This window comes from Adlercreutzia sp. ZJ242 (assembly GCF_011038995.1).
In the GTDB taxonomy this organism is placed as follows: domain Bacteria; phylum Actinomycetota; class Coriobacteriia; order Coriobacteriales; family Eggerthellaceae; genus CAAEEV01.
This window is the reverse complement of the sequence record NZ_JAAKEE010000017.1, coordinates 1-55,076: the sequence shown is the minus strand read 5'-3', so window position 1 is coordinate 55,076 and position 55,076 is coordinate 1. Positions and strand designations below refer to the sequence as shown.

The 55,076-nt window shown below is 68.0% G+C and carries 56 protein-coding genes, 2 tRNA genes and 1 other RNA gene (1 of these 59 running past the window's edge); 50 read left to right on the top strand and 9 right to left on the bottom strand.

The features are described 5' to 3' along the window. Window positions 1-400, top strand: part of the annotated coding region (locus G7Y49_RS06030; RefSeq protein WP_165172055.1) for a class I SAM-dependent methyltransferase (this coding region is incomplete at its 5' end). Its footprint begins 369 nt before the window's first position; 400 of its 769 annotated nt are in view. A gap of 62 nt (window positions 401-462) precedes the next feature. Then, complete coding sequence (locus tag G7Y49_RS06025; RefSeq protein ID WP_165172053.1) at window positions 463-738, top strand: hypothetical protein; 276 nt, start codon at window positions 463-465, stop codon at window positions 736-738. 100 nt (window positions 739-838) lie between these two features. Here G7Y49_RS06025 and G7Y49_RS06020 read toward each other — a convergent pair whose 3' ends face one another. Beyond that, on the bottom strand, window positions 839-1,885 hold the full coding sequence (locus G7Y49_RS06020; RefSeq protein ID WP_165172051.1) for a DUF262 domain-containing protein: 1,047 nt from the start codon (window positions 1,883-1,885) through the stop codon (window positions 839-841). A gap of 9 nt (window positions 1,886-1,894) precedes the next feature. Next, complete coding sequence (locus G7Y49_RS06015; protein ID WP_165172049.1) at window positions 1,895-3,064, bottom strand: DUF262 domain-containing protein; 1,170 nt, start codon at window positions 3,062-3,064, stop codon at window positions 1,895-1,897. 238 nt (window positions 3,065-3,302) lie between these two features. Between G7Y49_RS06015 and G7Y49_RS06010 the strand changes: the two genes are divergently transcribed. The 6 genes from G7Y49_RS06010 (at window position 3,303) to G7Y49_RS05985 (ending at window position 7,523) form a co-directional block, all read left to right on the top strand. Continuing rightward, window positions 3,303-3,857 (top strand): TetR/AcrR family transcriptional regulator, encoded by a 555-nt coding sequence (locus G7Y49_RS06010; RefSeq protein WP_165172047.1) that lies wholly within the window; start codon window positions 3,303-3,305, stop codon window positions 3,855-3,857. Window positions 3,858-4,034: 177 nt separating this feature from the next. Further along, window positions 4,035-5,342 (top strand): trigger factor, encoded by a 1,308-nt coding sequence (gene tig, locus G7Y49_RS06005; RefSeq protein WP_165172045.1) that lies wholly within the window; start codon window positions 4,035-4,037, stop codon window positions 5,340-5,342. A gap of 206 nt (window positions 5,343-5,548) precedes the next feature. Continuing rightward, on the top strand, window positions 5,549-6,064 hold the full coding sequence (locus G7Y49_RS06000) for a peptidylprolyl isomerase (RefSeq protein ID WP_165172043.1): 516 nt from the start codon (window positions 5,549-5,551) through the stop codon (window positions 6,062-6,064). Window positions 6,065-6,139: 75 nt separating this feature from the next. Next, window positions 6,140-6,916, top strand: a complete 777-nt coding sequence (locus G7Y49_RS05995; RefSeq protein WP_165172041.1) for a hypothetical protein — start codon at window positions 6,140-6,142, stop codon at window positions 6,914-6,916. Window positions 6,917-7,153: 237 nt separating this feature from the next. Further along, window positions 7,154-7,228: transfer RNA gene (locus G7Y49_RS05990), tRNA-Val, on the top strand. 100 nt (window positions 7,229-7,328) lie between these two features. After that, on the top strand, window positions 7,329-7,523 hold the full coding sequence (locus G7Y49_RS05985) for a hypothetical protein (protein ID WP_165172039.1): 195 nt from the start codon (window positions 7,329-7,331) through the stop codon (window positions 7,521-7,523). A gap of 534 nt (window positions 7,524-8,057) precedes the next feature. Here G7Y49_RS05985 and G7Y49_RS05980 read toward each other — a convergent pair. Both G7Y49_RS05980 and G7Y49_RS05975 read right to left on the bottom strand, forming a co-directional pair. Beyond that, window positions 8,058-8,243, bottom strand: a complete 186-nt coding sequence (locus G7Y49_RS05980; RefSeq protein WP_165172037.1) for a hypothetical protein — start codon at window positions 8,241-8,243, stop codon at window positions 8,058-8,060. 147 nt (window positions 8,244-8,390) lie between these two features. Beyond that, entirely contained in the window at window positions 8,391-9,305 is a 915-nt protein-coding gene (locus G7Y49_RS05975) for a LysR family transcriptional regulator (protein ID WP_165172035.1), read from the bottom strand. Window positions 9,306-9,520: 215 nt separating this feature from the next. On the opposite strand from G7Y49_RS05975, the gene G7Y49_RS05970 reads away from it, so the two are divergent. The 4 genes from G7Y49_RS05970 (at window position 9,521) to G7Y49_RS05955 (ending at window position 14,293) form a co-directional block, all read left to right on the top strand. Beyond that, window positions 9,521-12,097: a molybdopterin-dependent oxidoreductase gene (locus G7Y49_RS05970; protein WP_165172033.1), complete on the top strand. Its 2,577-nt coding sequence runs from the start codon at window positions 9,521-9,523 to the stop codon at window positions 12,095-12,097. After that, window positions 12,090-12,512, top strand: a complete 423-nt coding sequence (locus tag G7Y49_RS05965; RefSeq protein ID WP_165172031.1) for a hypothetical protein — start codon at window positions 12,090-12,092, stop codon at window positions 12,510-12,512. The genes G7Y49_RS05970 and G7Y49_RS05965 overlap by 8 nt, the downstream gene beginning before the upstream one ends. A gap of 164 nt (window positions 12,513-12,676) precedes the next feature. Next, window positions 12,677-13,489 (top strand): EFR1 family ferrodoxin, encoded by an 813-nt coding sequence (locus tag G7Y49_RS05960; protein WP_165172029.1) that lies wholly within the window; start codon window positions 12,677-12,679, stop codon window positions 13,487-13,489. A gap of 36 nt (window positions 13,490-13,525) precedes the next feature. Then, window positions 13,526-14,293: a 4Fe-4S binding protein gene (locus G7Y49_RS05955; RefSeq protein WP_165172027.1), complete on the top strand. Its 768-nt coding sequence runs from the start codon at window positions 13,526-13,528 to the stop codon at window positions 14,291-14,293. A gap of 34 nt (window positions 14,294-14,327) precedes the next feature. On the opposite strand, the gene G7Y49_RS05950 is transcribed toward G7Y49_RS05955, so the two are convergent. After that, window positions 14,328-15,203, bottom strand: a complete 876-nt coding sequence (locus G7Y49_RS05950) for a patatin family protein (RefSeq protein WP_165172025.1) — start codon at window positions 15,201-15,203, stop codon at window positions 14,328-14,330. A 3-nt stretch (window positions 15,204-15,206) separates the two neighbouring features. After that, window positions 15,207-15,647: an Rrf2 family transcriptional regulator gene (locus tag G7Y49_RS05945; protein ID WP_165172023.1), complete on the bottom strand. Its 441-nt coding sequence runs from the start codon at window positions 15,645-15,647 to the stop codon at window positions 15,207-15,209. A 395-nt stretch (window positions 15,648-16,042) separates the two neighbouring features. On the opposite strand from G7Y49_RS05945, the gene cpaB reads away from it, so the two are divergent. Genes cpaB through G7Y49_RS05880 form a run of 13 tightly spaced genes read left to right on the top strand, consistent with a single transcriptional unit; the run spans window position 16,043 to window position 26,338 of the window. Further along, window positions 16,043-16,723, top strand: coding sequence for a Flp pilus assembly protein CpaB (gene cpaB / locus G7Y49_RS05940; RefSeq protein ID WP_165172021.1), 681 nt, complete (start codon window positions 16,043-16,045; stop codon window positions 16,721-16,723). Then, window positions 16,723-18,213: a chromosome partitioning protein ParA gene (locus tag G7Y49_RS05935; protein WP_165172019.1), complete on the top strand. Its 1,491-nt coding sequence runs from the start codon at window positions 16,723-16,725 to the stop codon at window positions 18,211-18,213. The genes cpaB and G7Y49_RS05935 overlap by 1 nt, the downstream gene beginning before the upstream one ends. After that, window positions 18,210-19,544 carry a CpaF family protein gene (locus tag G7Y49_RS05930; RefSeq protein WP_165172017.1) on the top strand — a complete coding sequence of 445 codons (1,335 nt, stop codon included), beginning with the start codon at window positions 18,210-18,212 and terminating at the stop codon, window positions 19,542-19,544. Before G7Y49_RS05935 ends, G7Y49_RS05930 begins: the two co-directional genes overlap by 4 nt. Continuing rightward, window positions 19,517-20,485: a type II secretion system F family protein gene (locus G7Y49_RS05925; protein WP_165172015.1), complete on the top strand. Its 969-nt coding sequence runs from the start codon at window positions 19,517-19,519 to the stop codon at window positions 20,483-20,485. Before G7Y49_RS05930 ends, G7Y49_RS05925 begins: the two co-directional genes overlap by 28 nt. A 5-nt stretch (window positions 20,486-20,490) precedes the next feature. Next, window positions 20,491-21,447: a type II secretion system F family protein gene (locus G7Y49_RS05920; RefSeq protein WP_241157290.1), complete on the top strand. Its 957-nt coding sequence runs from the start codon at window positions 20,491-20,493 to the stop codon at window positions 21,445-21,447. Between the two features lie 18 nt (window positions 21,448-21,465). Beyond that, complete coding sequence (locus G7Y49_RS05915; RefSeq protein WP_241157289.1) at window positions 21,466-21,717, top strand: hypothetical protein; 252 nt, start codon at window positions 21,466-21,468, stop codon at window positions 21,715-21,717. Further along, complete coding sequence (locus G7Y49_RS05910; protein WP_165172013.1) at window positions 21,714-21,905, top strand: hypothetical protein; 192 nt, start codon at window positions 21,714-21,716, stop codon at window positions 21,903-21,905. Before G7Y49_RS05915 ends, G7Y49_RS05910 begins: the two co-directional genes overlap by 4 nt. 20 nt (window positions 21,906-21,925) lie before the next feature. Beyond that, entirely contained in the window at window positions 21,926-22,447 is a 522-nt protein-coding gene (locus G7Y49_RS05905; protein WP_241157288.1) for a TadE/TadG family type IV pilus assembly protein, read from the top strand. After that, window positions 22,444-24,585 (top strand): TadE/TadG family type IV pilus assembly protein, encoded by a 2,142-nt coding sequence (locus G7Y49_RS05900; RefSeq protein ID WP_165172011.1) that lies wholly within the window; start codon window positions 22,444-22,446, stop codon window positions 24,583-24,585. The genes G7Y49_RS05905 and G7Y49_RS05900 overlap by 4 nt, the downstream gene beginning before the upstream one ends. Next, window positions 24,576-25,022: a hypothetical protein gene (locus G7Y49_RS05895; protein WP_241157287.1), complete on the top strand. Its 447-nt coding sequence runs from the start codon at window positions 24,576-24,578 to the stop codon at window positions 25,020-25,022. Before G7Y49_RS05900 ends, G7Y49_RS05895 begins: the two co-directional genes overlap by 10 nt. Before the next feature lie 28 nt (window positions 25,023-25,050). Further along, on the top strand, window positions 25,051-25,653 hold the full coding sequence (locus tag G7Y49_RS05890) for a hypothetical protein (protein ID WP_206214575.1): 603 nt from the start codon (window positions 25,051-25,053) through the stop codon (window positions 25,651-25,653). Further along, window positions 25,596-26,015 (top strand): DUF192 domain-containing protein, encoded by a 420-nt coding sequence (locus G7Y49_RS05885; RefSeq protein ID WP_165172058.1) that lies wholly within the window; start codon window positions 25,596-25,598, stop codon window positions 26,013-26,015. The genes G7Y49_RS05890 and G7Y49_RS05885 overlap by 58 nt, the downstream gene beginning before the upstream one ends. Further along, window positions 26,012-26,338 carry a hypothetical protein gene (locus G7Y49_RS05880; protein WP_165172007.1) on the top strand — a complete coding sequence of 109 codons (327 nt, stop codon included), beginning with the start codon at window positions 26,012-26,014 and terminating at the stop codon, window positions 26,336-26,338. Before G7Y49_RS05885 ends, G7Y49_RS05880 begins: the two co-directional genes overlap by 4 nt. Here the strand turns inward: G7Y49_RS05880 and G7Y49_RS05875 are convergent. Both G7Y49_RS05875 and thrC read right to left on the bottom strand, forming a co-directional pair. Next, complete coding sequence (locus tag G7Y49_RS05875) at window positions 26,331-26,675, bottom strand: winged helix-turn-helix domain-containing protein (protein ID WP_165172005.1); 345 nt, start codon at window positions 26,673-26,675, stop codon at window positions 26,331-26,333. The genes G7Y49_RS05880 and G7Y49_RS05875 overlap by 8 nt on opposite strands. Window positions 26,676-26,757: 82 nt before the next feature. Beyond that, on the bottom strand, window positions 26,758-28,332 hold the full coding sequence (gene thrC / locus G7Y49_RS05870) for a threonine synthase (RefSeq protein ID WP_165172003.1): 1,575 nt from the start codon (window positions 28,330-28,332) through the stop codon (window positions 26,758-26,760). Between the two features lie 171 nt (window positions 28,333-28,503). On the opposite strand from thrC, the gene G7Y49_RS05865 reads away from it, so the two are divergent. From G7Y49_RS05865 to G7Y49_RS05785, 17 genes are all read left to right on the top strand, one after another. After that, complete coding sequence (locus G7Y49_RS05865) at window positions 28,504-28,785, top strand: type II toxin-antitoxin system RelE/ParE family toxin (protein WP_165172001.1); 282 nt, start codon at window positions 28,504-28,506, stop codon at window positions 28,783-28,785. Then, window positions 28,778-29,095 carry a HigA family addiction module antitoxin gene (locus G7Y49_RS05860; RefSeq protein ID WP_241157285.1) on the top strand — a complete coding sequence of 106 codons (318 nt, stop codon included), beginning with the start codon at window positions 28,778-28,780 and terminating at the stop codon, window positions 29,093-29,095. Before G7Y49_RS05865 ends, G7Y49_RS05860 begins: the two co-directional genes overlap by 8 nt. Before the next feature lie 216 nt (window positions 29,096-29,311). After that, a complete protein-coding gene (locus G7Y49_RS05855) occupies window positions 29,312-29,581 on the top strand; it encodes a FeoA family protein (RefSeq protein WP_241157284.1) in 270 nt (89 codons plus the stop codon). Between the two features lie 283 nt (window positions 29,582-29,864). Then, window positions 29,865-30,098: a FeoA family protein gene (locus G7Y49_RS05850; protein ID WP_165171997.1), complete on the top strand. Its 234-nt coding sequence runs from the start codon at window positions 29,865-29,867 to the stop codon at window positions 30,096-30,098. Between the two features lie 152 nt (window positions 30,099-30,250). Beyond that, window positions 30,251-32,605: a ferrous iron transporter B gene (locus tag G7Y49_RS05845; RefSeq protein WP_165171995.1), complete on the top strand. Its 2,355-nt coding sequence runs from the start codon at window positions 30,251-30,253 to the stop codon at window positions 32,603-32,605. A gap of 118 nt (window positions 32,606-32,723) precedes the next feature. Continuing rightward, complete coding sequence (locus tag G7Y49_RS05840; protein WP_165171993.1) at window positions 32,724-32,948, top strand: hypothetical protein; 225 nt, start codon at window positions 32,724-32,726, stop codon at window positions 32,946-32,948. Between the two features lie 55 nt (window positions 32,949-33,003). Further along, a complete protein-coding gene (locus tag G7Y49_RS05835) occupies window positions 33,004-33,387 on the top strand; it encodes a metal-dependent transcriptional regulator (protein WP_165171991.1) in 384 nt (127 codons plus the stop codon). Between the two features lie 178 nt (window positions 33,388-33,565). Beyond that, complete coding sequence (locus G7Y49_RS05830) at window positions 33,566-34,558, top strand: septum formation initiator family protein (protein WP_206214574.1); 993 nt, start codon at window positions 33,566-33,568, stop codon at window positions 34,556-34,558. A gap of 99 nt (window positions 34,559-34,657) precedes the next feature. Beyond that, the gene (locus G7Y49_RS05825) at window positions 34,658-35,632 is read left to right on the top strand and encodes a Ppx/GppA family phosphatase (protein ID WP_165171987.1); all 975 of its coding nucleotides are present in this window, start codon (window positions 34,658-34,660) and stop codon (window positions 35,630-35,632) included. Window positions 35,633-35,765: 133 nt separating this feature from the next. Next, a tRNA-Leu gene (locus G7Y49_RS05820) sits at window positions 35,766-35,848 on the top strand. An 87-nt stretch (window positions 35,849-35,935) separates the two neighbouring features. Then, complete coding sequence (locus G7Y49_RS05815) at window positions 35,936-36,985, top strand: polyprenyl synthetase family protein (protein ID WP_165171986.1); 1,050 nt, start codon at window positions 35,936-35,938, stop codon at window positions 36,983-36,985. A 29-nt stretch (window positions 36,986-37,014) separates the two neighbouring features. Then, window positions 37,015-37,911, top strand: coding sequence for a peptidoglycan-binding protein (locus G7Y49_RS05810; RefSeq protein WP_165171985.1), 897 nt, complete (start codon window positions 37,015-37,017; stop codon window positions 37,909-37,911). A 293-nt stretch (window positions 37,912-38,204) separates the two neighbouring features. After that, window positions 38,205-39,470 (top strand): 3-isopropylmalate dehydratase large subunit, encoded by a 1,266-nt coding sequence (leuC, locus tag G7Y49_RS05805; protein ID WP_165171984.1) that lies wholly within the window; start codon window positions 38,205-38,207, stop codon window positions 39,468-39,470. Window positions 39,471-39,520: 50 nt separating this feature from the next. Then, window positions 39,521-40,018: a 3-isopropylmalate dehydratase small subunit gene (locus G7Y49_RS05800; RefSeq protein WP_165171983.1), complete on the top strand. Its 498-nt coding sequence runs from the start codon at window positions 39,521-39,523 to the stop codon at window positions 40,016-40,018. 78 nt (window positions 40,019-40,096) lie between these two features. Then, a complete protein-coding gene (locus G7Y49_RS05795; protein WP_165171982.1) occupies window positions 40,097-42,709 on the top strand; it encodes a phosphatidylinositol-specific phospholipase C domain-containing protein in 2,613 nt (870 codons plus the stop codon). A 47-nt stretch (window positions 42,710-42,756) separates the two neighbouring features. Then, the gene (gene leuB, locus G7Y49_RS05790) at window positions 42,757-43,860 is read left to right on the top strand and encodes a 3-isopropylmalate dehydrogenase (RefSeq protein ID WP_165171981.1); all 1,104 of its coding nucleotides are present in this window, start codon (window positions 42,757-42,759) and stop codon (window positions 43,858-43,860) included. A gap of 24 nt (window positions 43,861-43,884) precedes the next feature. Further along, window positions 43,885-44,259 (top strand): NifB/NifX family molybdenum-iron cluster-binding protein, encoded by a 375-nt coding sequence (locus G7Y49_RS05785; RefSeq protein ID WP_165171980.1) that lies wholly within the window; start codon window positions 43,885-43,887, stop codon window positions 44,257-44,259. A 78-nt stretch (window positions 44,260-44,337) separates the two neighbouring features. Here G7Y49_RS05785 and G7Y49_RS05780 read toward each other — a convergent pair whose 3' ends face one another. Then, on the bottom strand, window positions 44,338-47,295 hold the full coding sequence (locus G7Y49_RS05780; protein ID WP_165171979.1) for a hybrid sensor histidine kinase/response regulator: 2,958 nt from the start codon (window positions 47,293-47,295) through the stop codon (window positions 44,338-44,340). 236 nt (window positions 47,296-47,531) lie between these two features. Here G7Y49_RS05780 and hisS point away from each other — a divergent pair, with 236 nt between their 5' ends. From hisS to dnaX, 8 genes are all read left to right on the top strand, one after another. Continuing rightward, complete coding sequence (gene hisS, locus G7Y49_RS05775; protein WP_165171978.1) at window positions 47,532-48,842, top strand: histidine--tRNA ligase; 1,311 nt, start codon at window positions 47,532-47,534, stop codon at window positions 48,840-48,842. A 338-nt stretch (window positions 48,843-49,180) separates the two neighbouring features. Beyond that, window positions 49,181-50,959 carry an aspartate--tRNA ligase gene (aspS, locus tag G7Y49_RS05770; RefSeq protein ID WP_165171977.1) on the top strand — a complete coding sequence of 593 codons (1,779 nt, stop codon included), beginning with the start codon at window positions 49,181-49,183 and terminating at the stop codon, window positions 50,957-50,959. Window positions 50,960-51,235: 276 nt separating this feature from the next. Further along, window positions 51,236-51,841, top strand: a complete 606-nt coding sequence (locus G7Y49_RS05765; RefSeq protein ID WP_370519610.1) for a recombinase family protein — start codon at window positions 51,236-51,238, stop codon at window positions 51,839-51,841. 27 nt (window positions 51,842-51,868) lie between these two features. Then, the gene (locus G7Y49_RS05760) at window positions 51,869-52,099 is read left to right on the top strand and encodes a hypothetical protein (RefSeq protein WP_165171974.1); all 231 of its coding nucleotides are present in this window, start codon (window positions 51,869-51,871) and stop codon (window positions 52,097-52,099) included. Between the two features lie 227 nt (window positions 52,100-52,326). After that, window positions 52,327-52,596: a helix-turn-helix domain-containing protein gene (locus tag G7Y49_RS05755; RefSeq protein ID WP_165171972.1), complete on the top strand. Its 270-nt coding sequence runs from the start codon at window positions 52,327-52,329 to the stop codon at window positions 52,594-52,596. A gap of 126 nt (window positions 52,597-52,722) precedes the next feature. Next, window positions 52,723-52,816, top strand: an RNA gene (gene ffs, locus G7Y49_RS05750) — signal recognition particle sRNA small type. Window positions 52,817-52,955: 139 nt separating this feature from the next. Next, the gene (locus tag G7Y49_RS05745; protein WP_165171970.1) at window positions 52,956-53,615 is read left to right on the top strand and encodes a VTT domain-containing protein; all 660 of its coding nucleotides are present in this window, start codon (window positions 52,956-52,958) and stop codon (window positions 53,613-53,615) included. Window positions 53,616-53,771: 156 nt separating this feature from the next. Continuing rightward, on the top strand, window positions 53,772-55,076 hold a 1,305-nt coding region (gene dnaX, locus G7Y49_RS05740; RefSeq protein WP_241157283.1), incomplete at its 3' end, for a DNA polymerase III subunit gamma/tau.

The window sequence follows — 55,076 nt, the reverse complement described above, 5'->3', positions numbered from 1 at the left end:
GGACCTCATCGCGGCGGGCATCGGCACCTCCACGATGGACGTGGTGTACGTGAACAGCGTGAACACGCTGTTCTTCGACACCGCCCGCGCGCTGCGCGAGTTCGGGCGCGTGCTCAAGCCGGGCGGCCTGCTCGTGTTCGAGACGGTGCTCGCCGACCGCGAGCGCGACGACGACGTGGTGGCTGCTGCTCGCGAGCTGGGCAACTGCATCCAGGCGGCGCGCACGCGGCAGGAGAACGAGGCGTGGCTCGCAGCTGCGGGATTCGGCGAGGCGACCGTCGTGGAGTCCTACGCGGTGGAGGCGAGCCGCGGCTTCAAGCCGGGCAGCACGGTGGACGTGGTGCCCGGTGACGAGGACGTGCGCTACGAGGCCGTGTCGCTCTACGTGAGCAAGCTCTAGCGGCCGTCGGCCTGCGGAGCGGGGAGGCGGGGCGCGCGTCTGCCCAAAGGAGGTTGTTGAGCATGGAAGTGCCAGTTGAGAGGCGGTTTCGCGGGTCGGTGCGGCTCGTCACGCTGCATCTGTGGCGCGTGGCGAAGTCGACGGATCTTGAGGACGGCTTCGCCTGCGCGCGCGAGCTCGGGATGATCGACGAGGGCAACGAGCGGTTCATCCGCCGCTGCCTGGCGATCGACGCGCAGCTCGAGGCGGGGGAGGAGCCTGCCGAGCCCGTGACGCCCGCGCTCGTGCAGGAGCTGCAGGCGTGTGCCATCAGGCTGAACTCCGCCGACCCGGCGTAGGGCCCCGCATAAGGGAAAGCGCGCGGCTTCGCGGGTCGCGCGCTTCCTCACCGCCTCGTCGCAAGGCGGCGCCTCGGGAGCGCCGCTGCCTGTTCGCCGATCAGTCGCCGAACAGCTTCTTGCTGGCGATGGTGTTCTCGAGGGAGTTTCCGTTTTGGGAGTGCCGCTGCGCCGTCGCCGACCCGGATGACTGCGAGCGCTCGTTGAACGTGGTGCAGAACCCCTTGAGCCCCCGCAGCAGCTCCTCGAGCGAGCCTCTGTGGATGTCCTCCAGGTAGGTCTTGAAGGCGGCGTACACCTCGTCGGCGCTGCCCACGCGCAGCTTGGGCGCGGTGACGGCGAGCCAGCCGTGCAGCGCGGCGGCCAGGCGCGCCGACCCGCCCTCCTCGCCGTACATGCGCTCGACGGGTGCCCAGTAGCGGTCGTACAGGCGCGTCTGCTCGTCGTAGCTGGCGCTGGCGAGCAGCAGGTTGCGCACGAGGTCGGCCGTCGACAGCGGCATGCCCTTCGAGTTCAGGCTCTCGAAGATGAGCTGCGCGCGGTCCTCGCCCTCGAGCTCGGCGGCCAGCACGACGAGCCGCTGCAGGCCGCCCCAGAGCGCCGCGGCGTCCTCGGCGTCGAAGCGCTCGCCCATCTTCTCGCGGAAGCGGCGGTAGTTGCTGATGACGTTGGCAGACAGGTCGTCTTCTTCGGGAAGCTCCGTCTTCTCGAGCACGGCTGACAGCGTGGCGCGGTCGACGCGCGAGAGCAGCAGCTTCGGCGCGGGCGTGCCGTCGGACGCCGCGGGCATGCCCGGCGCGCGCAGGTAGCGCTGCGTGATGCCCTCGGCCGTGGCCCCCTCGAGCGTGAGGCCGGACTCGCCCAGGTAGTCGCGCAGCGCGGTGAGCAGGAGCGTGAGCGTGGCCGTGCGCTGCTGCCCGTCGATGACGTGCAGGTGCTCGGCGCCGGCGGCGTCGCCCGGCTCGTGCGCGTACAGGACGGTGCCGGTGAAGTGCGTGGCCCCCGTGCGTCCCGCGCGCATGACGTCGGCCCACAGCTGGTCGCACTGGCGCGTGCTCCACGCGTAGACGCGCTGGTAGACGGGGATCACGAGCTGGGTGTCCGGCGCTCCCAGAAAGTCGAGGAGCGTTTCTTGTCTGATGATCATGACGCCTCCCTACTGCGTCGCGTCGACGGCCGACATGGCCTCGTTGTACTTCTGCGCAGCCCCCTCGTGGTCGGTCTTCTTGAGCTTGCGGTCCGCCACGAGCGTGGGCGCGCCGTTGATGGCCCAGTTGAACGACGAGCGGAACTTCTTCACGGCGTGGTAGCGGTAGTTCTCCGCCCACACGAGGCTGAAGTTGCGCAGCTCGGCGAGCAGGCTCTCGGTGGTTCCCTCGAACTCGTCCTCCACGTAGCGCTTGAACACGCTGTACACCTCGCCCGTGCCCTTCGCGCGCACCTTGCGGAAGCGCAGCGAGAGCCAGCCCTGGATGGCGTTGTCGAGGCGCAGCGAGCCGGGGTCGGGCGCGAACATGCCCTCGATGGGCGACCAGTACTCGTCGTAGAGGCGGGTCTGCTCGGCGTGCGTCTCGGCGAGCAGGAGGTAGTTGCGCACGAGGTCGGCCGTGGTGAGCGGCAGGCCCTTGGAGTTCAGGCTCTCGAAGATGAGCTGGGCGTTGTCGGAGCGGTCGACCTGCGCGCCCACCACGAACAGCAGGTTGACCCCGCGCCAGAAGGCCGCGGGGTCGAAGCCCTCCTCGGCCATCTTGCCCTCGAAGAAGGCGAGGTTGGCCATGACGTTCTCCGAGGGGCTTTTCGGCAGCTCCTCGCGCATGGCGACGGCGAGGAGCGTGTCGCGGTCGGTGCGGGAGAGGAGGAGCTTGGCCTGGCTGGCGGCTCCGGTGGGGGCGCTGGCGGGGGTTCCGGTTGCGCTGTCGGCGCCGGCCGCGTCAGCCGCGCCGGCCGGGGTCGCGCTGTCGGCGTCAGCGGGCGTCGTCTTGAGGAACCGCCGCTCGATGCTCGCGGCGTCGACGCCCGCGCCAGCGTCGGCATGCGCGCCGAGGTAGCGGGCGAACGCCGCGAGCATCAGCGTGAGCGTGGTCAGGCGCTGCTGCCCGTCGACCACCGCCAGGCGCGTGATGCCGCCCGCGTCCTGCGCGTCCTGCTCGTAGAGCAGCGTGCCCACGAAGTGCGTCAGGTTCGACTTCGCGGCGCGGTGCACGTCGAGCCAGAGCTCCTCGCACTGGCGGTGCTTCCACGAGTAGAGGCGCTGGTATGTGGGGACGACGAACTGGACGTGCTCCCTCCCGAGCAGGTCCAAGAGCGCGTCGTTGCTTGTCTTCATGAAGCGTCACCTCCTGTTTCCGGTGTTGGCTTGCTGTGATTGTAGGAAACGCGCCGCGTGTGTGGCGTACAGAATCGTACAATATGTACGATAACTTGCGCCCACGTGCGCGGGCGCGCCTCGGTGCGCGGCGCGGGCGGCGCACGCCGAGGGCGGCGAGGCCGAAGGCAACAGCGAAGGCAGCGGCGGCGCACGCCGAGGGCGCGAGCGGAGACGCTCGAGGCGAAGGAGGAAGCCCATGACTGACGCGCGGGCGCGGCGCAGCCGCGAGGCGATAAAGGACGCGCTCTTAGACCTGCTCGGCACGCGGCAGCTGGCGAGCATCACCATGTCGGAGCTCGCGCGCGCGGCGCACGTGAGCCGCTCGACGCTGTACGCGCACTTCGGCAACGTGCAGGAGGCCTACGAGGAGCTCGCCTACGACTTCACGGCGCGCATCCCCCCGCTCGAGGCGTTCGTGGGCTGCGAGGGCTGCGCGGCGCGCCGTCTGGACGCGCAGCCGTTCTGCGTGGCCATTCGCAACGCGGGGAAGTACCTGCCGCTCGTGCGGGACACGCGCTTCCTCCCCACGCTGTTCGAGCGCGTCGAGGCCGGGGCGTACGCGAGCGAGATGGTGGCGACGTACCGCGCGGCGGGGCTCGAGGAGGCGCATGCGCGCGCCATGCTGCGCTTCCAGCTGAGCGGCTGCTACGCGGTGGCGCTCTCGGGCGTGCGCGCGGAGGACTGGCCGCGCCTGCAGCAGTCCATCGACACGTTCATCATGGGCGGCATCGGCGCGCTGCGCACGCGCTAGCAGCGCCAACGGGCGAATTTCGCGACTTTGATCCAGGATGAGCGGGGCCTCCCCCTAGGGAAAACGGGGAGGGTGCGTTACAATAGCAGAACGTGTCTAGTGGGCGGAAGCATGGGCTGAAGCGCGCGGGACGCGCTTCGAGAAATGCAAGCGAGTTCATGTACAGGGGGAGAGACTGTGCAAGTAAAAGATAGGGCGCTGGAGGATGACGGCGAGCGCCAGGAACTGGTCCTCACCATAACCGCGAGCGCCGAGGAAGTCGACGCGAGCGCCAAGGAGTTCTTCGGGCAGATCGCCCAGCGTGACCTCAAGGGATTCCGCAAGGGCAAGGCCCCGCGCGCCATCCTGGAGCAGAGCGTCGGCGGGCATGCGAACGCCATGGGCGGCGTGGCCGAGACGCTCATCAACGAGATGGCCTTCAAGGCCATCGACGGGGCCGACGTGATCTTCATCGAGGAGCCGCAGTTCAACGTGACCGACCAGCTCGAGGAGGGCCGCCCCTTCACGTTCACCGTGTCGGGCCTGGTGGCCCCCGCCATGAAGCTCACGAGCTGCGAGCCAGTCTCCATCGAGATGCCCCCCGAGGAGGTCACCGACGAGGAGGTGGACGCCCAGCTCGCCGAGCTGCAGGACTACTACCACTCCTTCGAGGAGATCGCCGACCCCGACCACGTGGCCGAGCCGGGCGACTACATGATGGCGGTGCTCTCGGTCGACAACCACGGCAAGGTGATATCCGGGCTCTCCAACGCCAGCCGCATGATCGGCCTGGGCGAGGGCATCATGCCCGCGTCGTTCGACGAGAAGGTCTACGGCGCGAAGGCCGGCGATGTGCTCGAGTTCGACTTCGAGGCGAAGGACGACGAGGGCGGCTCCGAGTTCGGCGACGGCGAGCTGCACGCCGTGGTGGAGATCAAGAGCTTCCGCAAGCGCGTCCTCCCCGCGATCGACGACGAGCTCGCCGCGAAGGTGGGCTGCACCAGCGTGGAGGACATGCGCAAGCAGATGCGCCACAGCATCAGCGTGCAGAAGGGCAAGGAGCTCCCCAAGCTCAAGGTCGATCGCGTGATCGACGCGGTGCTCGAGCGCCTCGACGGCGAGGTCCCCGGCTACTACGTGGACTTCATCCGCCAGGACGTGGGGCGCGAGCTCATGCAGTCGCTCGAGAAGCAGGGCACGAACCTCCAGCAGTGGATGCTCCAGAACAGCATCCAGGCCGACCAGATGAAGGAGGACGTGGCCACCGAGGCGCAGCGCCGCGCCTCCATCGACTGCGCGCTCGAGGCGCTCTTCCGCGACCTGGGGCTCGAGCTCACCGACGAGGACATCGACAAGATGTTCGAGGGCGATGACGACCCGGCCGCCACGCGCGCGGCGTGGGAGAAGGCCAACCGCATGGCCGACGTGCGCAAGATGTGCCGCCAGACGAAGGCAACCGACTGGCTGGTGGAGAACGCGCAGGTGACGGTGGTGGCCGACGCCTAGGCGGGCGGCGCGCGCAGGCTAGCGATGCGCAGGCCGCGCGCAGGCGGTCGCGCGGCGGCGGGCCGGCGATGCATGGCGGACCCGGCGCACGGCGGCCTGCGGCGGCCCTCGCCTCGCCCGTGCGCGGCAACCTGCGCTTTACGAGGTATCTGTTCTGCCTGCGAGCTTCGCAGGCGGCTTGAACCAATCCTGAAAGGGGATTACCGATGCAACTTGGATCTACGGTGACGCTCGTCTACAAGGGCACGCTCGAGGACGGCACGGTGTTCGGCTTCGCCAACGAAGAGGACCCCATGAAGTTCCAGACGGGCATGGACATGGCCATCGACGGCTTCGAGCAGGCCATCCTCGCGATGAGCGAGGTGGGCGAGAAGAAGACGTTCACCATCAGCGAGTACGAGGCGTACGGCGAGTACCTCGACGACTACACGGCCGAGATTCCGCTCGAGCAGATTCCCACCAACGTGAAGGTGGGCAAGCGCATCTGGCTGTCGAGCAGCGAGGACGGCGCGCCCGTGCCGGCGACGGTGCTCGAGGTGAAGGACGGCATCGCGAAGTTCGACCTGAACCACCCGCTGGCGGGCAAGAGCCTCACGTTCGAGGTCGAGATCCTCGAGATCGAGGACGCCCCCGAGAACTTCGTGTCGGCCCAGGAGAAGGCGCAGCACATGAAGGAGCAGACCAAGCTCCTCGGCGGCGACCAGGGGATCGACTACCGCTAGGACATCCTGCCCGCCGCCTGCGCGCGCAGGCGGCGGGCTTTCGTTTCCGACACATTTCACTTGGAGGTTTTCCACATGGCGAAACAACGCTTTACCCTTACCTCGTACGACCCGGTGTACGCCATTGCCGAGGAGGTAAGGATCCCCGAGGAGGTCATCCGCGAACAGGCGCTCCGCTGGCTGAAGCTGCAGTGCTGCAAGGAGGGCGAGGAGCCGCGCCTGTCGAACCAGTGGGTGGCGGCGCACACGAAGGACTTCAAGAACGTCGAGGAGCTGATGATCTTCATCCGCTACAACATGTACCGCGACAACCGCGAGGTGCAGGAGCTCTCCGACCAGGACGCCATCTGCAAGGAGCTCTCGAAGCGCCTGGTGGAGGAGCTGCCGGCTGACCTGGTTGAGGAGTCCCTCTACGCGGCGAACTACCGCCTCGAGGAGATGATCAGCCGCAACGGCATGACCATCGAGGACTTCTGCCGTCAGCGCGGCATGACGCTCGACCAGCTGTACGCCGACGTCAAGGAGCGCACCCTCCAGAGCCTGAAGGAGGACTCGGCGCTCGAGGCGTACGCCGACCACGCCGGCTACACGCTCGAGGCGGAGGACTTCTACGCGATCATCCCGGGCGACGACATCCAGGACAAGGCGCGCAAGCGCCAGCAGATCGAGCTGGAGGGCCGCCTCGCGCAGATGGAGGAGTACGCGCTCAAGACCAAGGCGCTCAAGGAGATCATGGAGAACGCCATGATCAAGCGCAAGCCCACCGACGCCGAGTGGCTCCGCTACGGCGACACGAGCGCCGACGTGCTGAACGCGAACAAGCAGTTCCCCGACAGCTTCGTGAGCCTGTAGGCGCGCAGCGCCGGAGCGCGCCGGAGCGTGCTGGGCGCGCCGAAGCGTGCCGGGCGGTCGGTTGGCGCCTGGAGCCCCGCTGGCTCGCGGGCCTTCCAGGTTGCGGCATCTGGAGTCTCGCGGCTCACATGCCGGCCGGGTTCGCACGCATGGCCTCGCCGTCGCGCTTGCCAATCGTATTCGCCTGTGCGAAAATACCTAGGCACGCGCGGGCCGGCACGGCGGCGCGCATAACGTGGTCGATTGGCGCAGCGGGAGCGCAGGTGCCTTACAAGCACAAGGTCACAGGTTCAAATCCTGTATCGACCACCACGTAACTCAACCCCGTTTCACCAGGTGAAGCGGGGTTTTTCTCTACGATGGCCCGCCACGGGCCGCTTCGCTCGTTCGCGGGCAGGTGAGCCCCAGCTCCTTGAAGCACGAGCTCGGCCAGTGGCTCTCCTGCCATTACCAGCACCGCGTCGTCCAAGGCGCGAAGGCCGACTGCCGCATCATCTACCGCACCACGGAAGATGGGATCGAGGTCAAGGGATTCGGGCACCGCAGGATCCCCGAGGACTTCTACCGCCGAATGAGCGCGGGGCGTGTCGAGCTGCCCTCCTGCTGAGCATCTTCGATGATGAGGGGCGCAATTCTCGCCTCGAATCTCATGAGCTTTTCGAGCTGCTCATCGAGTTCTCCGAATATCTCATTTTCGGGCATTTCTTCATCAACAGCACAGTCAGCCGTGGAGAACGGCACATGGAAAGCCCAGTTGATCCTCTTGGGATGTGAAGAGGCATGCCTGAATAGCGACTCGAAGCGGCGCAGCCTACGGCAGGGGGAGGTCCGATCCCGTTACGTCGCGGTATTCCTGGACGGCCTGCGTCGCGTCGTACACGAAGCGGGCGAAGGCCCTTCGGCCGTAGGTTCCAACGGGGTCGGCCCCGATGGCGTGGAACTTCGTGGCAAGGAAGAAGTTCCTCGACGCTGGCGATGCAGGGAAGCAAGGTGCGAAACCTTGGAGCGCGTGCTGCCGAGGCGGATGCGTCGATTCTTGGGAGAGCGGTCATCTCTCGTTGAGCGCGAGAGAGGGGGGGTCGGCAGAAGCATCTGCCGAAACGGGAGATACGGGGGCGAAGCCTTGAGCACCGACAACGCCCTATTTCCATCCACGGTTTTGAAAAGCTGGATGGAAAACGCCCGTTATCGGCGATTCGAGCCCCGAAAACCACCGACAACGGCGCTTTCGCATCCGCTTTTCCCGTGAAACCGCCGATAACGACCCTCTTTCATCCAGGATCACCTGAGGGGTGGATGAAAAAGCATCGTTGTCGGTAACGGCCATGCCGTGTCCTTTCCGCCCGGCGCCTGACCCCTGCGCGTCACCGTGCGCTTCGATGTTCGACTGCTGCTCAGGAGGACGGGGCGAGGCTGTTGTTGCCGCCTTCTCACATTCGGTTGGTTCGGCGGGAGCTTCGCTCGCCTGCGCCGCTCAGAGCTTCGCGAGGAACTCCTCGAACTGGCGCAGGGCCGGGTTGCGGTTGGATGCGCTCGAGACGAAGCACGGGGTGATGAACTCCTCGATGCCGCTGACCTTCTTGAAGCAGCGGTTGTCCACCACGGCATAGGCCGGCTCCAGGCGCTCCTCGTCGTTGACGAGCATGACCTCCTTCGGGGAGATGTTGAGGATGCACTCCTCGTAGCTTCCCGGCCAGCATGAGCAGCTGATCTGGATGCCGAACTTCTCCGAGGCGGCGCGCGCCAGCGACTCGAGCGGCAGGTAGGCCACTGACGAGGGGATCAGAAACGAGCAGCCGTTCAGGCTGGCGACGCTGATCGACCCGCAAGCGCACAGCGGGTTGGACTGGTGCATCCAAAGGTAGAACTCCCCCGGGTCGATGTGGGGCAGGGGCGTCAGGCTCACGAGGGCGGACTGCTCGGCGTCGAGCTCCGCCGCCATGTTGGTGGCGGAGAATCCGCCGTCGACGCGCCCGGCCGCGAGGGCGTCGATCAACGTCGTGCCCTTGTGGCTCGTCCATTTGACGTCGATGCCGGGGTTCTCCTTCCTGAACAGCAGCACCAGGCGGTCGATCGCACGCCCGAACCCGTTGATGCGAATAGGCTGCTCGAAGGTGATGACCCCCGAGTTGTCGGACATCTGCCGACAGGACGAGACGGCCTCGTCAAGGTCCTCGAGGATGCCCTTGACGTCAGTGCAGAACCGCTTGCCCGCCATGGTGAGCCTGACGGGCTGCTCGCGCACGACGAGCTTGAAGCCGAGCTCCTTCTCCAGGTTCGCGATGTGGCTGCTCAGGGTCGGCTGCGCGAGGTTAAGGTGCAGCGCGGCCTTGCTGAAGTTCAGGTACCTGCTGAAGACGATGAATTCCCTCAGAGACTCAATGTTCATGACATCCTCCCCCCTCGCCTATTTTAGCGAAAAACCCTTGGCGTGACCTCGGGCGCGAGACTCGCAATACCGCCTATTGCGAATCGTGATAGCGAGCAAGCATCGCCTGCCCCTCCGCATCGCGCATCCCTATTTTCCCCACGGCCGCACGGTATCTAGACTTCTTCGTAAGACCTGGGAAAACCCAGGCGAAATGACGAGGAAGGGAGCCGAGAATGGCTAGCTCCGAGGAGAGGGTGACCTACAACCCGTGTCAGGGCTTCGGTTGCCATGAGCATTGCATCCTCGAGGTCCACTCAAGGGACGGCAAGATCGTGCGCACGCAGCGCGCGCCGCTGCCAAGCCCCGCGCCGGGACCGCGAATCTGCAGCAAGGGCATCATGAGCGCGAAGATACCCTACACGCACGACCGCCTGCTGAAGCCGCTCAAGCGCATAGGAGAGCGCGGAAGCGGCCAATGGGAGGAGATCAGCTGGGACCAGGCGTTCGAGGAGATCGGCGCCAAGCTGAACGCGATCACCGAGCAGTACGGCTCGCACGCCACCATCCTCAACACGTTCTGGTGCGGTGTGCCGGGCTGCGACCGCTCGACCAACTTCGACCTGGCCATGCGCTTCCTGAACTCGTTCGGCGCCACCAGGCTCGAGGGTCCCTCCATCGACATGAGCACCATCTTGGCCACGCTCACCGACCTCAACGGCATCATCTCGAACAACCGCTACCTGCTCAACGAGTGCAACGACCACATCATCATCTGGGCGTCCAACCCCATCGGGTTCACGCGTCCGGGCGAGACGTCGCATATGTTCATGGACGCGCGCGAGCGCGGCTGCAAGATCACGCACATCAGCAACCTCTTCGACGTAACGTCGGCCAAGGTCGACCACTGGGTGCCCGTCAAGTCGGGCACCGACGCGGCCCTGGCGCTGGCCATGGCCAAGACCATCGTTGACGAGAACCTCCAGAACGACGAGGCGCTCGTGAAGCGCACGACCGCTGCCTACCTGGTGCGTGAGGACAACGGCCGCTACCTGCACGCCTCAGACGTCGTGGAGGGCGGCAGCCCCGCCGAGTACGTGTACGTCGACGTCGACACCGGCGAGATCTGCTTCGCCGGCCGCCACGTGGCGAAGGCGGCCGTTGGCGCCATCGGCTCCTCGGTGGCGACCGACTCCATCGGCGCGACCTCCGGCGGCGTGGCAACCGAGGCCGAGCAGAGCGAGGAGGAGCGCCTGAAGGGCTACGCCGCGAGCGACGTCTATGGTGATCATACGCCTGACCTGCGCGCTTCCGTCGAGGTCAACGGCATTGCGTGCCGCACGGTGTTCCTGCTCCTCATCGACCACCTCGAGGGCTACACCCCCGAGTTCCAGGAGGGCGTCACCGGCGTCCCCGCCGAGACGTGCCGCGAGTTGGCGCGCGAGTACGCGACCGTGCCCACCACCATGTTCATCTACGACGGCCTGCGCTATGCCAACGCGACCCAGACCGCTCGCGCCATCTACCTGCTGGTGTACCTGACCGGCCAGATGGGCGCGAAGGGCGCGACGATCCTGCCCTCGCCGCTGGACTACTATCCCACCACGCAGCTGAACATCAACCCGCTGTGGTACCCGGACGAGAACATCCACCGCGCCGACCAGGTGCCGTGGGTCGACGTGATCGACAGCTTCAGCAACCCCGATGCGCCGCAGCAGTACAAGGCGCTCATCAACCCCTACGCGAATCCGATCCTGAACTGGCCGAACAAGGACATGTGGTACAACCAGGTGCTGCCCAACCTCGACCTGTTCGTGGCGGTCGACATCCGCATGTCAGACACGTGCAAGTACGCCGACTACGTGCTGCCCGAAACCACGACGTACGAGCGCTGGGAGGTGCTACCCGGCCCCAACGAGTGCATCATCATGTGCGAGCCGGCCATCGAGCCGGTTGGCGAGTCGCGTGACATCGCCCAGATCTTCGCCGGCCTGGCGAAGGCGACGGGCGTCGGCGACCTGTTCGGCGACAAGAGCCTGGAGTTCTGGGCCAAGTTCAAGATCTCGCTGCCTGGCACGAGCGGCCAGTACCTGCAGGCGCCCCTCACCGCCGAGGAGGACCCCGAGCACGCAGGCGAGCTGGCCGACGTCACCGTCGAGCGCCTGGAGAAGGCGAAGTTCCTGCACCTCGACGTGGCCGAAGAGCAGTTCGACAACTACCGCGGCATCACCTTCGACACCCCGTCGGGCAAGGTGGAGTTCTACAACGAGAACTTCCTGCCGCTCGGCAAGGCGTTCGCCGACTTCGAGCCTGCCCTGGTCAACGACGAGGTCGCGCGCGAGAAGTACCCGCTGCAGTTCTATCCCGGACGCCACAAGTACTTCATGCAGAGCCAGTTCACCAACATCCCCGAGCTGGTCAGCCTGGCCACCGCCACGCAGAGCGGCTTGGCGCTGAACCCGGTGGAGGCCGCGGCGCGCGGCCTGAAGGACGGCGACGAGGTCGAGGTGGTCAACCAGCGCGGCGTGATCAAGACCACGCTGCGTCTGCGTGAGGACATCGCTCCCGGCATCGCTCATATGTGGTACAGCTTCAACGAGGACAAGTACCCTGGTTCCAGCTGCCCGCAGCATCTGATGGTGTCGCAGAACACCAAGGAGGTCCAAAGCGCTCAGATGGGTGCGATCACCACCGCCTTCGCCCAGACGATGGCGTCGTTCGGGGTGCCGCGCTCGGCTTCGTTCTTCGTGGAGAACGCCGCGCCGGAGATCATCTGGGATGCCCTGTGCGAAGTGAGGAAGGCTGGTGAGTAAGATGTCGAAGACCATTCTGGTTAACGTTGACCGCTGCCTGGGCTGCTGGACCTGCTCCTTGGCGTGCAAGGTAGCCTATGACCTGCCCGTCGACGAGCACCGCTTGTACGTGCGCACCATCGGCGGCGGCGGGGTGGACGTTCCCGCCGGCCAATGGCCGAACCTGTCCATGAAATGGATGCCGGTCTACAAGACCAGCTGCATCGACTGCCGCGGCTGCAGCTCGACGGACGACATGCCGTACTGCGTGTACAACTGCACCACTGAGGCGCTGACGTACGGGGACCTGGACGACCCGGCAAGCCCCGCCGCCCGCGAGATGACGCGGCTCAAGAACATGGGCTACCACGCCTACGAGCTGAGCGCCTGGGAGGGCACCAAGCCAGGCGTCGTGTACCTGGAGAAGGGCCTGTAAGGCAGGCGCTTGACGAGGGCCGGGGCGCCGGCCGGTTGGCGGGCGCTGGCCGGCCGGCGAGCGCTGGGGCGCTGGCTGGCTGGTGACATGCGCCGCAGCCGGGGTGCTGGGGCTGGCGAGCGCCAAGGTGCCGCCCCGGCTCTCTGACTTTCGAGGAGGGTGGAATGATTCTCTACTTCAGCGCAACGGGGAACTCCCTCGCCGCTGCGCGCAGGATCGCGCGCGAGAACGGCGACCGCCTCTATGATTTGGGCGCGGGGCTCAAGGCGGGGCAGCGCAAGGTGGCCGTCAGGCAGGGGGAGGACCTGGGGTTCGTGTTCCCGGTGTACCGCTGGTCCACGCCGGCGGCGGTCGACCGCTTCGTGCGCGGCGTCACGTTCCTCACGCCTGACGGCGCGCCGTTCAAGCCCGGCTACTGCTACTGCGTCATCACCTACGGGTACTTCCCTGGTGACGAGGTGAGGTACTTCGCGCGGGAGCTCCGCGCGTCGTGTGGGATCGAGCTCGACGCGGCCTTTGCGGTGCCGAGCGTCGAGAACTGCATCTACGTGTCCAACCCTCCTGACAAGGCGCGCGCCGCGGCGAAGCTCGCGAAGGCGGAGCCTCGGATGGAGGAGGTCGCGCGCGCGGTGGCCGCACGGCGACGCGGGGCGCGTGCGCAGCGCAACCCCGTGGGCGTCCTGCTCTCCAAGGTGACGGGGACGCAGGACAAGCCGCGCTCGACCAAGCCGTTCAACGTGCTGGCGGATCGCTGCGTGGGCTGCGGGACCTGCGTCGAGGCATGCCCTACCAACAGCATCAGGCTCGAGGGAGGGCGACCGGCCTGGTCAGGTGACGCGTGCAGCGAGTGCTTGGCCTGCATTCACCGCTGCCCGCGCGAGGCGACGCAATACGGTAAGATATCGCTCAAGCGCAACCGCTACCTGCACCCGGAGCTTGCGCGTGAGGCTGGGGAGCCTGCAGGCTCCCAAGTGTGAGGCGGGGGCCGCAGGCTCCTGGGAAGGATGGATTTCATGAAGTGCGCTCTCGTTCAGTTCAGCCCCACCGGCGGCACCGAGCGGGCGGCGTCGGCGTTGTGCGACGGGCTCGGCAGCGTGACGCAGCTCGTCGACTTGGCGGATCCCGCGTTCGCTCCCGTCGAGGTTGACGGGTCTGCCGAGATCGCCGTCATCGCGGTGCCGTCGTTCGGCGGCCGCGTGCCGGCGCTGGCGGCTGAGCGCCTTGCGAGCGTGCGCGCATCGGGGACGCCTTGCGTGCTGATGTGCGTGTACGGCAATCGGGCTTACGACGACACGCTGCTGGAGCTGTCCGACCTGGCCGTCGGCTGCGGCTTCGAGGCCGTGGCCGCCGTTTCCGCGATAGCCGAGCACTCCGTCGTGCGCGCCTTCGCAGCGGGGCGGCCCGACGCGACGGACGTGAAGGCCCTGCGCGCGTTCGCCGCCGAGATCGCGCGGAAGGTGGGGGCGGGCGAGCGCGGCATGGCGACGGCGCTGCCCGGCAGCCCGGCTTACGCGAAGAAGAAGGCGGGTGCGAGCGGCCCGTATCCCAAGGCGACCTCGAGCTGCACGAAGTGCGGCGTCTGCGCCGCGAAGTGCCCGGCGGGCGCCATCGACGCGGCTAATCCGAAGGCGCCGGACACCGCGAAGTGCGCTTCCTGCATGCGCTGCGTCAGCGTGTGCCCGAGCAACTCCCGCAAGGTGAGCGGGCTTCTGACGTTTGCTGTGAGCAAGGCCATCGGCAAGGCCTGCAAGGAGCGCAAGGAGTGCGAGCTGTTCCTGTAAGGCGTTTGCATCTTGAGCGAGACGACGAAGCTCCCTACGCTTTGCGCGTGGAGGCGGCGTCGGCATTCGCTCTTTCCACGAACCGCTCTATCGCCGTGCCGTCGGCGTATCCCTTGGCATAGAGGCGCAGGATCGCCTCCCGGTCCTTCGTCAGCGTGTCCACCCCGCAGGTGTCGTCGGGTGCCACGATGAGCGCCCTCCCCTCGGCCTCGAGCTTCTTGGCGAAGGAGACCGAGGCGTTGTAGCGCGCGGCCCTGCTGCGCAGGCGCGCGGCGGCTTGTGGGTACGTGCGTTTGATCAGGCGCGCCACCTTCGCGTCCTTGCCAGGCGTGCGCTCCGTGTCCTTCGGCTTGGTGAGGAGCACCACCACTTTGTCGCAGCCGAGCTCGAGGGCCTTCTGCACGGGGACGGCGTCGCCTAAGGCCCCGTCGAAGTACCGTATGCCGGCTATCGGGTAGGGGCGGCAGGCGAAGGGCAGCGCGGAGGACGCCTTGAGGATGTCGTAGCCATCCTGGCTGAGGTATTCCTTGCCGAAGTAGCGCGGCTCTCCCGTGTGCGCGTTCGTTGCGACGACGTAGAGGTCCATCGGGTTCGCGCGCAGGGTGGGATAGTCGAGCGGGTTCTCGCCGTTCGAGTCGCTGAGCGTGCCGTACACGTAGTCAAGGTCGACGTAGGATCCCTTCCTGATGAAGTTGCCGAGGCTCATGTACTGCTTGCGCAGCGCGTACTCGGAGTAGAAGACCTTGTTTCTACCCTTCTGACCTGCGGTGAATGACGCCAGGTTCGCGCTTCCGGCCGACACGCCGATGCCCAGGTCGAATGCTATGCCACGATCCAGGCAGAAGTCCAGCACGCCGGCGGCGTAGATCCCCCTGAGCCCGCCGCCGACGTCAACGATTCCAGTTCTCATGTTCTAAGGTTGCACTGCCTCTCGTTCTTGGATTCTCATGCGCATGTCGGTTATGCAGCCGGCAAGCGTCTTCTCTTCGAGCGCTCGCGCGAACGCCTCCTCCACGTTTGCGAAGGCGCTGGTCAACGTGGGTTTGATGTGACGTCCCACGATGCACTGGTCGCTCGGGTTCTGGTGAATGTCGATGAGGTGATAGGCGGGTCCCCCGCTGACGGCCTGGTAGATGCGCAGGAGGGGGAGCTGGTCGGGCGGAATTGCCAGCGCATAGCCTTCGACGCCCTGCCTGCTGCTCACGATGCCGGCTCTCTTGAGCGCTGCGAGGACCTTACGGACGTAGCTGGCGTTGGTGCCCGCGCTGCGCGCCATCTGCTCCGAGCTCAGAGGCTTGGGTGACTCAGAGATGAGGATCAGAACGTGGATGGCGATCGAGAACTTCGTGTCCATGGCAGCGCCCGCTCCCTTCTGAGCTCGATGGCTTGCGAGACCTCTCTACTCGCGGGGTTATCTTAGCTTGTATCTACATCTGATACAAGTGGATTTCGGCAGCGTGCGCATACAGGTACGGAGCGGGTGGACTGGCGGGTGCGTTTGGCGGGGGACTCTTGTCAGGCGGGGACGACGAAGCGAGGGCTTTCGCGTTGGGAGGGCGCGGCTCGCGGCAGGCGTTCTTGCCAGGATGCGCCGGCTCTTCGGGGCGAAGCGCGGCGTGGGCGTACGACGTGCCGCGTCCGGGCGGGCGAAACGCCGCCTGATTCTCCGGGGAGATTCGCCAGGTTCCTCCCATGTATCTGCCAGACGGGCTCGTTACGCTGGGGCTCGACGGGAGAAGGCAGGTGCTTATGGCGAGGCGAAACAAATCGTTGGTGGCGGGGCTCATATGCGGCCTGTGCTGCGTGGCATGCGTGGGCGCGTACGTGGCTCAGGTGGACGCGCAGGCCAGCGCCGTGCGCGCCGAGGCGCTTTCTCGCTACGGCGGCGACCAGCTCGAGGTGTGCGTGGCGCGGCGGGACGTTTCCGCAGGCGAGGTGCTTGACGATGCGTCAGTCGAGACCAAGATGTGGGTGGCGGCGCTGCTTCCGGAGGGTGCGCTGACGAGCAAGGCCGAGGCGGTCGGCAAGCAGGTGGGCTCGAGCATCCTGGCGGGCGAGGTGATATCGAGCAAGCGGTTCGAGGCCGCGGACTCCATGATCGAGGTGCCCGACGGCCTTTCTGCGGTGAGCGTCCCGGCGCGCGAGGTGCAGGCGGTCGGCGGCGCGCTGACGCCCGGCATGCGGGCTGACGTGTACGCGGTGGGGTCGACCTCCACGTCGAAGCTGGTCGCGGGCGCGCTCGTCATCGCGACGAGCGCCTCTGAGGCGGGGCTCTCGTCGGGGTCGACGGCGTGGGTGACGCTCGCCGTTCCCCCTTCCGCAGTTGAGGAGCTGGTCTCGGCTGCCCAGAACCTGGAGCTGTACTTCGTGCTGCCCACGGCAGCTTCCGACGGGGGATCCGCTGGCAAGGGCGGCGGAAAGGGGGCGTGATGGGACGGATCGTGCTGTGCGCCGACTCGGAGAGCTTGCGGCATCCCGAGCTCATGGGGCTTGACGGCGAGAGCGTGGAGGCGCTCCCCTGGCTCGAGTGCTTCGCGAACGCCGAGGAGGCGCGCCGCTTTGCGCGAGGGGCGAAGGGCGTCGACGAGGTGTGGGTCGTCTCGTCAGACGACATGGAGGGCATCAACGTGGCGGCGGCGATAAGGGAGGACGATCCCGAGAGGGACGTGTACCTGGTGCTCTTCGAGGCGTCGGGGTCGGCCTTGAGCCGCGCGCAGGCTGCGCGCGTGACGGGCACGCTCACCAGGCAGGCGCTCGCGCAGCGCTTCGCGCTCGCGAAGCGCGGGCATGCGCGGCGCTTGCCCGCAGGTGCGGGAGGGTCTGCTGATGCGGCGGGAGCGACCACGGCGCCAGGGGCGAGCGCGGAGGCGTCGGGGGTGATCGCAGCTCCAGGGGCGAGCGCGGGGACAATGGCTGAGGCGGCGGGTGCGGCGGCGATGGCGGGGACGGTGGCGAGCGTGGATGCCGTGCTGCATCCGGACGCGATGGCGGGCGTCGTCCCCGCTGTTCCTGCGGGCGCCTCAGCTGAGCGCAGCGCGTTCGTGCTCACGGTGGTGAGCGGCAGCGGCGGTGCGGGAAAGAGCTCGGTGGCGACGCTGGCCGCCTTCCTCGCGCGCGAGCGCGGCCTGCGCACCCTGCTGCTCGACGGCGACCTGCAGTTCGGCGACCTGCATCACCTGGCGGGGCTTGAGCCTGCCGCCACGCTTGACGAGCTGATCGCGCAGGACGGCGCCGAGGCGCGCCTCGGCGCCGAAGGGCAGGAGGAGCTGGTGCTCGTGGGCGCCCCGCAGCGGCTCGAGCAGGCCGACGCGGTGGCGCGCGAGCTGCCCGCGCTTCTGTCGAAGCTCGCGCGCAGCTTCGACGTCATCGTGGTGAACACAGGCGCGAGCTGGGCTGACTATCACGTGGTGTTGCTGGAGCAGAGCTCGTGCGCGCTGTTTCTGGTGGATCAGCGCGCCTCGTCGGTGCGGGCGTGCCAGCATGCGCTCGAGCTGTGCGCGCGGTGCGGCATCGCGACGGGCTCGTTCGCCTACGTGCTGAACCGCTGCGGCAAGGGGGCGCCCTTCACCTCGATCGACGTGTCCTGCGCGCTGCAGGGGGCGCATGTGGCCGAGCTCGCGGAGGGCGGGCACGTCGTCGAGGAGCTTCTGGGCGCGGGGTACCCTTCCGAGCTCGTGGCCTTGGCGAACCCATTCTGCGCCAGCGTCGAGCGCCTGCTCGACGAGCTGCTTCCCGAGGGAGCGGCGGCTTGGGGGCGCTCGCGGGGCATGGCGCGCGGACAGCGTGCGGGGCGGGGCGGGATGCTCGCGCGTCGGTCGCGTCGGCGCGCACGCGAGGCGCCTGCGCCCACGCGAGCACTCGCAGGCGTGCCGGCTGACGTGCGCGCGGGCGCTTCCGTCGGCGAGGAGGTGAGGGCATGACGCTCGCAGAGCGCGTGCGCAGCGCGGAGGGCGCCAATGCGACCAGGGGGCGGGATGCCTCCCCGCGCCGACGCGGCGTCGAGGACCTGCGCCGTGACGTGAAGAAGCGCGTGCCGCTCGAGAACATCGCCGTCATCATGGCGAGCAACCCGGAACGCGCGCGCAACGAGCTGCGCACGGCGTGCCGCGGCGCGCTCGCCGAACCCCAGTGGGCCGACCTCACGGGCGCTCAGAAGAGCCGGCTGGCCGACGAGCTCATCGACGTGGTGTTCGGCATGGGCCCTCTGGAAGGGCTCATCGACGACGAGAGCGTCACCGAGATCATGGTGAACGGCTCGCGCAGCGTGTACTTCGAGCGCGACGGCAAGCTGGAGCGCAGCCCCGTGAGGTTCGAGAGCGACGAGCAGGTGCGCGTGCTGATCGACCGCATCATCGGGCCCTTGGGACGGCGCATAGACGAGGCGTCGCCCATGGTGGACGCGCGCCTCGCCCAGGGGCATCGCGTGAACGCGGTGATACCGCCCGTGTCCCCCGACGGGCCGGTGCTCACCATCCGCGCCTTCTCGCGTCGCGTCATGACGCTCGAGGAGATGGAGCGGCGCGGCTCGCTCGATGCCGGCCTGCGGGTGTTCCTGGGGTGGCTCGTGCGCGCCCGCAAGAACGTGGTGGTGTCAGGCGGCACGGGAAGCGGCAAGACCACGCTGCTCAACGCGCTGTCGTGCCTGATCCCCCACGAGGAGCGCGTGATAACCATCGAGGACTCCGCCGAGCTGAAGTTCGAGCAGCATCCGCATGTGGTGCGCCTGGAGGCCCGTCCGCGCAACGCCGAGGGCGAAGGCGAGGTGACCATACGGGACCTGGTGGTGAACGCCCTGCGCATGCGCCCCGACCGCATCATCGTGGGGGAGTGCCGCTCGGGCGAGGCGATCGACATGCTGCAGGCCATGCTCACGGGGCATGAGGGGTCGCTGACCACGCTGCACGCGAACTCGCCCGAGGACGTGGTCGACCGCATGGTGACGATGGTCCGCTACGCGGTCGACCTGCCGGTGGACGCCATCGAGGCGCAGATCGGCGGCGCGTTCGACTACGTGGTGCAGGTGGCGCGCGCACCTGACGGGTCGCGTTTCCTGGCGCAGGTGGCTGAGGTGGGGTTCGACCGCGAGCGGCGGCGCTGCGTGGTCGAGCGCGTGTACGTGCGCGACGCGCTCGGCGATGCAGGGGCGGGCTCATGGCTGCGCCGCCCGGCCTGCCTGGATGAGGTCGTGGAGCGCCGCGTGGCGACGCGAGAGGAGGCGGACGCATGGGAGCGGCGAGCTTTTGGGCGGTGACGGCGGCGCTTCTCGCGCTGGCGGCGGGATGCTTGGCGGGGGCTGCGGCGTGGCGCGCGGCTTTGCGCTGGCGACTCTCCGCGAGCGCGCTTGTCTCAAGCAGTCGTGAGCGCGCGTTTCTCATCCTGTGCAAGGGGTGTGCGCCGCTGAGGCCGGTGGCGCGGCGCCTTCTGCGGGTGCCGGCGGTGGCTGAGGCGTCGAGGGGAGCGGCGTCCTTGGCTGACGCGCGGGGGCACGTGACGGGTGTCGAGGAGCTGCTCTCGTCGGCGCTCGGCATGCTCGTGTGCGCGTCGGCGGCGGCGTGGGCGCTGTCGGGCTCGGCGGCGTGCGGCGCTGCAGCGGGATGCTGTGCGGTGGGCGGCGTTGTGGCGGCGCTGCGCTCGGCGGCGGACAAGCGCTCGCTCAGCATGCGCGAGGAGGTGCCGGAGGCGTTGCGCTGCATGGGCGTGTGCTTCCGCTCGGGGCTCTCGCTCCTGCAGACGCTCCAGCAGACGTCGCATGAGGTGAAGGGCCCGCTCGGCGATCTGTTCGCGGCGGCTGCGCGGCGAGTCGAGATGGGCGCGCCGACGTCCGAGGCGCTCGAGGCGCTGCGCGACGGGCATCGCGTTCCTGAGCTCGCGTTCGTGGCCGTGGCGCTTGACGTGCAGCACCAGAGCGGCGGGAGCGTGGCGCCGGTGCTCGAGGCGGCGCGGGAGTCGGTCGAAGGCGAGCTCGAGCTCATGCGGTCGCTGCGCGTGCAGACAGCCCAGGCGAAGCTCTCGGCGCGCATCGTCACGCTGATGCCCTTCGTGCTGGTGGCGCTGTTCTCGCTGGCGAGCGGCGACTTTCTGGCCCCGTTCTTCAGCAGCTTCGTCGGCGTGGCCCTGCTCGGGGTGGCGCTCGCGATGCAGGCGGCGGGCGTGCTCATCGTGCGGCGCATGCTGCGCGTCGAGGCGGGGTGATGGCGATGACGGCAGTTGGCCAGGCGGGGTTGGCGTGCGTTGGCATGGCGTGCGCGGCAGGTGCGGGCTTCAGCTTGTGGAGCGCGTACGCGGAGGAGCGCCGCCGCCGACGGCATGTGCGCGCCATGCGCGCGGGAGGTGCGGCGGCGGGCGCGTCGAGGCGGGGCGCGGACGCGCGCGGCGACGCGGGGCTTTTGGACGGGGCCGCGCTCTCGCTTGCGGTCGACCTGGGGAGGCGGATCGCGCTGGGGCATGGGCGGCGTCTGCTTCCCGCACGCTGGACGCGCGTGCCGCGGGCCCTGGGGCAGGCACGCGCCGCGGGGCTCGACGGGCAGCTGACGCCCGAGGGCTTCGGCGAGGCGCGCGTGCGCCTGGCGCTCGCGGGCGCGGGCGCAGGCTTGGCGGTGGGGCTGGTGTTCTCGGGCGAGCTTGCGGCGCTGCTCCTCGTCGCAGGCGGCATGGCGGGATGGCGCCTTCTGCCCGCCGCGGTGGGGCGCCGCGTGCGCCGCCGCGCGCAGGAGATGGAACGGCATCTGCCCGAGATGCTCGACGTGGTGGCGCTCGGCATGCGCAGCGGGCTCTCGTTCGACCGCAGCGTGGAGCTGTACGTCGAGCACTTCGACACGCTGCTCGCCGAGGCGTTCGGCTTGGCGCAGCGTCAGTGGAGCTGCGGTTTGGCGCGCCGCGACGACGCGCTGCGCAGCGTTGCGAGCTCGTATGACTCGCCGCTGCTCAGGCGCGTGGTCGAGGGCATGGTGCGCTCGCTTCGCTTCGGCTCGTCGATGGCCGAGAGCTTGGAGGCGGCGGCACACGAGGCGCGCGTGAGCTATCGGGCTCGTCGGCAGGAGCAGGTTGCCAAGGCTCCCGTGAAGATGATGGTGCCGACGGGCGTGCTCATCCTGCCCGCCATGCTCATCATGGTGCTCGGGCCGGTGCTGCTCGAGCTGATAGAGGGGTTCTGATGGAGAGGAGGACGGGTCATGGGAAGAATGGCGGCTGTTCGGAGGGGTTTTGCGCGTGCGCACGACGCGCGGGAGCGCATGGGGGCGCGCGTGACGTCGGGATGGTGCCGCGCGCGGGCGAGGCTGGCGAGCGAGAGCGGCCAGGGCACTACCGAGTACGCCATTTTGGTGGGGGTGCTCGTGGTGATCGCGATCATCGCCATCACGCTGTTCCGGCCGAAGCTCGAAGAGCTCTGGAACGCTATCGCCGATGGCATCAACGGCTTGTGAGCGATGAGCGGGGGCAGTCGACGGTGGAGTACGCCATCGTGTTGGGGGCGCTTCTGTGCGTGGTGGTCGCGCTCGGGGCGCTTCACCAGGCGCTCGACGCGGGGGTGTTCGTCGAGCACGCGCTGTCGGCGGCGTCGCACCACGTGCAGATGTCGGTCGGCTGGATGGCGGACGTGTTCGTCTACTGATGAGGCGTGAGGAGGTTGCGGTGACGTGTGCGGTGATGCGCGGGCTGCGCCGCCTCGCTCGATGCGAGCGCGGGCAGGCCACGGTCGAGGCGGCCTTCGCGCTGCCGGTGGTCATGGTGCTGGTCCTGCTGCTCGTGCAGCCGGGCATCATCCTGTACGACCGCATCGTGATGCAGGGAGCGGCTGCGGAGGGCTGCCGCCTCCTCGCCACCTCGGCGGGGGACGCGCGGGTGGACGAGGACTTCATCCGGCGGCGGCTGGGGGCAGTGCCTGAGCAGGACTTGTTCCACGTGCACGGGGGCGCGTGCACGTGGAGGATAGGGCTTGAGGGCGGCGAGGCGTCGGAGCGGGTGGGCGTGTCCATATCCACCGAGGTGAAGCCGCTTCCCCTCATCGGCGCGGGCGCGGCCTTCCTCGGCATGACGAACGAGCGGGGGAACCTGGTGGTGAGCGTGCATGTCGAGCAGCCCGCGCAGCCTGCGTGGGTGGCTGGCGATGCGAGCGGGCTTGACCCGGCGGGGTGGATAGGAGCGTGGCAATGAGGGCAAGAAGGCGCGTCCGCCTGTCGCTGTTCCGCGACGAGAGCGGCGTCACCACGGTGGGCATGGCGGTGGCCCTTCTGGTGACGCTGTCCCTCGTGTTCTCGTCAGCGCAGGTGTACCGGATAAACACGGCTTCCGCCGAGATCCAGGAGGTGGCCGACGCAGCTGTGCTGGCAGCCGAGAACGAGGTGGCGGAGTTCATGGTGGCCGTGCGCGTGTGCGACGCCGCCGTGCTGTCGATGACGCTGCTCTCGGCGAGCGCGTGCGGGCTCGGCGCAGTTGCGCTGTGCGTGCCGGCAGGGGCGAGCATCGGCGGGCAGCTCGTAGAGCTGGGGGAGAAGGTAGCCGAGGCGCGCGACTCGTTCGCGCGCAAGGCCGAGGCGGGGCTCAACGCCTTGCAGCGGGCGCTGCCGTTTCTGGCGGCGGCGAACGCGGCGTCGGTTGCGGCGGCGAACAACCCGCGAGGCGCCGCCGCAGGCTACTTCGCGGCGGCGGTGCTCGTCCCCTTCGAGGGGGAGCCCATCAGCATCGCCGACGCGCAGGCCGTCTCCGACGCAGGGAAGGCGGTTTCCGACAGCGCGGAGGACATCCGCGCGGCAGCTGAGCGCGCCGAGCAGGCGGCCGAGCAGGCCAACGAGGCCAAGCTGCGCGCGTTCGAGCGTGATTGCGGAGCGTGCCCCGCATACTGCATGTACGAGCGCGCCGACCACCTGGCGAGTCTTCCCGCTGACGATAACCCGCTCTACCGCAGCGTCGACGCCTGGTCGTTCTCCGTGGCGCTCAAGCGCGCGCAGGCGTACTACCCGGCACGCCTGGCGGCTGAGCACCCCGCGTCGTCAAGCGTGGCCGAGCAGGCGAACTCCGAGCTGCGCAAGCGCTTCTACGCCTACGCGTCCGAGCAGCTCTCGACCGGGTACGTGGTGGAGACGCCCGATGCGTTCGAGGCGCGCTTCCCGCACCTGTTCCGCAGCACCGAAGAGCTGCGCTCCACGCCGCTTTACGACGAGGCGGTCTACCCTGTGACCGACCGGGACGGAGTGCTGACGATGCACGCGTGGCCGGGGTGCCCGAACGCCGCAGGCGCCGTGAGCGCGGGGTCGATCCGCAGCTTGGAGGCGGGCGGCTACCAGACGTGCGAGCTGTGCGCGTTCACGCCTTCGAGCTTGGGGAACGTGGCAGCTGCCTCCACGGCCATCGACAACGGGTTCGAGTACCACTACGAGGCGGTGGCGCGCGCTGCCGAGGATTACGCCCGGGCGCGGGAGGAGCTCGCGCCGAAGGCGGCGGAGGTGAAGGGAAGGGCTGGCGGGCTCATCGACGCTTGCGCTCAGGCCATGGCCGATCTGGGCCCGCAGCGCATAGCGGCGTCGCCGCCGGGGGCGAAAGGCGCGATCGCTCTGGTGGTGAACGTTGACGCGTCGGCGGCTGACGCAGGGTTCGAGAGCGCGTTCGTGAGCGGCGGCCGCACGCTGGGCACGCGCGCGGCGGTGTCGGGCGCGACGCTTCTGGCTGATGCAGGCCACGATGGATCGACGGTCATCACGTCGCTGCTCGACGGGTTCGGGCAGGGCGGCGGCGCGGCCGTGGGAGCGGCGCGCGTGGTGCTCGACTGCTGGTCGGGGCTGCTCAGCGCGTTCGCGCAAGGCCAGGAGGCGCTCTCGGGCGCGATCGAGGGCGCGTTCGGGTCGCTGCCGCTTGCGAGCGCGAGCGGGCTTGGCGCTTGGGCGTCGGGCAAGCTGCGCGACGCGGTGGCGGCTTGCGGGCTCGAGCCGGTCAAGCTCGACGCCCTGAAACCTGTCTTGGTGAACACGGGGCGCGTGGCGGAGGCGGGCGACGATGCCTTCTCGGTGCGCTTCAGGGAGGCCAAGCGGCGCGCGCCGGCCACCTCGAGCGGATCGGGAAGCTTGTTCGCAGGGCTTGTCGACGACGTGGAGGGCGGCGCGCTCGGCCTTTTGGATGACGCCGAGGGCGGCGTGACGGTGGCCTCGGTCGAGCTGCCTGTAGGAGGCGTGCGCATCCCCGTGAAGCTGGCGCTGCCGTCCTTCGCGGCTGACGAGGCGCGCGGGTTCGTCGCCATGTGCGCGCAGAAGGTGCGCTCGGCGGTGGGGGCGGCTGCGGGAGCGAGGGCATGGGAATGAGCAGGCGTGCGCTGCTGCGCTCCGAGCGCGGCCAGATGACGGTTGAGCTTGCGGTGGTGCTGCCGGCGGTGATCGTGGTGGCGGTCATAGCGGTGAACGCGCTCGCGTTCTTCTCGACCTGCGCCGAGTTCGACCGCGTGGGGCGCAACGCCGTGCGCCTCTGCGCCACATCCCCTGCATATGGGCAGGATGCTGACCAGTCGGCGGCGCTCGTGGAGTCGATGGTGGAGGAGGCGGTCAACCTCGAGAACGTGAAGGTCTCGGTTGAGGTGAGCCGCGACTGGCAGGGGCATGCGGCGTTCGTGCTCAAGATGCGCTACCGCCCGACGCTCTTCGGCCTGGGGCTGAGGGACGAGGTGCTCGGAGTCGCCTTGCCCGCGTTGGAGCATGAGAACCGCTTCGTGGTGGATACGTACAAGCCGGGCATGCTGCTCTAGCGGCTCGGCGGGAGGGGAGGTGGCTGACGTGGCGGCTGATCTCGGTGTTCAGGCGGCCCGCTTGCGAAGGGCCGCAGGCGTGGTGGCTGCGTTGGCGTTCGTGTTGGCCTGCGGCGTGGCGGTCGGTCATGCGAGCGCGTCAGGCGGAGAAGCAGCGGGGGCGCCGGCGGAAGAGGCTGCCGCAGCGGCCTTGCAGGCAGACGAGGCGTCGGCGGCAAAGGCCGCGGCGGGCGCGCATGCCGAGGCGGAGGCCGCGGCAGAGCCTGCGCACGTGCGGGACCTCACGAGGCGCATGCTGGTTGGAGAGGACGTCCTCGCAGGTGAGCTGGCCGCAGCGGGCGAGGCGCCGCGCTGGTTCTCGGACGAGCTCTTCCCGCTCGCGAACGAGAGGGACCTGATGGCGTCTGACGGTTGGACGGTGGTGGGCTTCTCGATGGACTGCGGCGCGCAGGAAGCCCTGGCGGATGTGGCCGCACGTCTGCAGGAGCGCGGGTGGCAGGGGTACGAGAGCGGCGCGGCGGGCGTCGCGACGTTCGAGAAGGAGGAGGGGACGTGCCGGTGGGCGATGGTGTCATGCGCGCAGATGCCTGCGGGGACGAGCGTGGTGGTGCGCGTCCAGCGCGCGGCGTGACGGGCGTCGAGCTTTTGACCACGTGGCGCGCGCGGGTGCGAGGCCTGCTCTTCCGCATGCCTGATCAGGCGGTCCACGTGCTCGTCCCCTGCTGCGACGTGCACACCTTCGGCATGCGGCATGCCCTTGACATAGCCTTCGTGTCAAGGGAGGGCGTTGTCGTGGAGGTACGGCGCAACGTGGGGCCGCGTCGGCGATGCGCGTGCCGGGGCGCTGTGGCGGTGGCGGAGCGGTTTGCGCGTGCGGGACCGTGGCTCGAGGCGGGAGACGTGCTGGAGGTCGCCGCGCGAGCAGCGCGCGGCAGCGAGGTGGCGGATGACGGAGGGAAGAAGCGGACGACGGAAGGAGAGGTTGGGCGATGAAGACGTGCCCGGTGTGCAAGACGACGCTGTTCGACGACATGGACGTGTGCTACGGCTGCATGTACCGTTTCGGCAGCAACCCGCAGCTGGAGAGGAAGGCACAGCTCGACGGGGCGGGCTCAGGGGGCGATCCAAAGGATCCTGCAAAGGGGCCGAAAGCCGAGGGAAGGGGTGACCTGCGCACGTGGTCGGTGCGGCTCGAGGTGAGAAACCGCTCCGACCCCGGTCAGACGTGGGCGGTCGAGCTCGTCCCTCCCTACGAGCCGGTGCTCGGGGGAGAAGGCGCGCAGGCTGTCCCGCTGCAGGAGGACGCGGCTAGCTGACCATCTCGTCGAAGAGGCTCTGGGCCTGTGCGCACAGCGTCTCCTCGATGGCGAGGTAGGAGTCGAGGAGCTTGTTTCCCTCCTCGGTGAGCTCGCTGCCGTGCGCGCCGTCGCGGTTGAGCAGCTGGATCCCCAAGGCGGCTTCGGTGTCCTTGATGATGCGCCATGCCTTGCTGTAGGCCATGCCCATGCTCTTGGCTGCGGCGTTGAGCGAGCCGCGCTCGCGCACGCCCAAGCACAGGCTGGCTATGCCGCGGCCGAAGGCCGAGTCGCTCTCGGAGCCGGGGTTCTTGATGGAGAGCTTGATTCCCATTTCCAGCTTGGTCAGTTGGTCCATGCGCGTTCCTCCGTGTCTATCGCAAACCCGCCGCATGGCGCGGCGGGTGGTCTGCTTCATCTATTTTCGCATGCTTTCGCGCTCAGCGTCGCAGAAAGTTCTCGGCGGCTGCCTCGATGCTCGCCACGTCGTTGTCGATGACCTCGGAGAAGCGCGCGGGCATGGAGTCGAGCGACGCGAGTCCGGCGGGCACGTCGTGCTTGCCCGTCTCCTGCGCGATGAGCTCGTTGAGCTCGCAGCCGGTGAGGGCTGCCACGTCTGCGGGGAGCTCCTGCGCGGGCTCGAGGGCGTGCAGGGCGCGGTACACGTTGTCGCCGAACTTGGCCCAGTGCGCCGTGCTCGCGATGAGCACGGGGTTCTCGCCGCGCACGTTCTGGGCCACGGCGTAGGCCACGGCGGTGTGCGGGTCGAGCAGGTAGTCATGCTCGTCGAGCACGCGCTTGATGGTGGCGAGGCACGTGGCGTTGTCGATGGAGTCGGCTACGAACGTCTCGCGCACGTGTGCGAAGGTGTCGGCGTCAACGCGGAAGCAGCGCTTCTCGTTGAGGTCGCGCATCCAGCCGGTGATGGCCTGCGCGTCACGCCCGGTGAGCTCGAACAGCTGGCGCTCGAGGTTTGACGAGACGAGGATGTCCATGGAAGGGGAGGGGGTGAGCACGAACGTCCGGTCGGAGATGTCATAGGTGCCCGTGTTGATGAAGTCGGTGAGCACGCGGTTCTCGTTGCTGGCGCACATGAGCGTGTCGATGGGCGTGCCCACCTGCTTGGCGTACCATGCGGCCAGGATGTTGCCGAAGTTGCCCGTGGGGACGCACACGTCGATGGGGCTGCCCGCCTCGACCTTGCCCGCGGCCACCAGCTCAGCGTAGCTCGAGATGTAGTAGACCACCTGGGGAAGCAGGCGCCCCCAGTTGATGGAGTTCGCGCTCGAGAGGGCCACCTTGTGCTCGCCGAGCAGCTTGGCGGCGAAGTCCCCGTCGGAGAACACGCGCTTCACGCCGGTCTGGCAGTCGTCGAAGTTGCCGCGCACGGCCCACACCTGCACGTTCGCGCCGGTGGTGGTGACCATCTGCTTGCGCTGGATGTCGCTCACGCCGCCGTCGGGGAACAGCACGCCGATGCGCACGCCGTCGGCGTCCTTGAAGCCCTCGAGCGCCGCCTTGCCGGTGTCGCCCGAGGTGGCGACGAGGATGCAGAACTCGTGGTCAAGCTCGCCGCGGTCGCGCAGGGCCTGCGCGCTGGCCGAGAAGAACTGCGGAAGGCACTGCAGGGCCATGTCCTTGAACGCGCTCGTGGGGCCGTGCCACAGCTCGAGCACGTGCGTGCTCTCGTCGAGGGAGGTGATGGGGCAGATGTCCTCGGTGTCGAAGTTGTCGCCGTAGGAGCGCGCCATGAGCTCGTCGATCTTCTCGTCGGGCAGGTCGATGTTGAACGCCCGGTAGACGGCGGCGGCGCGCTGCGCGTAGGGGAGCTTCGCGAGGCTCACGATCTCGTCAACCGTGAAGGAGGGGAGCTCCTGCGGGACGTAGAGCCCGCCGCCGTCCGCCAGACCGTTGATGACGGCTTGGGTGAACGGCACGGGCTTGTCGCAGCGTCCGCGCGTGTCAACATAGAGGTTTTGCCCGAACGCGCGGGCTCGGTCAGTTTTCTGCGTCATGGATTCAACCTTTCGGGGGTGTACATGCGGCTCAGTATACTAGAGCGGGAATGTGACAGAAGTGTTTCAGCACGTGATTCGGCGCGAAAACCACGGGTGGCGTGCAAGCGCGCAGCTTGCGTCATCCCCACAGTAATAACGTTTGACGTTAATAACGCGAAAGGTTACTATATGATCGTGTCGTTTGCGGACAAGGACACGCGTTGCCTCGCCGAGCTGAAGCGCGTGCGTCGCTTCGAAGGGTTTGAGCGCGTTGCGCTGAGGAAGCTGCGTCAGCTGGAAGTCGCGAGCAGCCTGCAGGATCTGAGCGTTCCTCCGGGCAACATGCTCGAGAGGCTCAAGGGGGACAGGGCGGGTCAGTACAGCATTCGCATCAACGACCAGCATCGCATCTGCTTCGCATGGACCGAGGCAGGGGCGGAAAACGTCGAGATCGTCGACTACCATGCGTGAGGTGATGGACATGGCTGCTTTGCTTGATCCTGTTACTCCCGGTGAGCTCCTCAAGGAAGAGTTTCTGGTTCCTCTGGGCATCAGCCAGTATCGTCTCGCCAAGGAAACGGGCATACCTGCTCAGAGGGTCGGGCAGATTGTTCTGGGGAGGCGCGGCATTACGGCAGACACCGACCTTCGCTTCTGCCGCTTCTTCGGGCTGACGGACGGCTATTGGCTTCGCGCGCAGGCAGCCTATGACCTGGAGATGGCCCGTCGCAAGCTGTCCTCGGAGCTTGAGCGCATAGTGCCCTGTTCGCAAGCGGTTTAGGCAAAGGAAGCTGAACCTTCTATCGCGCATCGTGCGGCGCTTGGGCTCGAGCGTGCTCGCATCCGCTCTGCTGCCCCCGTTTTCTCGTATGCAAGTAATCCAGGGCTGACAAATTTTCAAAAAAAGTTTCCCTTGGGTTTCTTTTTGAAAAAGTTTGCTATAGAATACTTGTGTTACATGTAGCTAACTTTGATGGGAATTGAGATGCAGAACGCTATGGCAGCTGAGAACCAAGCCTACGCCTCGGCCGAGCCGAAGGTGCGCATGCAGCAGATGCCGCTGACCTTCTTGGGCGAGGGCGGCCGCGCACGGGTTGTGAAGGTTCGCGGAAAAGGCGACGTACATCATCACCTCGAGAACCTCGGGTTCGTCGAAGGTGCGGACGTACGTGTCATCTCCGGGAGCTCCGGCAACCTGATCGTCGAGGTCAAGGGCGCGCGCGTCGCGCTCGACAAGTCGGTGGCGTCGAAGATCATCACCTGCTAGCGCTGGCGTCGACGCGTGCTTGCGCGCCGCACGTGCTTGCGCTGGCGTGCGTCTGCGCCAACATGCGCTCGCACGAATGCGCAGCTGTGCATTCGTGGACGCGTTCGCGCAACATGCGCTTGCACCGCGGCCTGGCGTTGCGGCGTTGGCATGTGGCTCGGCATCAACGCGTGCTCGCATTCTGCGCGCGCAGCTTGTGCTGCGACCGCCAGGCCGTTGCGTTCGCATGCGATTCCCCCAAAGAAAGCAGACCCGTTTAGTCGTTCACGTGAAAGGAAGGACGATGGCACAGCAAGACAAGACCCTGCGCGACGTTGCCGTGGGTGACTCCGCCGTCGTGCGACGCCTGATGGGCGAAGGAGCCGTTAAGCGCCGCATCATGGACATGGGCATCACCAAGGGCACCGAGGTCTACGTGCGCAAGGTGGCCCCCCTCGGCGATCCGATCGAGGTCACGGTCCGCGGCTTCGAGCTCTCGCTCCGCAAGGATGAGGCGGAGAAGGTGCTGGTGCTCTAAGAGCAGCTTCGCGAGTATGCGCTGGTGAGCGCATATTTTTTAGCCCAGCAGTTAGAACACGTTAACTTTCTGGTCGCCACCGCGCCCGCGTCCGCGTCGCTCGCATCCCGGCTGCCAGATCGCGTCAGCGTCAACAAGAAGGAAAGGAAACCATGGGAATCAACATTGCGCTTGCCGGCAACCCCAACTGCGGCAAGACGACCATGTTCAACGACCTCACCGGCGCCAACCAGTACGTTGGCAACTGGCCCGGCGTGACCGTTGAGAAGAAGGAAGGCAGGTACAGCCGCGACAAGGACGTGACCATCACCGACTTGCCGGGCGTCTACTCGCTGTCCCCGTACAGCCCCGAGGAGATCGTCACGCGCGACTACCTCATGAGCGGCAGCCCTGACGTGGTCATCAACCTCGTCGACGCCACCAACCTCGAGCGCAACCTCTACCTCACCACCCAGATCATCAACTTGGGCCTGCCGGTGGTCATCGCGCTCAACATGATGGACCTCGTGGAGAAGAACGGCGACAAGGTCGACGTGGCCAGGCTCTCCGAGGCGCTCGGCTGCCCCATCGTGGAGACCTCCGCCCTCAAGGGCCGCGGCACCGCCGACGTGGTCAAGGCCGCCGTCGCCGCCGCGAGGAAGGGCGCGCCCGCCGCGTCGACCCTGCGCTTCTCCGACGACGTGGAGGAGGCGCTCGGCAAGGTCATCGACATCCTGGGTTCGCGCGTGAGGCCCGAGAACGCGCGCTGGTTCGCCGTCAAGCTGCTCGAGGGCGAGCAGCTCACCGTCGACGCGCTCAAGCTCCCCGCATCCGACCTGGCCAAGGTCGAGGCCATCCGCGCGGCGGTGGAGGACGCCGAGGACGATGACGCCGAGTCCGTCATCACCAACGAGCGCTACGACGCGATCACCGAGGTATGCGCCGCCTGCGTGAGGAAGTCCGCGAAGGGCATGACCACCACCGAGAAGATCGACCGCGTGGTCACCAACCGCATCCTCGGCATCCCCATCTTCATCGCGATCATGTTCTGCGTGTACTTCGTGGCCGTCTCGGTCGGCGGCGGCGTGGTGACCGACTGGGCCAACGACGGACTGTTCGGCGACGGCTGGCTCTACACGAACACCGAGGCCTTCGACGAGGCCGTCGGCGCGTGGGAGGAAGAGGTCGCCGCAGCTGAGGAGGCGGGCGCGAGCGAGGCGGCCCTCGAGGCCCTCGCGGAGGAGGAGCCCGACCCGGCTGAGTTCGGCCTGTGGCACCCGGGCCTCACGCCGGTGGTGTCCGACGCGCTTTCGGCCATCGGCTGCGCCGACTGGCTGCAGAGCCTCATCGTCGACGGCATCGTCGCCGGCGTCGGCGCCGTGCTCGGCTTCGTCCCGCAGATGATCCTGCTGTTCCTCATGCTGTCGTTCCTCGAGGCCTGCGGCTACATGGCGCGCGTGGCGTTCGTCATGGACCGCGTGTTCCGTCGCTTCGGCCTGTCGGGCAAGTCGTTCATCCCCATGCTCATCGCGAGCGGCTGCGGCGTGCCGGCGGTCATGGCCACCAAGACCATCGAGAGCGAGAAGGACCGCCGCATGACCATCATGACCACCACCATGATCCCCTGCGGCGCGAAGATGCCGATCATCGCGCTCGTGTTCGGTGCGCTCGTGGGCGGCGACTCCGAGGCGACCTGGTGGGTGGCCCCGCTGTTCTACTTCCTCGGCCTGGCTGCCATCATCGTCTCCTGCATCATGCTGAAGAAGCTCAAGAGCTTCGCCGGCGAGGTGGCCCCGTTCATCATGGAGCTCCCGCAGTACCACATCCCCACGGCGAAGAGCGTGGCTCTGGCCACGTGGGAGCGCGTGAGGTCCTACATCGTCAAAGCCGGCACCATCATCTTCCTGTCGACCATCGTCATCTGGTTCCTCATGAACTTCGGCATCTACGAGGGTGCGTTCGGCCTGCTTGACGCCGAGATGGAAGGGTATCTGGACAACTCCTTGATGGCGGGCCTGGGCAACCTGCTCGCGTGGGTCTTCGCGCCTCTGGGCTTCGGCAACTGGGAGTCCGCCGTCACCTCCATCACCGGGCTGGTGGCGAAGGAGAACGTGGTCGCCACGGTGGGCATCCTCACGCAGCTCGGCGAGCTCGGCGAGACCGACCCGGTTCTGTGGGAGGGCTTCGCGGCCATGCTCGGCGGGTCGTCCGCCGCGATCATGGCGTTCTGCGCCTTCAACCTGCTGTGCGCGCCGTGCTTCGCCGCCATCGGCACCATCCGCCGCCAGATGATGAGCGCGAAGTGGACCTGGGCGACCATCGGCTACATGTGCGGCTTCGCGTGGTGCGTGGGCCTCATGATCTACCAGTTCGTGGGCTTGGCCACGGGCGAGGTGAGCTTCGGCGTCTTCACGGTGGTCGCCATCGCGGTCGCCGCCGCCCTGCTGTTCCAGCTGCTTCGCCCGATGCCGCGCTTCGAGGACGAGCCTGCGAGGCGCGAGCTCGACGCCGCGGCCGAAGCCGCCTAGAAGACTTGGCGAATGCGCGCCCCGCGCAACCTGCCCGCCCCGCGCCTTGAGCGGCGCGGCGCGGGCAGGCGGGGCGCTTGCGTGAGAGCGCGCCGGGGGGCGCGGGAAAGGACCTGTCATGAAGGAGCTCGTCTTGACGCCGGGAACCGTCGTCATGCTGGCGGCCATGGCCGCGTGGGCGGCGTGGGCCGTCCGCCGCATCACGCACCGCGGCCTGTGCGACTGCGGCGACCACTGCGGGGACGCCGGCGCGTGCAGCTCGGGCTGCTCGTGCGGGGGCTGCGGCGCGGCCGAGAAGATGGTCGCCGACATGGGCCGCTCCCTGGAGGACCCGAAAGGGTAGGGGCGCCCCTCGCCTCTTGTGTTACCATGTCTCCATCTGCGTGAAGGAGGAAGCCATGGAGAAGATGTCCATGTCGCATGAGGACTACCTTGAGGCGATGGTCATGCTGGGGGCGACCACCGAGGCCTCGGTGCGCTCGGTTGACGTTGCCGCCAAGATGGGCGTCTCGAAGGCGTCGGTGAACAAGGCGATGTCGGTCCTGAAGGAGAAGGGCCTCGCTGAGCAGCCCTATTACGGCGACATCACGCTCACCGAGACGGGCTACGCCTACGGGTCGTCGGTGCTCGAGCGCCACGAGGCCCTGTCGCGCTTCCTCAACAAGGCGCTCGGCATCCCCGCCGACGTGGCCGAGCGGGAGGCGTGCCTGATGGAGCACGCCATCAGCGACGAGTCGTTCGAGAAGTGGCTCGCCTTCATCAAGGGGCTTGACCTGGAGTAGGGACGCGCGCGGGCGCCGCGCGGGCGCGCAGGTAACGAAAGCCGATCAATTAGTTATGGAAGGGCCCTGCGGGGCCCTTTATCTGTGGTATCCTGAATGAGCTCATCGCATGAACACACTACTGAAACGAACTCGGTGCATAAGGGGCGCATTTCCTTTGGAGAGACAATCCCATATCGTGTCCTTTGACGACGCTCGCCGCTCGACGCGCGGCGCGTCCGGCGGGCCTTCGGGCGCGCGGGGCAGCGGCATGCGCGCGGGGCGCGCGTCGTCCGCAGGAGCGTACGGAAGCGGCCGTGGCGTCATGCGCGCAGAGGCGCGCGGAGGCGGCCGCGGGGCCGCGTACGCGACGCGCGAAGGCGCGGGCGGCGCACGAGGTGCCCTGCGCGCGGAAGCGCGGGGCGACAGCCGCGGGCGCGCGAGCCGCTTCGCGTCCGGCGATGTGCGCGACGCGCGTGCCATGCGCTCGCAGCGCCTTCCCTTCGACGCCGCTGACCAGGCCTGGGAGGCCGAGGAGCACGCCCGCGAGGCGGCGCGTCCCTCGTCGCTTCGGGAGCGCGTGTCCGCGAAGGTGAGCGCCGCGAAGCGCTCTCATGCGAAGGGCCGTGCCGAGCGGCGCTTCTCGCAGCAGTACGGCGGCGCCGACAGGGGCGCGGGCGCCGAGGCCGCCGCCGGCCCGCGTGCGGCGGTGTACAAGGGCGAGATGGGGACCAAGCATCGGCGTGCCGCGCGCATGCAGGACGACGCGGCTCCGCGCGGCGGCTCCGCGCGCTCGGCTTCCGCCAGGAAGACGCGCCGGCTTTCGCCCGTCTTTGCCGTGAGCGCGGCGGTGGCGGCGTGCCTGCTGCTCGGCGGCGTGTTCCTCTACACCCCGGCGCAGCAGTTCTACCAGGAGGTGCGCGAGCGCGACCGCCTGCAAGCCGAGTACGCCGTGCTCCAGCAGCGCAACGACGCCATACAGGGCGAGGTGGACGCGCTGTCGAGCGGCGCGGGCGTCGAGGATCGCGCGCGCGCCGAGTTCGGCTGGGTCAAGAAGGGCGAGACCGCCGGCAGCGTAGGCGGCCTCGACGTGGAGAAGGACTCGAGCTTCCGCGCCAACATCGCCCCGGGCAGCGTGGAGGCCCCCGAGACGTGGTACTCGTTCCTCGACCCCGTGTTCGGGGTCAAGTAGCTCCGGGCTCGCTGACGCCAGCTCGGAACCATCTCGGCGCGGCGGCTTCGCGGGCATCCTGCGAAGCCGCCGCGCTTTTGACGGCAAGGGAGGTTGCCCATGGACGCGCAGGAAGCTCAGGACGCGCAGGAAGCTCAGGGCGCGCGGCGGTTCGCCGCCATCGACATCGGGACGGTGACGTGCCGCATGCTGGTGGCCGACGTGGTCGGCGGGCGCGTGGTCCCGCTGGCGAAGGAGTACGCGATCACGAACCTGGGCGAGGACGTCGACGCCTCGGGCGAGCTCAAAGGCGAGGCCATGGAGCGCGTGGCGCGCACCATCGACCGCTACCTCGCCGTGCGCGACGCGCTCAGCACCCCGGAGCACCCCGTGCTCAAGACGGTGTGCGTGGCCACGTCGGCCGTGCGCGACGCGCGCAACGCGTCGGAGTTCGCGCGCATGCTGGCCGACCGCGGGCTTGCGCTGGCGGTGATCCCCGGCGAGCAGGAGGCGGCGCTGTCGTTCGCGGGCGCGTCGGCGGAGTTTCCCGGCGAGCGCATCCTCGTGGTCGACGTGGGCGGCGGCTCGACCGAGCTCATCGTGGGGCTCGCGGGCGCCGCGCCGCAGAAGGCGCATTCGTTCGACATCGGGTGCCGTCGCGTGACCGAGCGCTTCCTGGCGAGCGACCCCCCTGCGGCCTCCGAGCTCTGCGCGGCGCGCGCGTGGTGCGCGGAGCAGTTCGCCGCCTACTTCGAGGAGCTGCCGGAGGGCGCGCGCCCGGACTGCATGGTCGCCGTGGCGGGGACGGCCACCACGGCGGTGAGCATCCGCGAGGGCATGGAGACGTACGACTCCGACCGCGTGCACGGGGCCCGGGTGTCGCTCGAGGAGCTCGAGGGCATCACGCGACGCCTGGCGGCGCTGCCGCTCGAGGAGCGCGCGCAGGTGGTGGGCCTCGACCCCGGGCGCGCGCCGGTCATCACGGCGGGCCTGCTCATCTTGGAGGAGGTCATGCGCGCCGCCGGGGTCGGCGCCTTCACCGCGAGCGAGTCCGACATCCTGCAGGGGATGGTCCTGCGCGCCGCGCAGGGCTGACGAGGCGCACCCCCTCCCCGCGGCCTCCCGGGCCGTCGGGCGGGCCGTTTCGCAAGGCGGCTCTGCGGGGTGCGCCGATCTGATATCATGGCAGGCGCGTCAAAGGCGTGATCCTTGCGGTCTGGCAGGTTTCGGGGGCGTGGCGGAATTGGCATACGCAGCGGACTTAAAATCCGCCTCTTCGGATTGTGGGTTCGAGTCCCACCGCCCCTACCATGAACACCCCGTGTGATATCATGCTTATCTCGCGTACCCATCGGTCAACTCGTGTACCCATCTGTCAACCTGCGGCAAGAAAGCGCTATGGAAAACATCAACGAGATCCTCGCGGGCGTCGACCACGCACCCGCCACCTTCGAAGAATATCTCACCTGCTATGCCGACAAGGTGGGCGAGCTCATCAACGGCTACATCCCGCACGGCAGCCATCCCGACATGGACCGCTACCTGTACGCGCCGCTGTTCGAGTACAGCCAGAACGGAGGCAAGCGCCATCGCCCGCTGATCTGCTTCGCGGCGTGCATGGCCGTGAGCGGCGACGTGGTGCGCGCCACGTCGGCGGCTGCGGCCATCGAGCACTTCCACACCGCGGCGCTCATCCACGACGACATCGCCGACGAGGCCGAGCTGCGCCGCGGCGAGCCGTGCCTGCACCTCACGGAGGGGCTGGGCCTCGCCATCAACATGGGCGATCTGGCGCTGTCGCTCGTGAACGGCACGGTTGTGGACGACCCCGCGCTCGACGACGCCACCAAGGTGCGCGTGGTCACCGAGCTCATCAACATGACGCGCCGCACCATCGAGGGCCAGGCGCTCGACATCGGCTGGGCGCGCGACGGTCGCTACGACATCACGCCGGAGGACTACCTGGTCATGGCCACTCACAAGACCGCGCACTACTCGGGCGCGGTGCCGCTGGCCATCGGCGCCATCATCGGCGGCGGCACGGAGGCGCAGGTCGAGGCGCTGCGCAACTACGGCCTCGACACCGGCCTCGCCTTCCAGATCCAGGACGACCTGCTGAACCTCGTCGGCACCGAGGAGAGCACCAAGAAGGACTTCCGCAACGACATCACCGAGGGCAAACGCACGCTCGTGGTGGTGCACGCGCTGCAGAACTCGCCGGCGCGCGACCGCCTCATCGAGATTCTCTCGTCGAAGGAGAAGGACCCGGTCGTGCTCGCCGAGGCCGTGCGGATCATGGAGGAGTCGGGTTCGATCGACTACGCGCGCAGCTACGCCGAGAACCTCACGTCCATCGCGAAGAACCGCCTGATCGACATGGTGGGCCCGTCGTCGTCGCGCGATCTGCTCGTCTCCATGGCGGACTGGTTTGTGAACAGGCTCAAGTAGCGTCAAGGCGGACAAGCGAGGCGGATGCGATGAACACGATCAAGCGAGGAGACTTCGGGGCGGCGGTCGAGGACGTGCAGCAGCGCCTCGCGCTGGTGGGCCACCTGACGCAGGACCAGGTCACGGGCGTGTATGACGAGCGCACGGCGACGGCGGTGCGCGAGTTCTGCCTCAACGTGCACCTCGGCGCAGTCGACGAGGTGACCGAGAAGGTGTGGGCGGCGCTCGTCGACGCCTCCTACAACCTGGGCGACCGCACGCTGTACCTGCGCATGCCCTACTTCCACGGCCACGACGTGCTCGAGCTGCAGCAGGCGCTCGGCGCGCTCGGGTTCTTCTGCGGGATCGAGGACGCCATCTTCGGCGCGCACACCGAGCTCGCGCTGCGCAAGTTCCAGACGAACATGGGGCTTCCCTCCGACGGCATCGCCGGCGCCTACACCTACGCCTCGCTGCGCAACCTGCAGCACTCGTGGGTGGGCAAGGAGGCCTCGCACCTGTCGCGCCCCATCGGGTTCGCCCGCGCGGCCGACGTGCTCGAGTCGCATGCGCTGTGCCTGTTCGGGACGTGCGAGTTCACGCGCTCGGTGGCCTCGCGCATGTCGAACCTGGCGACGGCCACCAACCCCTCGTCGAAGATCGTGAGCGCCGACGCGCTCTCCGTGGCGCCGGACGACTCCATGCTGCTCGTGCACGTGTCGCTGGAGGTCGCGGAAGGCGAGCGGGCCGTCCCCGTGGTGGCCTACGCCGACGAGGAGACGCTCGCCGTGCGGCTGAAGGGCGCGCTCGCCGCCGCCTGCGGCGCCCGCCCGCCACGCGTCGTGGTGGTGCTGCCCGGGCGCGTGTGGGAGGACGCCGGGGCCGACCGAAGCGCCCAGCACTTCGCCATCACGCTGCTCGACGCTCTGTGCGCCGCGCTCTCTTGAGGTTCCGTTCGCCCTGACGGGACGAACGGAATGCTCGACGCTGCGGCTTCGTACGGCCCCTGACCTAGCCCCTTGTTTTGGGCGCGGCGCGGCGCGAAGGCCGCTTGGCCCAAAGGCGGGGCTATCTCAGGCACCGTACGAACCCTCGCTGACGTTACGAACGACCAGGGACATTGAGTTTGTAGCGTCCCGTCGCCCTGCTTTTCACAGGCACGTCACAACCGTGCTTTTTCGCAGTGGTACAATAATGCGGTTTTCCACCCTCAGGCAACTTAGGAAGAGGAGAGTCCTACATGGCACGTCCCATGACCATGGCGGAGAAGATTCTCGCCGCCCATGCGGGGCTGGACGAGGTGGAGCCGGGCCAGCTGATCGAATGTGATCTCGACCTCGTGCTCGCCAACGACGTCACCGCACCCATCGCCATCAAAACCGTCCGCCAGATCTCCGACCGGGTGTTCGACCCGGAGAAGGTGATCCTGGTGCCCGACCACTACGTTCCGAACAAGGACATCAAGAGCGCCGAGCAGGCCAAGATCGTGCGCGACTTCGCGCGCGAGCAGGGCATCACCCACTACTACGAGGTGGGCTGCATGGGCGTCGAGCACGCGCTTCTGCCCGAGCAGGGCGTCGTGGGCGCGGGCGACCTGGTCATCGGCGCTGACAGCCACACCTGCACGTACGGCGCGCTCGGCGCGTTCACCACGGGCGTGGGCTCGACCGACGCGGGCGTGGGCATGGCAACCGGCCGCGCGTGGTTCAAGGTGCCCGAGACCATCAAGTTCGTCATCAACGGCAAGCTGGCCGCGGGCGTGACCGGCAAGGACGTCATCCTGCACATCATCGGCATGATCGGCGTGGACGGCGCGCTGTACAAGGCCATGGAGTTCACGGGGTCCGCCATCGAGGCCCTGCCCATGGACGAGCGCCTCTCCATCTCCAACATGGCCATCGAGGCGGGCGGCAAGGCCGGCCTCATCCCGGTCGACGACGTGACGCGCGCCTACATGGACGGCCGCGCGGAGCGCCCCTACACCGCGTACTACTCTGACGAGGACGCGCAGTTCTCCCAGGTCATCACCATCGACGCGGCTGACATCGTGCCGACGGTGGCCTTCCCGCACCTGCCGAGCAACACGCGCCCGGTCGCCGAGGCGCGCGACGTGAAGATCGACCAGGCCGTCATCGGCAGCTGCACCAACGGCCGCCTCGACGACATGCGCCAGGCCGCGGCGGTGCTCAAGGGCCGCACGGTGCATCCCGACGTGCGCTGCATCGTGATCCCCGCCACGCAGAAGGTGTACCGCCAGTGCATGGAGGAGGGCCTCATGGACATCTTCCTCGACGCGAACTGCGCGGTGTCCACCCCCACGTGCGGCCCGTGCCTGGGCGGCTACATGGGCATCCTCGCCGCCGGCGAGCGCGCCATCGCCACCACGAACCGCAACTTCGTCGGCCGCATGGGCGACCCCACGAGCGAGGTGTATCTCTCCTCGCCGGCCGTCGCCGCGGCGAGCGCCGTGCTCGGCCACATCGGCCTGCCGGAAGACCTGGACTAACGCCTTTCCGAGCGAAGGGACAGAACGAAGCATCCGAAAGGAAGACCCAGATGCAATTCAAGGGAACCGCTCATCGCTACGGGCGCGACGTCGACACCGACGTCATCATCCCGGCGCGCTACCTGAACACGTCCGACCCAGCTGAGCTGGCGAAGCACTGCCTGGAGGACCTCGACGTCACGTTTGTCGAGCGCGTCCGCACGGGCGACGTCATCGTGGCCGACGAGAACTTCGGCTGCGGCAGCTCGCGCGAGCACGCGCCCATCGCCATCAAGGCCGCGGGCGTCGACGTGGTCATCGCCAAGAGCTTCGCGCGCATCTTCTACCGCAACTCCATCAACACGGGCCTGGCCATCATGGAGTGCCCCGAGGCCGTCGACGCCATCAAGCAGGGCGACGTGGTGAGCGTCGACGCCGACGCGGGCCTGATCACCGACGAGACCACGGGCGCGACGTTCACCGCCCAGCGCTTCCCGCCGTTCATCGCCGAGATCATCGAGGCGGGAGGTTTGGTGAATCGCTGGAAGGCGAAGCTGGCGCAAGCGTAGCGGTGCTATCATGGGCGCATGTGCCCGCATGCGGGTTTCGAGCATGCGGACGTTCCGACCTCGAAGGAGCGTGTGATCATGGCGCAAGGCGCATCGGGCCCGCAAGACCCATCAGATCTTCTCCGGCAACTCACCCCATCTTGGCTCACGCGACCCGAGGGAGACGCTCCCTCGGGCGCGCTTGCCTCATCCGCCGCGTCATCCGCCGCATGGCGCACGCCGCTCTCGCGTCGCGGCTTTCTCGCCGCGTCGGCGCTGGCGGCCTCGATGCTCCTCGTCGGCGCACCTGGCGCGCCCGGCATGCCCGACGTGACGGGCCTCGGCGCGCAGCCGGCCTGGGCGGATGACTACGACAACAACGTGGGCGAAAACCTCTCCGACTACATCATCCGCCTGCGCCCCAAGGGCTTTTTGCGCACGGTGAGCGTGCACGGCGACGGCACGGTCGTCGGGCAGGTGTGCTGGCTCTACCAGCAGGGCACCTCGAGCAAGCACCATCTGTTGTGGCACGGCGACTACGGCGGATACTCCATCCACACGATGTCCAACTTCGAGGAGAAGAAGCTCTCGTCGAACAACGTCTGGTCGGTTGACGACGACAGCAAGGACGAGGGGAAGGCCATCCACGTGTGGAGCGGCGACTACGACAAGAAGAAGAGCCGCGTGTTCAAGTTCCGCCGCCAGGATGACGGCACCTACCTCATCAAGAACGTGAACAGCGGCAAGTACCTTTCGCTCGAGAACGTCAACGACGACACCAACGAGAACAAGGTGGTGCAGCGCGGAGGCGCGATGGCATGGGAGGTCGAGATCGTCGGCGTGGGCGTGGCGGGCAGCTCGGACGATGACACAGACGAGCGCTATCCCACCTCCCAGTTCTGCACGGACTACAGCAGCTTCCCGCTCGGCCCGTGCTGGATGGGCGCGATGGCGCCTGCGAACAACGACACGCTCCTCTCGCAGATCTCCCTGCCCGGCACGCACGACTCGGGCGCGCTCAGCATCGACAACGACACCGAGCCGCAGACCTCCATGGCCAAGTGCCAGCAGGACTACATCCCCACGCAGCTCAACCTGGGCATCCGCTACCTGGACATGCGCCTGGGAAACGGGGACGACCCCGGCGTGAACCACGGCGGCATGTACGCGTACCGCAAGGACCATGCGGGCTTGAAGCTCTCCGACGTCTTCGATTACTGCAAGACCTTCCTGGGCGCGAACCCGACCGAGACCATCGTCATGCTGGCCACGAACTCCGACGGCGACAACGCCAAGATCACGAGCGCCTTCGCGAAGCACATGAGCGTGAAGAAGGAAGATTCCGACGAGACGTGGTTCTACGACGGGAGGCGCGTGCCCACGCTCGGCGAGGCGCGCGGCAAGATCGTGCTCCTGCGCCGCTTCACGCCGGAAGGGGCCGACAAGGACAAGCACCAGTACGGCATCGACCTGCACGACTGGGACCAGAAGGTCGAGGCGAGCGGCGAGGACGGGCTCGGCCTCATCCACGAGGAGCTGGTCGAGGAGAAGAGCGGCGACACGGTGGATCGCCATTACACGACCGTGTACGCGCAGGACAACTACAACGTCCCGGCTGACGACAAGCCTCCCTATGTTGACGCGGCGCTCGCGGACGCGGTGAAGCTCCCCGATGACGACACGCAGAAGGTCAAGGTCATGGTGGACGACAAGGAGCAGGATGCAGACGTCCCCAAGGCGAACTACGCCGTCAACTACACGTCGAGCTCGCGGTTCGTCCACTCGTACAGCAACCCGTTCTACGCCGCCCAGGCGATGAACGAGCACTTGTACCGGAGCCCCTACTTCTGCAACAGCCGCATGAACGCGTCGTCGCACCAAAGCGAGTTCATCGGCATCATCCCGTCTGACTTCACGGACGCGGTGCTCGCGCGCAGCGTCTACGAGCGCCAGGTGCTCCAGCCGGAGATCATACCCGGCGCTTGCGCCGTGCCGCCTGACCAGGTGACGCTCACCTACGGCGACGACTTCGCGAGCGCGCAGTTCGCGGGCGGCGGAAGGTGCGGCAAGGACTACTACAAGCTGAAGGGAACCTCGGCGCCGCTCGACGTGGCGCACGCGGGAGCGGGGCTGGGGGCCACGTGCGCGCTGGCGTACGTGTCGGTCGACCCCTTCGGCCCCGAGCAGGAGACGTGGTCGAAGGAAGGCGTTCCCATCACGGTGCTGCCGCGCCCGGTGAGCCTGGCGTGGGAGGGGATCGACGGGCTCGTCTCGGCCGCCGACGTGCGCTCGAAGGTGGTGGCGAAGCTGCAGAACGTCATCGACGGAGACGACCTCTTTGCGCGCCTGGAGTTCTGCTACGATAGCAAAGGCGCGCCAGGAGCCGTCGTGGACGCCTCGAAGCTCGGGGCGCTCGGCGAGGGCACCTACTGGGTGCGCGCCGCGGGGCTTGCCGGCGAGAAGGCGGTGGACTACGAGCTGGTCGACGACGGGCGCGTCAGCTTCACCGTGTCACCCGCGAGCGCGGGCGGCGAAGGCGCGGGCTCGGGCTCGGCCGGCGCTGTGAGCGCGGGCACGCCGCTGGCGCCGACCGGCGATGACGCGGGCGTCGCGAGCATGGCGGCGGGCGCCGTTGCCGTGGCGGCGGCGGTTGCCGCGGCGGGCGCGTGCGCGTGCGCCTCTGCCGACGACGGCGCGGACGCGTTGCGCTAAGGGGTCTGCGCGGAACGTGCGCGGACTCGGGTTTTGAAAGGAAGAGCATGACGAACTACAAGATTTGCCTGCTGCCGGGTGACGGCATCGGGCCGGAGATCATCGCCGAGGGCGTGAAGGTGATGAACGCAGCGGGCGCGAAGTACGGCGTCACGTTCACGTGCACCGAGGCGCTCATCGGCGGCTGCGCCATCGACGCGGCGGGCACGGCGCTGCCGGACGAGACGCTTGAGGTGGCGAACGCCTCCGACGCCGTTCTCCTGGCGGCGGTGGGCGGCCCGAAGTGGGACACCACCGACCCGGCCAAGCCGCGTCCCGAGCAGGGGCTTCTGGGCATCCGCAAGGCGCTGGGCCTCTACACCAACCTGCGCCCCGTGCAGATCTTCAACGCGCTGGCTGACGCCTCCACGCTCAAGCCCGAGGTCATCGACGGGGTCGACATGATGATCGTGCGCGAGCTCACGGGCGGCCTGTACTTCGGGAAGCGCGAGCGCTTCTACGACGAGGAGGGCGCCGGCGCAGGCGGCGCGCGCGGGCAGCGCGCCTACGACACGCTCGAGTACCGCGAGTACGAGATCGAGCGCATCGCGCGCCAGGCGTTCGAGGCCGCGCGCAAGCGCCGCGGCAAGGTGACGAGCGTCGACAAGGCCAACGTGCTCGAGACGAGCCGCATGTGGCGCGAGGTCGTGCACCGCGTGGGGGAGGAGTACCCCGATGTGGAGCTCGAGGATCTGCTGGTGGACAACACCGCCATGCAGCTCATCAACCGCCCGGCCGACTTCGACGTCGTGGTGACCGAGAACATGTTCGGTGACATCCTGTCTGACGAGGCCGCGCAGATCACGGGCTCGCTCGGCATGCTGGCGAGCGCGAGCCTGGGCGACGGCGTGGCGCTCTACGAGCCGAGCCACGGAAGCGCGCCCGACATCGCGGGGCGCGGCATCGCCAACCCGCTCGCGCAGATCCTCTCGGTGGAGATGATGCTGCGCTACAGCTTCGGCATGACGGAAGCTGCCGACGACATCAAGCGCGCGGTGACCGAGGTGCTCGACGAGGGCTGGCGCACCGGCGACATCAAGGACGCCGAGACGCCCGCCGACCACGTGGTGGGCACCGTGCAGATGGGCGACCTGGTAGTCGCGCACCTGTAAGGCCGATTTGCAGAGGAGAGACTCATGAGCAACACGTTCAAGCTGGCCGTGCCCACGCTGGGCGAGGCGGGTCTGGAGGGCGAGCGCAGCGGGCACTTCGGCCACTGCGACTGCTTCACCATCGTCGACATCGCCGACGGCGAGATCACCGCGGTCGGCGTGCTCGACAACCCGCCGCACGAGGAGGGCGGCTGCCTGCGCCCCGTCAAGCTGCTGCATGACGCGGGCGTCGACGCCATCGTGGCGGCCGGCATGGGCATGCGCCCGATGATGGGCTTCGCCGACGCGGGCATCACGGTGTACTTCGAGAACCGCACGCCGAACGTGGGCGACGTCGCCAAGCTGGTGGCTGCGGGCGAGGTGCCCACCATGGGCCCCGAGAACGCCTGCCACCACTAGGCAAGGACCAAGGCAAAAAGCAAGAGCAAGAGGGCGCCCGCCAGCAGGTGGGCGCCCTCTTGCTCTAGGCGGAAAGCCCTATCGCGGCATCCACTTGCTCAGCATGCGCGCGAGCGACTCGATATCCAGGGGCTTCGCCATGTGGTCGTTCATGCCCGAGGCGTGCGCGTGGCGGATGTCCTCGACGAACGCGTCAGCGGAGAGCGCCACGATGGGGATCTCCGCCAGGTCCGGCCGCGCGACGGCCGCCGCGCGAATGGCGCTCGACGCCTCGTATCCGTCCATGACCGGCATCTGGATGTCCATCAGCACGATGTCGTAGTAGCCGGGGTCGCGGTCGAGCAGCATGTCAACCGCGATCTGGCCGTTCTCGGCGTGCTCCACGACGGCTCCGGTCATGCCGATGAGCTCTTGGGCGATGGCGGCGGCCATCATGTTGTCCTCGGTCAAAAGGACGCGCCTGCCGGAGAAGGCGAGCCCCTCGAGGATGGCCCGCTCGTCTATCGCGTCCGCGGTCTTCCCCGACAGCACCTCCTGCATCACCCGCACCAGGCGGCTGCGGAACAGCGGCTTCGAGATGAACGCGTCCACGCCGACCTCGCGCGCCTCCTGCTCGATCACTGACCAGTCGTAGGCGGACAGGATGATGATGGGCACGCTCTTGGTGACCACCTGCCGGATGCGCTTCGCCGCCTCCAAGCCGCTCATCTGGGGCATGCGCCAGTCCAGGATGATGGCGCGGAACGGGTCGTCATCGGCTTCGGCGGCTTGGACGGCGTCGATGCCCTCCTGGCCGGAGAGCGCGAAGGCGGAGCGCATCCCGATGTTCTCGAGCAGCATGCAGGCTCCTTCGCAGGCAGCCTCCTCGTCGTCCACCACCAGCACGCGCACGCCCTGCAGGTCGCTGAGGTCCTCCCGGCCTCCGTCGCGCAGCTTCAGGTGAACCACGACGGTGAACGTGGTGCCCTCGCCCTCCTTCGACGTGACGTCGACGGTGCCGCTCATCAGCGAGACGACGCTCTTCACGATGGCCATGCCGAGGCCCGTGCCCTCTACCTTGGTCGTGCGCGAGTCGTGGGCGCGCGCGAAGGGCTCGAAGATGACCTTCAGGAACTCCTCGCTCATGCCGCAGCCGGTGTCGCTGAAGGTGAACTCGTAGCAGCCGCATTCGGGGATGCGGCTGGGGAGCTCGGCGATGCGCAGCCCGATGGTGCCGCCCTCGGGGGTGAACTTCACGGAGTTGCCCATGATGTTCACGAACACCTGCTGGAGGCGGGTGGGGTCGCCGATCACGTGCTCGTGCTTGATGTCCGTCAGCTCGACCTTGAGCTCCTGCCCCTTCGAGGCGATCTGGGGGTTCATGATGCTGATGAGGCTCTCGACGGACTCGGACAGGTTGAAGGGCTCGTCTGCCAGGCCGATGGTACCCGACTCGATCTTCGCCATGTCGAGCACCTCGTTGATGAGCCCGAGCAGATGCTTGCTCGCGGCGGTGATGTTGTTGAGGCACTCGTGCACGCGGTCGGGGTCGTCCGCGTGCATGCTGGCGATGGCGGTGAGCCCCATGATGGAGTTCATGGGCGTGCGGATGTCGTGCGACATGGAGTTCAAGAAGTCGCTCTTGGCCCGGGAGGCGTGCTCCGCTGCCCGGAACGCGTCTTCCAGGGCGATGCGGCTCGCGATCTCCCGCTCCTTGGCGCTCGTGATGTCCTGGACGGCGACGAGCAGGCTGATCGGCTCGCCTTCGGCGTCGCGGTTCAGGCACAGGGTGGAGGACTGGAGCCAGCGGCCGCCGGCTTCGTCGGTCGTCCGCCACTCGTTCTTGACGTAGGGCTCTCCCGAGCGGAGCGCCTTCCTCGCGTCGCTCTCGTCGAGGAAGAGGGCGGCTGGCGCGTCGCTGGCCGAGCTGTCTATCTGCGCCTTGAAGTGGGCGCGCAGATCGCGGTAGCTGCCTCTCGCGGGCAGGCTGCTCTCGGCGTTGTCGTTCTTCAGAAGCTCGTAGGTGCCGTCAACCAGGTTGATGGACAGCAGATTGTTGAAGAGGTTCGTCGACACGTCGATGATGCGGTTGGCCTCCTGCCGCTCGAGCAGCAGCTCCTGGTTTTTCGCCCGCGCCTGCAGCAGGAAGACCGCGATGACGACGACGCTCGCGATGAGCATGCCGATGATGACGATGACGCCGGAGGCGTTCGCCTCCGAGATCATGCTGTTGGTGATGGCTGAGGGGAACGAGCGCACGAGCACCCAATCGTAGGAGGGGAGCTTGATCAGGAAGGTGTTGCCCGTCCCCTCGGACGTGCGGTACGTGAAGTCGGCGGCGGCTCCTGCGGAGGTGGCCTCGACCAGGTCGTTGATGCTCGCGCCGTCGAACTCCTTGTCGACGAACACCTCGCTGATGTTCTCGGCGTCCTCCCTGGTGGGATCGGCTTGCGCGACCACGGTGCCGTCGGCTGTGCACAGGTAGGTGGGGGTGGTCTGCCCGTAGAACTCGGTGGTCATGGCCCCGACGAGGGTGTCCTCGTGAAGCACCGCCACCAAGACGCCGGTGACGTTGTCGCCGTCGTATACGGGGGCGTAGAAGGCGAGGATGTTGTTGCCGTCGAACAGGGCGTTCTCGACGAAGCACACGCCGCTTTCGCCCTGCATGCCCGCCTGGTAGTAGAGCCGGTCGGAGGCGTCGGCGATGACGCCTCCGCCGTTGTAGGCGGTGCCGTCGGCGGTGACGTAGAACGTGTTGTCAAACTGGGAGCTGGCGTAGTCGGCGATGACGTCCTCGGCGCTGATGTCCTCGTCCTTGAGCGCGCGCTCGCAGATCTTGGCGGCGCCCCTCAGGTTGCTGAGGGCGCCGTCGAACACGTCGTTGATGCGCCGCGCCGTCTGGTTGGCTGACGTCTCGAGGTACTCGTTGGTCTGGCTGATGACGCGCTGGGAGTTCACGCTCATGAACAGGAGCAGCGCCGTGGCGAGGATGGCGGCGGCTGCGCAGATCGCCAGAAGGCGGTTGCGCGTTTCTCTTTCGGTGCGTGGCTTGCCCATCAATGACCCCATATGCTCGGAAGTTGGCTCTCTGCACGAGGCAGCTCGCAGGCTCGTGCGCATCGCAGGTCATTATATAAGTTCACGCGGCCTGGCGCAGGGGTCCCCGCGGATAAATTCGAGGGAATTCGACGCGGGGGCTCCCGCGTCCCCGGGCGGCGCGAATGCCTCGCCGCTTTCCGCGCGTCTGCGCTACAATGGTCAGGTTTACGGTTACGGCAGAGAAGGACTCACCCATGGCAATCCAAGCACCCGAAGGCACCAAAGACCTGCTTCCCGACGAGGCGCTGTTCTGGACGCACTTCAAGGCGGTGGCGGCGCGCGTGTTCGGCGCGTACGGCTACGTGCCCATCGAGACGCCCGTCATCGAGCAGACCGAGCTCTTCGTGCGCGGCATCGGCGAGGCCACCGACGTGGTGAGCAAGGAGATGTTCACCTCGCTCTCGGGCGAGAACCTGAAGAAGCTGCTTTCCGGCGGCACCGTCAAGAGCAAGAGCCGCCTGTCGATGCGCCCCGAGGGCACGGCGGGCGTGGTGCGCGCCGTGGTGCAGCACGACCTGGTGCCGCAGGGCGCGGCGCCGGCGAAGCTCATGTACGCGGGCCAGATGTTCCGCGCCGAGCGCCCGCAGAAGGGCCGCCAGCGCCAGTTCAACCAGGTGGGCGTGGAGTGCCTGGGCGCCGAGGAGCCCACGGTCGACGCCGAGGCCATCATCATGCTCATGCGCTTCTACCGCGAGATCGGCATTCCCGCCTCCGACACGCGTCTGCTCCTCAACTCCATGGGCTGCGACGCGTGCCGCCCGGCGTACCGCGAGCAGGTGCGCGCCTACATGGCCGAGCATGCCGACGAGCTGTGCGAGACGTGCATGACGCGCGCGGAGCTGAACCCGCTGCGCGCCTTCGACTGCAAGAACCCCGGCTGCGCGGCCGTGATGGAGGGCGCGCCGAAGATCACCGGCCATCTGTGCGACGACTGCCGCGAGCACTACGAGACGGTGAAGGCGCTGCTCGACGGCGCGGGCGTGGCCTATGCGGAGGACGCCAAGCTCGTGCGCGGCCTCGACTACTACACGCGCACGGTGTTCGAGGTGCAGGTGGACAACGGCATGGGCAGCCAGAACGCCATCGGCGGCGGCGGGCGCTACGACAAGCTGGCCGAGGAGGTGGGCGGCCGGCCCACGCCGGGCCTCGGCTTCGCGCTGGGGTACGAGCGCTGCGTGCTCGCGCTGCAGGCGGCGGGCGTGGAGTTCCCCCGCGCGCAGAGGTGCGACCTGTTCGTGGCGTGCGTGGACGCGAGCGTGCGCACGGCGGCGTTCTCGCTCGTGCAGCGCTGCCGCGACGCGGGGATGGCGGCCGACATGGACCATCAGAAGCGCAGCCTGAAGAGCCAGTTCAAGCTGGCCGACAAGCTCGGCGCCGCGCACGTGGCCGTCCTCGGCCCCGACGAGCTGGCGGCCGGCCAGGTGAAGCTGCGCGACATGGGCACCCACGAGGAGCGCCTCGTGGCGCTCGAGGACGCGGTGCCCGCGCTCTTGGCGCAGGGCTAGGCGGGCAGCGCGCGCGGGCCTGCCGCCGCGCAGCGCGTTCCCGTGCGCGGGCCTGCCGCCGCGTGGCGCGCCCCCTGCTCGGCCGCGCTCTTAGCGGGGAATTAGCCGCGGGGGAGTGATTTTCCCGCTCAGACGCGGGGCTTCTGTCGTACAATAATCAAGTTTGGGATAAGCTCCCCTCGCCTGCGCGCCTGCGACAGCGCGTCTGCGTGCCGCGCGGGCCGCCGCGACGCGCCGTCATGCCGTCGCGCATCGCGTCTCGCGCATGCCGTGCCTTCGCGCGCCGCCGCGCGCAGGCGAGGGGTGGAAGCTAAGAGGCTCAAGGAGAACGAACTGTCATGGCAGATCTGAAGAACGAATACTGCATGCACACCGCCACCTGCGGCGAGCTGCGTGCGCAGGACACGGGCCGCGAGGTCGTGCTCACCGGCTGGGCGTGGCACAACCGCGACCACGGCGGGCTCATCTTCTGCGACTTGCGCGACCGCGAGGGCTACACGCAGATCGTGGTCGACCCCGACTGCGTGAGCGCCGAGGACTTCGCGCGCGCCGAGCATCTGGGCCGCGAGTACGTGCTGAAGGTCACCGGCAAGGTGCGCGAGCGCGCCGCCGAGGCCGTGAACCCCAACATGGCCACGGGCGAGATCGAGGTCCTGGCGAGCGCGATCGAGGTGCTCAACACCTCCGTCACCCCGCCGTTCTCCATCGAAGACGGGATCGAGACCGACGAGACCACGCGCATGAAGTGGCGCTACCTCGACATCCGCCGTCCCGAGATGTACGCCTCGCTGCGCCTGCGCCACACGGTGGCCCAGGCGATGCGCCAGGCCCTCAACGAGCGCGGCTTCCTCGAGATCGAGACGCCCATCCTGGCGAACTCCACGCCCGAGGGCGCGCGCGACTACATCGTGCCGAGCCGCCCGAACCCCGGCAAGTTCTACGCGCTGCCGCAGAGCCCGCAGCAGTTCAAGCAGATGCTCATGTGCGCGGGCGTCGAGCGCTACTACCAGATCGCGCGCTGCTTCCGCGACGAGGACCTGCGCGCCGACCGCCAGCCCGAGTTCACGCAGGTGGACATCGAGATGTCGTTCGTGCAGGGCGAGGACGTCATGAACATGATGGAGGGCGTCATGGCCGAGACGCTCGCCGCCGCAGGCGTCGAGCACGCCTTCCCGCTCGAGCGCATGCCCTACGCCGAGGCCATGGAGCGCTTCGGCTGCGACCGCCCCGACACGCGCTTCGGCATGGAGCTCGTGAACCTCACCGAGATCGTGCGCGGCTGCGGCTTCGGCGTGTTTGCCCGCGCCGTCGAGGCCGGCGGCGTGGTGAAGGCCGTCAACTGCAAGGGCGCCGGCGACTGGAGCCGCGGCGACGTGGAGAAGCTCGCCGACATCGCGGCGGCCAACGGCGCGAAGGGCATGGCCTGGATCGCCTTCACGTCCGACGGCAAGGAGAAGAGCCCCATCATCAAGTTCTTCGAGGAGGACGTGTATGCGCGCCTCAAGGAGGCCATGGGCGTGGAAGCGGGCGACCTGCTGCTGTTCGCGGCCGACAAGGCCGAGGTGGCCAACGCCGTGCTCTCGGCGCTGCGCCTGCACATGGCCGACCGCCTGGGCATCCCGCGCGAGGGCCACAGCCTGCTGTGGGTGGTGAACTTCCCCATGTTCAAGTACGACGAGGACGAGAAGAAGTACGCCGCCGAGCACCACCCGTTCACGCACGTGCTCGACGAGGACCTGGACCGCATCGAGACCGAGCCCCTGGCGTGCGGATCCTACAGCTACGATTTGGTCATGGACGGCTTCGAGGTGGGCGGCGGCACCATCCGCATCCACAACGCCGAGGAGCAGCGCCGCGTGCTGCGCGTGTGCGGCCTGACTGACGAGCAGATCGACGAGAAGTTCGGGCACCTCATCCACGCGCTCGAGCTGGGCGCCCCTCCGCATGGCGGCATCGCGCTGGGCCTCGACCGCCTTGTCATGCTGCTGGCGGGCAAGGACTCCATCCGCGACGTCATCGCGTTCCCGAAGACGTCGAGCGCAAGCGATCCCATGACGGGCGCGCCGAGCGCCGTCACCGGCCGGCAGCTCAAGGAGGTCAGCCTCCGCACGCTGTAGGCGCTGCCGCGCGGCCGTCTCCACGTGCCGCGCCCCCACGCGCCAGCATTGCTTTACCTCGAGCGTCCGGCCTTCTGGCCGGGCGCTTTTTCATTCCGGGAGTACGAGACGCGAAAAACGCTCAACCCTACGGCTAGGCAATTCGAAGGAAAGCGAGGTTGAGGTATGGAGCGGAAGACTTTGACGGTGGAAGCGGAGACGAGGGCGACAGGGTCACAGGCGACGGAGCCGCAGGCGGCGCGGCCGTCCGACAGGCGCGAGAGCGCGCGCAAGGCGGTGGTGTACGGGTACGCGCGCGTGTCGGCACGTGACCAGAACCTGGCGCGTCAGATCGACGCGCTGCTGGAGTTCGGCGTCAAGCGGCGGCTCATCTACGAGGATCGCGCGAGCGGGCGCGACTTCGACCGCCCGGGGTTCCGGCGGCTGATGCGCCGGCTGCGCGCGGGCGACGTGGTGGTGGTGAAGAGCATCGACCGGCTGGGCCGCTGCTACAGCGAGATCCTCGAGCAGTGGCGCGTGCTCACCAAGGAGCGCGGCGTCGACGTGGTGGTGCTCGACATGCCGCTGCTCGACACGCGCACCCGCGTGGACGGCGTGACGGGCGCCTTCTTGGCCGACGTGGTGCTGCAGCTTCTGAGCTACGTGGCGCAGGTGGAGCGCGACAACATACGCCAGCGCCAAGCCGAGGGCATCGCCGCAGCCCATGCGCGCGGCGTGCGCTTCGGCCGCCCGCGCCTCGAGCGTCCCGAGCCCTACGGGGACGTGCTCGAGGGCTACTTGGCGGGCCTGCTCACGCGCAAGGAGGCGTCGGCCGCCCTCGGCGTGAGCACGGCCACGTTCGACCGCTGGAAGCGGGAGGACGTGGAGCGGCATGTCGTGTAAATCGTCATTAACGCCTGAGAATCTGCCATGAGCGACGGGGAAAATGATACGAACAGCTTGATAACCATGCTGAGAAAAGGTAGACTTTTTGAGGAAGTCGACGAGCGTGAAAAGCAAGCTGAAACGAGGGGTTTTTTCAGCGGTTCGGCACGCAAAACGCGCCAAATGCGCGCAAAAGGGGGCGCTGAGAAAAAGTCTACCTTTTCTGCGTTCGTGATGACGGGGTGCTTTTGGAAGGCCGCACGAATAGGGGCATGACCGGGGGCCATCCATGAAAACAGCAGGGGGAGCGCCGCCCCGAGGCGGGGTGGCGTTTTTATCGCGCCTCGCTCTCTCTGCTGACCATGCTCGCGCCGAATGTGGCTGACTTCGGCAAATCTGCAGGTGAATAGCTTGAAGGATCGTTTGCGCCACGGCGGGGCCCGAACTTGCCGCGGTACGCGTTCGGCGCTCGAACTGCGCCGTAGAGAGGGGGACGGTGGCTTATGGGCAGGTTGAGCAGCAAGGAGGGGGCCTCTCGGCTCACGCCGCTGCAGCAGCGCATCTTAGGGTTCATCGTCGAGCGCTCGACGATGGGCGGCGGTCACGCGTACTGCACCAAGCGGGAGATCGCCGAGTTCATGAACTGCAGCGCGAAGAGCGTGGACCGCGCGATCGTGCGCCTGCGGTCCGAGGGCGTGATCGAGTCGCATCCCCGCTTCAACGAAAGCGGAGGCCAGGAGGGCAACTCCTACCGCGTGGCGGCCTCCGAGTAGCCTCGGCGCCGAGCCAGCCTCTTTCGCCCCTTCCGCCGCCTTCTCGTGGAGTTTTGGAGAACCTGCTGATTTCGACGGGTTTGCCCTTCGTTCCCCTATACTGGGTCGGGTGCTTGCGAGTGCATCGAACGGGCCTGGGCGGCGCCACGTTCCGAACCTGGTCAGGTCCGGGAGGAAGCAGCCATAAGGGACCGCTGACGAGCGCCCATGCCTGTTCGGTGCACTTCTCAGCGCGCTGCGCCCTGCGCTCGCGCTGGCTTGCACGCCGTGCGCAGCCGCCGTCATGCGGCTTGCGGCCAAAGAAATGCTCGCTTGCAGTGCCAACCTCCGGGTTGGCATTATCGTGTGAAGGGCTCTTTGTGGAAATCATCAACTTTTTCGTCAACCTGCTGAAGGACCCGCGCGGGCAGATCGCCGCGTGGATCATCGCGCTGGGGCCGGTGTGGGTTTACACGCCGCTGTTCCTCATCGTGTTCATCGAGACGGGCCTGGTGTTCTTCCCGTTCCTCCCCGGCGACTCGCTGCTGTTCGCGGCGGGCGTGTTCTCGGCTGACGGCGGCGGGCTCAACGTGGTGGCCACGCTGCTCGTGTTCTACACGGCGGCCATCCTCGGCAACACGTCGAACTACTGGATCGCGCGCTTCTTCGGCAAGCGCATCATCGACTCCGGCAAGGTGAAGGCGCTCACGCCCGAGCGCATGGAGAAGCTCGACCACTTCTTCGAGAAGTACGGCGGCCTCACCATCGTCATCACGCGCTTCATGCCGTTCTTCCGCACGTTCGCGCCCTTCATCGCGGGCACCGGCCACATGAACTTCGCGAAGTTCACGTTCTACAACTGCGTCGGCGGCATCTCGTGGGTGAGCCTGTTCGTGCTGGTGGGGTACTTCTTCGGCGGCATCCCGCTCGTCCAGGACCACTTCGAGGTCATCGTGCTCGGCATCGTGGCCGTGTCGGTCGCGCCCGCCGTCATCGGCGCCGTCAAGGCCGCCATGAGCTCCCGCAAGAACAAGAAATAGGGGGCTGGACGGCGCGCGCACGGCTTGGCGCGGGCTTGCGCGGCTTGGCGCGGGCGCGCATGGCTTGACGCGGGCGCGCATGGCTTGACGCGGGCGCGCGGACGGGGGTTTGCGCTATGATGGGCGGGTAACCTTTTACTGAGAGAGGCGCACCGCATGGCAGAGGCACTGTATCGCAAATACCGTCCGCAGATCTTCGAGGACGTGGTGGGGCAAGAGCACATCGAGCGCACCATCAAGAACGCCATCGAGTCTGACAAGGTGAGCCACGCGTACCTGTTCACGGGCCCGCGCGGCACCGGCAAGACCACCACGGCGCGCCTGCTCGCCAAGGCGCTGCTCTGCCAGGGCGGCCCCACGCCCGAGCCCGACGGCACGTGCGAGGACTGCGCGATGATCGCCGCGGGCGAGCACCCCGACGTCTACGAGCTCGACGCCGCGTCGCGCACGGGCGTGGAGAACGTGCGCGAGGAGATCATCGGCCGCGTGCAGTTCGCCCCCACGCGCGGGCGCTACAAGATCTACATCATCGACGAGGTCCACATGCTGTCGACGGCGGCGTTCAACGCGCTGCTCAAGACGCTCGAGGAGCCGCCGAGCCACGTGGTGTTCATCCTGGCCACCACCGACCCGCAGAAGGTCCCCGAGACCATCCACTCGCGCTGCCAGCGCTTCGACTTCCGCCGCATCTCGAACGAGGCCATCGTGTCGCGCCTCGGCGCCATCTGCGTGGCCGAGGGCGTGGAGTTCGAGGGCGAGGCGCTCGACTTGGTGGCGCATCGCGCGGAAGGCGGCATGCGCAACGCGCTGACCTCGCTCGAGCAGCTGATCGCGTTCGGCGAGGGCCGCGTGACCATGGAGGTCGCCGAGCGCATGCTCGGGTCGCTCGCGGTGAGCGAGCTGGGCGAGATCGTGCGGTTCGTGGGCACGCGCGACGTGGCGTCGTGCTTCCGCTGGACGGCCGAGTTCGTGGAGACGGGCGCCGACCTGGCGCAGTTCACGCGTGACTTCGCCGAGCACGTGCGCAACATGTACGTGCTGTCGCTCACCGGCGCCGACGTGGCGCTCGACGTGAGCGAGAGCGTGCGGCGCGAGCTGGCCGAGGAGCTGCCGCTGTTCGGCCCCGACCGCCTCGCGCGCCTGCTGGGCGTTCTGGGCGACCTGTCGGCCGAGCTCAAGTCGTCGACCAACCCGCGGCTGTCGTTCGAGATCGCGCTCACGCGCATGGTGCGGCCCGACTCCGACCTCACGCTCGAGGCGCTCGCCGAGCGCGTGGAGGCGCTCGAGGCGGGGCACTCGGCGGTGGCGCACGTGGTGGGCGCAGGCGCGGCGAGCGTGGGCGTGGGTGCGGGTGCGAGCGTGGGCGCGGCGGGTGCCGGTGCGCCGGCGGGCGTTGGCTCAGGCGCGCCGGCGGAGCGTGGCGAAGGGACCGTGCGCGAGCCGGTGGTCGCGCAGCAGGCG

Bases quoted from the DNA above. Each gene is read 5' to 3' on its own strand.
- G7Y49_RS06025 (WP_165172053.1), top strand. From the start codon at position 463: ATGGAAGTGCCAGTTGAGAGGCGGTTTCGCGGGTCGGTGCGGCTCGTC.
- G7Y49_RS06020 (WP_165172051.1), bottom strand. From the start codon at position 1,885: ATGATCATCAGACAAGAAACGCTCCTCGACTTTCTGGGAGCGCCGGAC.
- G7Y49_RS06015 (WP_165172049.1), bottom strand. From the start codon at position 3,064: ATGAAGACAAGCAACGACGCGCTCTTGGACCTGCTCGGGAGGGAGCAC.
- G7Y49_RS06010 (WP_165172047.1), top strand. From the start codon at position 3,303: ATGACTGACGCGCGGGCGCGGCGCAGCCGCGAGGCGATAAAGGACGCG.
- G7Y49_RS06000 (WP_165172043.1), top strand. From the start codon at position 5,549: ATGCAACTTGGATCTACGGTGACGCTCGTCTACAAGGGCACGCTCGAG.
- G7Y49_RS05995 (WP_165172041.1), top strand. From the start codon at position 6,140: ATGGCGAAACAACGCTTTACCCTTACCTCGTACGACCCGGTGTACGCC.
- G7Y49_RS05980 (WP_165172037.1), bottom strand. From the start codon at position 8,243: ATGGCCGTTACCGACAACGATGCTTTTTCATCCACCCCTCAGGTGATC.
- G7Y49_RS05975 (WP_165172035.1), bottom strand. From the start codon at position 9,305: ATGAACATTGAGTCTCTGAGGGAATTCATCGTCTTCAGCAGGTACCTG.
- G7Y49_RS05970 (WP_165172033.1), top strand. From the start codon at position 9,521: ATGGCTAGCTCCGAGGAGAGGGTGACCTACAACCCGTGTCAGGGCTTC.
- G7Y49_RS05960 (WP_165172029.1), top strand. From the start codon at position 12,677: ATGATTCTCTACTTCAGCGCAACGGGGAACTCCCTCGCCGCTGCGCGC.
- G7Y49_RS05955 (WP_165172027.1), top strand. From the start codon at position 13,526: ATGAAGTGCGCTCTCGTTCAGTTCAGCCCCACCGGCGGCACCGAGCGG.
- G7Y49_RS05950 (WP_165172025.1), bottom strand. From the start codon at position 15,203: ATGAGAACTGGAATCGTTGACGTCGGCGGCGGGCTCAGGGGGATCTAC.
- G7Y49_RS05945 (WP_165172023.1), bottom strand. From the start codon at position 15,647: ATGGACACGAAGTTCTCGATCGCCATCCACGTTCTGATCCTCATCTCT.
- cpaB (WP_165172021.1), top strand. From the start codon at position 16,043: ATGGCGAGGCGAAACAAATCGTTGGTGGCGGGGCTCATATGCGGCCTG.
- G7Y49_RS05935 (WP_165172019.1), top strand. From the start codon at position 16,723: ATGGGACGGATCGTGCTGTGCGCCGACTCGGAGAGCTTGCGGCATCCC.
- G7Y49_RS05930 (WP_165172017.1), top strand. From the start codon at position 18,210: ATGACGCTCGCAGAGCGCGTGCGCAGCGCGGAGGGCGCCAATGCGACC.
- G7Y49_RS05925 (WP_165172015.1), top strand. From the start codon at position 19,517: ATGGGAGCGGCGAGCTTTTGGGCGGTGACGGCGGCGCTTCTCGCGCTG.
- G7Y49_RS05920 (WP_241157290.1), top strand. From the start codon at position 20,491: ATGACGGCAGTTGGCCAGGCGGGGTTGGCGTGCGTTGGCATGGCGTGC.
- G7Y49_RS05915 (WP_241157289.1), top strand. From the start codon at position 21,466: ATGGGAAGAATGGCGGCTGTTCGGAGGGGTTTTGCGCGTGCGCACGAC.
- G7Y49_RS05900 (WP_165172011.1), top strand. From the start codon at position 22,444: ATGAGGGCAAGAAGGCGCGTCCGCCTGTCGCTGTTCCGCGACGAGAGC.
- G7Y49_RS05895 (WP_241157287.1), top strand. From the start codon at position 24,576: ATGGGAATGAGCAGGCGTGCGCTGCTGCGCTCCGAGCGCGGCCAGATG.
- G7Y49_RS05885 (WP_165172058.1), top strand. From the start codon at position 25,596: ATGCGCGCAGATGCCTGCGGGGACGAGCGTGGTGGTGCGCGTCCAGCG.
- G7Y49_RS05880 (WP_165172007.1), top strand. From the start codon at position 26,012: ATGAAGACGTGCCCGGTGTGCAAGACGACGCTGTTCGACGACATGGAC.
- G7Y49_RS05875 (WP_165172005.1), bottom strand. From the start codon at position 26,675: ATGGACCAACTGACCAAGCTGGAAATGGGAATCAAGCTCTCCATCAAG.
- thrC (WP_165172003.1), bottom strand. From the start codon at position 28,332: ATGACGCAGAAAACTGACCGAGCCCGCGCGTTCGGGCAAAACCTCTAT.
- G7Y49_RS05865 (WP_165172001.1), top strand. From the start codon at position 28,504: ATGATCGTGTCGTTTGCGGACAAGGACACGCGTTGCCTCGCCGAGCTG.
- G7Y49_RS05860 (WP_241157285.1), top strand. From the start codon at position 28,778: ATGCGTGAGGTGATGGACATGGCTGCTTTGCTTGATCCTGTTACTCCC.
- G7Y49_RS05855 (WP_241157284.1), top strand. From the start codon at position 29,312: ATGGCAGCTGAGAACCAAGCCTACGCCTCGGCCGAGCCGAAGGTGCGC.
- G7Y49_RS05850 (WP_165171997.1), top strand. From the start codon at position 29,865: ATGGCACAGCAAGACAAGACCCTGCGCGACGTTGCCGTGGGTGACTCC.
- G7Y49_RS05845 (WP_165171995.1), top strand. From the start codon at position 30,251: ATGGGAATCAACATTGCGCTTGCCGGCAACCCCAACTGCGGCAAGACG.
- G7Y49_RS05840 (WP_165171993.1), top strand. From the start codon at position 32,724: ATGAAGGAGCTCGTCTTGACGCCGGGAACCGTCGTCATGCTGGCGGCC.
- G7Y49_RS05835 (WP_165171991.1), top strand. From the start codon at position 33,004: ATGGAGAAGATGTCCATGTCGCATGAGGACTACCTTGAGGCGATGGTC.
- G7Y49_RS05825 (WP_165171987.1), top strand. From the start codon at position 34,658: ATGGACGCGCAGGAAGCTCAGGACGCGCAGGAAGCTCAGGGCGCGCGG.
- G7Y49_RS05815 (WP_165171986.1), top strand. From the start codon at position 35,936: ATGGAAAACATCAACGAGATCCTCGCGGGCGTCGACCACGCACCCGCC.
- G7Y49_RS05810 (WP_165171985.1), top strand. From the start codon at position 37,015: ATGAACACGATCAAGCGAGGAGACTTCGGGGCGGCGGTCGAGGACGTG.
- leuC (WP_165171984.1), top strand. From the start codon at position 38,205: ATGGCACGTCCCATGACCATGGCGGAGAAGATTCTCGCCGCCCATGCG.
- G7Y49_RS05800 (WP_165171983.1), top strand. From the start codon at position 39,521: ATGCAATTCAAGGGAACCGCTCATCGCTACGGGCGCGACGTCGACACC.
- G7Y49_RS05795 (WP_165171982.1), top strand. From the start codon at position 40,097: ATGGCGCAAGGCGCATCGGGCCCGCAAGACCCATCAGATCTTCTCCGG.
- leuB (WP_165171981.1), top strand. From the start codon at position 42,757: ATGACGAACTACAAGATTTGCCTGCTGCCGGGTGACGGCATCGGGCCG.
- G7Y49_RS05785 (WP_165171980.1), top strand. From the start codon at position 43,885: ATGAGCAACACGTTCAAGCTGGCCGTGCCCACGCTGGGCGAGGCGGGT.
- G7Y49_RS05780 (WP_165171979.1), bottom strand. From the start codon at position 47,295: ATGGGCAAGCCACGCACCGAAAGAGAAACGCGCAACCGCCTTCTGGCG.
- hisS (WP_165171978.1), top strand. From the start codon at position 47,532: ATGGCAATCCAAGCACCCGAAGGCACCAAAGACCTGCTTCCCGACGAG.
- aspS (WP_165171977.1), top strand. From the start codon at position 49,181: ATGGCAGATCTGAAGAACGAATACTGCATGCACACCGCCACCTGCGGC.
- G7Y49_RS05760 (WP_165171974.1), top strand. From the start codon at position 51,869: ATGAGCGACGGGGAAAATGATACGAACAGCTTGATAACCATGCTGAGA.
- G7Y49_RS05755 (WP_165171972.1), top strand. From the start codon at position 52,327: ATGGGCAGGTTGAGCAGCAAGGAGGGGGCCTCTCGGCTCACGCCGCTG.